This window comes from Streptomyces sp. NPDC004126, from assembly GCF_050275515.1.
GTDB lineage: Bacteria > Actinomycetota > Actinomycetes > Streptomycetales > Streptomycetaceae > Streptomyces.
Genome location: NZ_JBNNPF010000025.1, coordinates 1 through 50789, shown reverse-complemented (window position 1 = coordinate 50789; position 50789 = coordinate 1). Strand labels below are relative to the sequence as shown.

Sequence of the window (50789 nt, the reverse complement as noted above, 5' to 3'; positions counted from 1 at the left end):
GTATAACCGACCGTGAAGTCCCCGAAACCACCATCCGGATTCGCCACCGACGTATAGAACCCGATCTGGCCATCCCCGTGGTAGTACGCCATCACCACATCCGAGCGGCCATCACCATTGAAATCACCCGAACGCAGATCGATCGCGTTCCAATCCCAACCGGCACTCGCCGGAACACCCGCACTCGCGGTGAACGGCTGAATGTGCCCGGCCGCGTCCGACAGGCCCGTGAACATCCTGATCGAACCGTCACCGAACCGGTACATCATCCCCAGATCGGCACGACGGTCACCATTGAAGTCACCCGAAACCAACTTCATCGACCCGCGGTCCCAACTCCTCGCCGGAACCGTATAACCGACCGTGAAGTCCCCGAAACCACCATCCGGATTCGCCACCGACGTATAGAACCCGATCTGGCCATCCCCGTGGTAGTACGCCATCACCGCATCCGAGCGGCCGTCACCGTTCAGGTCGTGCGGGACGTTCGGGCGGGTCTTCTCCCGGATCCAGTCGTTCAGGTCGTCGGTGCGCGTGGAGACGGCGCCGGTCCGGGTCTCGGCGGCCGGGGACCCGAGGCATCCGCCCTGCCAGGAGCGGCTGTTGACCCCGATGAGTTCGCCCGAGGAGTTGAGCAGCGGCCCGCCCGTGTCGCCCTTGCAGATCGACGCGCCGGCCTTGCCCGCGATCGCGACGGTGGTGGCGGTGGTTCCTTCCAGGCCGAACGCACCGGTGTGGGGCTTGTCGGTCACCCACTCGGTCCGGGTACGGCCGAAGCCGACGGCGGTGACCTCGGATCCCGCGGCGGGCAGTGCGGTGGCGCGCCGGGCGGCGGCGATACCGGTGACCGGGGTCGCGAGGCGGGCGAGCACCAGGTCACGGTCGGTGCGGGGCACCAGTTCGGCGATCTCGACCGATTGGCCGGTGCCGGAGGTGGCGGTGGCCTTGAGCGCCGGCCTGCCCGCCGGGACCGGGGAGCCGGGCTTGTCGGCGAAACAGCTCGCGGCGGTCACGACCCAGGACGGGTCGGCCAGGACGCCGCTGCAGGCGCGGGAACCGTCCGCGTCACCGACGGTGAGCCGTACGACCGCGGGCTGCGCGGCGGTCGTCTCGGGACCGGTGACCGCGAGGGCCTGTGCGGGTGCGCCGACCGGGCCGGCCGCCGCGGCGGCGACGGTGAGCAGCAGTCCGGGAATCCATCTGGTGCGCCAATGGGGAGCGGGCATGGGAAGGGTCCTTCTGTCGCGGGTCTGGGGAGCGGGTCCGGGGGCGTTACCTGGCGGACTTGATCTCCATGAGCATGAAGTCGCGGCCCTGGTCGTCGGCGCTCTCGCCCACGGGTGTCCAGGCGTTCTTGTTCACGTCGTACGTCTTTTCCTCGGTGCCGGCGGTCATGTCGACACGCGTCGCGTAACTGTTCCCCTTGACCGCGAAGACGGCGGGGATCTCCAGCGTCAGGTATCCGCCGTTTCCGGTGATGCGGAAACAGATCTTCTCGTTGGCCCGGGACCAGACCTCCAGCAGGTCGGTCGCGCTCGCGCAGTCGGCCAGGAGGATGTGCCCGTCTCCCCGCTTCAGTTTGATTCCCCGCTCGGCGAGGATCTTGTCGGCGTCCGGATAACCGAAGTCCTCGATCGCGTATCCGGGGCCTTCGTCGGCGACCGCCGTCATGGCGGTGCCGTATCCGTCGCGGTGCCCGGCTCCGCCGCCGACACCTCCCGTGACCGCGAGTCCGGCCAGCGTTCCGGCAATCACCGCCGCTCCGAAGGACCGGAGCAACACCTTGCGAGCGCGAGAATTCATCTCCACACCAATCGTTGTTTTCGACAGGATCGCGAAGCCCGGAAAAGGACTGCGGGACAAAGTCCGTTCCGTGGGTCGGATTCCCTGCGGAAGCCCCTGCTGCCGGATGGACCATAGCCCCGGCGGTGCGGCGCGGGAACAGTCTGAATGAGCCAAGGAGGCCGCGGAAGGCCGATACGCCACGCCTTCGAGCGACCTTGGGCAGGGGCTTGAGAGAGCAGGCCCGGCCCGTTATTGGAGGGATCAATTCCGTATCGGCGGCCGGATGTCCGGCTTCCGATTGTTTTTGATCCCGAACCCCCCGGCACTCTTGCGTGCGGCGGGATACCGGTGCAACCTTTCCCGGCGTACGGTCACGGCTCACGCCACGGGACCGAATTCCACTCCATTTTCGCTAGAGAATCGCCTGGCTCATCGCAGACTTCCTGCCCGTCCGCCGCCCGTGGTGTGCCACCCCGAGGGCGTTCACCCGGCGGGCACCGACCCGAAGGACCGTTTTGGACACCGTCTTCTGGAGCAGGCGCCGCTTCCTCGGCGCCGTCGCGGCGACCGCAGTGGTCACGACGTCCAGCTTCGTACTCAACCCGACCGCGGCCTGGGCCGACACACCTGCGGATGCGGGCGAAGAGAGCGGCCTGTTACGGCTGCCGGACACCGAACGCGCCAAGGTGGTGCGGGCCTGGCTGCTGGGCGGCAAGGCCGTCCGCGCCTCGGCGGAGGCGGCACTCGTCGGCACGGACTCCGACGTGCGGACCTTCCTGAACGGCCGACTGGCCGCCGACACCGCCGTCGACAACCGGAGCGCGGTCCTGGCCCAGTTGGCGGCGGCCGGCAAGGGCACGCGGCGCGAGGCCACTGCCGCGCTCGCCGCCGGGGACGGGGCCGTGGCCGCGTTCCTCGGAGGCGGTTTCAAGTCCGCCGTGCTGGAGGACCTCCGGGTGGCCACCACCACCGTGATGGCGGTCGGCGGCAAGGCCGTCAACCGCGCGGGCAACACCGCGCTGAGCAACGGCTCCACGGACGTGCTCGGGTCCTTCCTCACCGACGGACAGTTCACGGCACGGCTCGAGGACGCCCGCGTCGAGGTCTCCAAGCTCGCCTTCCAGGCCGGACCCGAGGTCCAGAAGTACGCCAACCGCGCGCTGTCCGGCACCGCGCAGGACATCGAGTGGTTCCTCGACACGGGCCAGCACATCGCCCGTGCCCGCGACCAGGAGACCACCCGGATCCAGGAACTCGTCGGGGTCGTCCAGCGCGAGGGCAAGCGCGCCGACACCTTGACGAAGCAGGCCGAGGAGGCGTCGGCCCGCGCGGTGACGGCAGCGGCCGAGGCCAAGGAGGCGGCACGGATCGCCGCGGCGGAGGCCCGGGCGGCCGAGGGCGACATCGCCAAGGCCGCCGCCGCGGCCCGCAAGGCCGGTCAGATCGCCCGCAGCGCTGCCGACGCCTCGCGCCTGGCCATCGGCGCCTCTCACGCCGCCGTCCAGGCGTCCCGCCGGGCCGGCACGGCCGCCAACGCCGCGGGCTCGGCCGCGGCGGCCGCGGCCGGCGCCGCGGCGAGGGCCCACAAGTGGGCCATCGACGTCTCCCTCGACAGCACCAAGGTCCAGCAGGCCAAGGACGCCGCCGTGGCGGCCCGGGACCTCGCCGCCCAGGCCCGCACCGCCGCCGATGCGGCGGGCCACGCCGAGAACGCGTCGACGCAGTCCAAGAACGCCAGCTCGTACGCGGCGAAGGCGGCGGGTGACGCGGCGGAAGCCGCGAGGGAGGCCCGTGATGCGGCCGCCCAGCTGCCGGTGGCCAACGAGGAGGCCGCGAAGGCCAGGCAGGAGGCCGACTTCGCCGGCGCGCAGGCCGCGATCGCGACCAATGCCGCGGGAAACGCGACGCGTCTGGCCGATGCCGCGGCCCTCGCGGCCCGTACCGCACGCGCCGCCGCGGCCAGCGCCGCCGATCACGCCGAGAAGGCCGCGGCCGCCGCCGACTGGGCGGTGCAGCGCGCCGGCCAGGCGGTGGACCACGCCAACAAGTCCACCGAGTTCGCCGACGAGGCCACCAAGGCCGCGAACACGGCCACCGAAGCGGTCAACCAGGCCGTCCTGGTCGAGAAGGCCGCCCGTGAGGCCGAATGGCAGCGCCTGGAACACGACACCCGGCAGGCGGTGGAGGAGATGCGCCTGCTCGCCCGCGCCGAGGACGGGCGCAAGGCGGAGCTGGCGGGACGCCGGACCGTGGACCAGCAGACCCAGCAGAAGACGAAGGACCTCGTCGCACGGGCCGAATCCGCCCTCAGGAGCGGGGATCCGACGGCCGCGACGGCCGGCCGGAGCGCGGCCGTCGCCGTGATGGGAACCTCCCGGGGCAGCTGGTCCCGCGAGGCCGCCCGGTTCGCGCTGGCGGGCACGGACGCCGACATCCGGGTCTGGGTCGACGCCGACCGGAGGATCGCCCAGCAGCAGGACGACCGGGAGACGGCCCTCTACGTCGCCCGTACGAGCAGCGCGGACGTCGCGACGGCCGCGAGCCGGGCGCTGGCGAGCGGCGACCCGCAGGCGGCCACCGACTTCCTCGCCACCGGTGCGGCCCAGGCCGCGGCCACCGGGTACCGCGTCGCGATCGCCCGCATCCTCTCCTCCGGCCCCGGCCGCGCGGTGACCAGGGCGGCGAACGAGGCGCTGGACGGCGCCACGCCCGCCGCCCTGTACGGGTTCTTCACGGACCGGTTCGAGGCGGCGCAGCGCGAGGACGACGCGGTGGCCACGGCAGCGCTGCTGAACACCGCGGGCCCGTACACGAAGGCCCTCGCCCAGGCGGCCCTGGAGGGCCCGTCGTGGGCCCGGCGCACCTTCATCGCCCGGGTCCAGTTCGAGACGGCCCGACTCGACTACGACTCGGCGTGCCACATCGCCGGCGTGCAGGGTGCGATCGCGGCGGCCTCGAAGATCGCGCACAAGGCACAGGAGGACGCCGCCCGGGCCCAGGAGGCGGCCGCCAGGGCCCGCAACGCGGCTTCGGAGGCGTTGCAGTGGGCGGATCAGGCCAAGCAGTCGGCCGTGCGGGCCGCCAACGCCGCGCAGCAGGCCGGTACGTACGCCGACTCCGCCGAGAAGGCCGCCGGTGACGCCCGGGCCTCCGCCGTCAGGGCGAACGAGGCGGCCGGCAAGGCCCGTACCGCCGCGCGCACCGCGAACTACGAGGCCAACCGCGCCCTGCAGTCCGCCCAGGAGACGTTCAAGTCCGTCGCCGCCGCCCAGGCGTCGGCCGCCTTCTCGCACGTCTCGGCGATGCAGACGGCGGGTGACGTCGCCGCCGCGGCGGAAGCCGCGCGCGTCGCCCACGACATCGAGAAGGTCAAGCGGCTCCAGGAGGTCGTCGCCGCGGCCTCCAAAGCGGCGGAGGAGGCGAGGGCGGCCGGGAAGAACCCGGCGGACACGGCCGACAACGACAAGGTCTCCCTCCCCGCGTACAAGGAGGCGGCGCGGGAACTGGCCGAACTGACCGAGTGGGGCAGTGTGGCGGCCGGACTGGCGGGTGCCGGCTGCGCGGTATTCGGTTTCGAACCGGGCGCCATCGTGCTCGACGGCGTCGCGGTGGGGCTCTCCGAGGTCACCGCAGTGCTCACCGGCATCGGCTACGGCTGGACGAGCCACGAGTTCCAGCACGCCCTCGGCATGGCCGGCCTGCACGTCATCACCTTCGGGCAGGCCGCGCTGATCAAGAAGCTGGGAGGCGAGAAACTGCTCAGCCGTGCCCTGTCGGGCCTGCACTCGGCCGTCGGGCCGTTGGTCAGTCTCGTCGACAAGTTCGACGACGTGGAGTGGCCCTGGGAGTGACGGGCCGCTCCGGTCTCCGGCGGGTCAGACGGCCTTGGCCAGGAAGGCCCGGGTGCGGGGGTGGGCCGGGTGGTCCAGGACGGCGGCGGGCGGGCCCTGTTCGAGGACGGTCCCGCCGTCCATGAACACGACGGTGTCGGCGACCTCGCGGGCGAAGCCGATCTCGTGCGTCACGACGACCATGGTGGTGCCGGCCCGGGCGAGGTCCTTGATCACGTCGAGGACCTCGCCGACCAGCTCCGGGTCGAGCGCCGAGGTCGGCTCGTCGAAGAGCAGCAGCTTCGGTTCGAGGGCGAGGGCCCGGGCGATGGCCACGCGCTGCTGCTGGCCACCGGACAGCTGCCGGGGGCGGGCGTCGGCCTTGTCGGAGAGGCCGACCCGGTCGAGCAGTCGGCGGGCCGTCGCCTCCGCTTCCCGGCGCGGGCGCCGCAGCGCGGAGACCGGGGCCTCGACCAGGTTCTCCAGCACGGTCAGGTGCGGGAAGAGGTTGAAGTTCTGGAAGACGAACCCGATGCGGGTGCGCTGCCGCAGCACCTCCTTCTCCTTGAGTTCGTACAGCCTGCCGCGTGCCCTGCGGTAGCCGATGAGGTCGCCGTCCACGCTCACCCGGCCGCGGTCGACCTTCTCCAGGTGGTTGATGGTGCGCAGCAGGGTGGACTTCCCCGAGCCGGAGGGGCCGAGGATGACGGTGACCTCACCGGTGCGGACGGTGAGGTCGACCCCGCGCAGCACCTCCAGCGGTCCGAAGCTCTTGTGGACGCCGCGCACGTCGAGCATGACGTCGTTCACGGGTTCGCTCCTCATGTGTGCTCGGCCGGGTTGATCTGCGAGGCTTCGATCGCGGAGGCACCGGTGCCCCACTTCTTCAGGATCCGCGCGTAGGTGCCGTTCCTGATCAGTTCGTTGACGGCCGCCTGGACGGCCGGGGTCAGCGGGGAGTCCTTCCTGAAGGCGAAGCCGACGTCGAGACGGTGGTACTCGCCCAGGAAGGTGGTCTGCGCGGCGGGCTGCGCGGCCTGGTGGCGCAGCCCGTTGATCGTCGACATGACGACGTCGATCCGGCCCTGCTGGAGTGCGGTGGTGACGGCTCCGGGATCGGAGAAGACCTTGACCTCGTACGGTTTCTTCCCGGCGGCGGTGCACACGCCCTTCCGTTCGGTGAGGGTCTTCTCGAAGGTGGTGCCCGCTCCGGTACCGACGGTCAGTCCGCACAGCTGGACGAGGTCGGTGACCCGGGTGGTGAGCCGGGTGGTGCCCGTCTTGACCGCGAAGCCCTGGCCGTCGTTGACGTAGGTGACGAAGTCGACGGTCTTCAGGCGTTCGGCGGTGACGCCGAAGTTGCCGGTGCCGAGGTCGTACTTGCCGCTGCCGAGGGCGGGCAGGATCGTCTCGAACGACGCCCCCTGCCGCTCCAGCTTCACGCCGAGGACCTTGGCCACCGCGTCGGCGATGTCGATGTCCTGCCCTGCCGGCGGCTTGTCCTGCCCGTTCGGGTAGTACGCCGAGGGCGGGGATCCGATGGAGCTGCCGATCCTCAGGGTGCCCGTGCCGCGCACCTCGGCGGGGAGCAGGGAGGCGACCGCTTCCACGGTCCGTACGCCGGCCACCGGGTCGTCGGCCGGTGCCTGGGCGCCCGCCGGGACCGGGGTCCCGCCGCCGGAGCCGCAGGCGGTCAGTGCCAGGAGGGGCAGGAGGGCCAGCGCCGCGGTGGCGCGCAGGGCGGTGCGCGTCCGGTTCCCGGGGAGGTGCGCGCGGCCGCTCCTCCGTCCGCGCGGGGTGCGGCCGGCGGGGGTCATGCGCGCACCGCCGCGACGGTCCGGCGGGCGTCGGCCGCCGGGTGCGCGGCGGCGCGTGCGGCGTCGCGCTTCGCGACTTCCTCGCGGACGAGGGGGATGACGTACCGGCCGAAGTCGACGGCGTCGTCCAGCAGGTCGTAGCCGCGGGCCGAGAGGACGTCGACGCCGAGGTCGTAGTAGTCGAGCAGGGCCTGGGCGACCGTCTCGGGGGTGCCGACCAGGGCGTTGGAGTTGCCCGCGCCGCCGGTGGCGGCGGCGGTCGGGGTCCACAGCGCCCGGTCGTAGCGCTCCCCCGCCTCGGCGATGGCGATCAACCGCTGTGATCCGGTGTTCTGGGGCGCCGCGGCCTGGGTGACTCCGCCCCGCGGGTGTCGTGCGGGGGCCGCCCCGCGCCTGCGGTGGATGGCGCCCAGGGTGCGGTGGGCCTTCTCCCAGGCCAGTTCCTCGGTCGGGGCGATGATCGGACGGAAGGCGACCTGGATGCGCGGCACGTCGGTGCGTCCCGCCGCCTCGGCCGCGGCCTTCACGGCGTCGATCTGCTGGGCGGTCTTCTCCAGCGGCTCCCCCCACAGGCAGTAGATGTCGGCCTCGGCGCCGCCGACGGCGTACGCGGCGGGCGAGGAGCCGCCGAACGAGACGGCCGGGCGCGGCTGCTGGGCGGGGAAGACGTCGCTGACGAAGTCGTGGAAGCGGTAGTGCTCGCCCTCGTGGTCGAAGGGCTCGCGGGTGGTCCAGATCTTCTTGACGATCCGGATGTACTCGCCGGTGCGGGCGTAGCGCTCGTCCTTGGTGAGGGTGTCCCCCTCCCGGCCCTGTTCGTGGTCGTTGCCGCCGGTGATGAAGTGCACGGTCAGCCGGCCGTCGCTGATCTGGTCGAGGGTGGCGAAGGTCTTGGCCGCGTAGGTGGGGTACGAGACGTTGGGCCGGTGGGCGAGCAGGATCCGGAGGCGGTCCACCCTGCTCGCGATGTACGCGGCCGCCGGTGCGGGGTCCGGGGATCCGGAGCCGTAGGCGAACAGCACCCGGTCCCAGCCGTGGTCCTCGTGCGCCCGGGCGAGCCGGAGCGTGTACTCCTTGTCGAACGCGGCGCCGGATCGCGCGGTGGTTTCGGATCCGTCGTTGGTGGCGGCGATGCCGAGGAACTCCACGGGCATGGGGTGGCCTTTCGGAAGGACGGTGGTACGCACGCGACGTGCGGGGGCGGGCGTCGGCTCGTAGGGCGGCCGACGGGACCGCGGACGCGGGGCGGTGCGGTGTGGGGCGGTGCGGGCGTGACGACGCTGGGCGCCGGGACTTCGGTGCATCAGGGCGGCGGGCAGCGCGCGTCCGGGCGCACGGCACACCGCCGTGCCACGGCGGGTGGTGCGCAGGAGATCTCGGCCCGCGACGGGGTCACCGAGGGAGGGAAGGGCCGATCAGGCAGCCCGCTGCCGCATCAGGCGCGACACGCGGCGGACCACACCCGACCGAAGTCGATGTGGCCGCGCGAGACGAGGCGCTGATGGGCGTTCATGCGACTACTTGAACAGTACGCGGTGCTCTTCGTCAAGCAACGTCCCGCATCCCGGGCGGCCTTGGCCGGCCGGACCGTGCGCCCGGTTGACAGGGCCGTGCCGCGGGCGCATACGATCGTCGGCGGATCGGTCCCGCCCCGCGCGGGGGCCTTCCGGCCGCGTTGAGGGACGCGGCGAGCGTGACGACACACGTCCCGGACCCCACCCGTCCACGCCGCCGTCCCTCGACTGGAGGGCCTCCCATGGCCACCGTCCCTTCCGAACTCTCCTCCGCCGGCGCCGAGTCCGCGCCGACGACCGGCCCCGGCACTGCCCCCGGCAGCGACCCCGGCCCTGGCCCCGGCCCTGGCGGCGAACCGCTGCGGGTCGTTCCACGGCGGCGCACGGCCCGCCGGCTGTCCGCCGCCGCCGCGCTGCTGGTCTTCGCGCTGGTACTGCGCTCCGTGGTCCTCAACGACGCGTTCCAATGGCCCGTGGTGGGGCGGTACTTCACCACCTCCGCGGTGCTGCACGGGCTGCTGCTCACCCTGTGGCTGACCGGCGTGGTGATGGTGCTCGGCTTCCTGGCCGGCACCGTGCTGGCGGTGATGCGGCTCTCCGAGAGCCCGGTCCTGCGGACGCTGAGCTGGGGCTACGTGTGGATCTTCCGCTCCACGCCGCTGCTGGTGCAGCTGCTGTTCTGGTTCAACATCGGCGCCCTGTACCCCACCCTGGGGCTCGGGATCCCGTACGGGCCCGAGCTGTTCAGCGTCAAGACGGTGAACCTGCTCGGCCCGACGCTCACCGCGGTCGTCGGTCTGACCCTGCACGAGAGCGCGTACGCCGCCGAGGTGGTGCGCGGCGGCATCCTGTCCGTGGACCCCGGCCAGACCGAGGCCGCGCAGGCACTCGGCCTGAGCAGGCTGCGCACCCTGCGCCGGATCGTGGTCCCCCAGGCCATGCGCTCGATCGTGCCGACCGCCGGCAACATGCTGATCGGCACCCTCAAGGGCACGAGCATCGTCAGCGTGCTGGCGGTGCACGACCTGCTGTACTCGGTGCAGTTGGTCTACAACCAGAACTACCAGGTGATCCCGCTGCTGCTGGTGGCCACGCTCTGGTACGTGGCGGTCACCACCGTGCTGAGCGCCGGCCAGTACTACGTGGAGCGGTACTACGCGCGGGGCACCTCGCGCGACGACACCACGGGCCCCGGCCGAAAGGCATTTCATTTCACCAAGAGGCGTTATGTGTACGGCGGATGAAATAGAGCGGCGCATAAGAGCATTCCGATATCGGGGCCGTTGACACCGCTTCTCCGGGCTGCCTAGCTTACGCCGCAGATACCAGATCCGCGGCCTTCCTTCACGGCGTGACGGCTGCTTTTCGATGATGCGGTCCGCCGAAGTCGCTGGAGTGTCCTTGACCGAGCCACTGCTCCTTTCCGCACCCCCCGGCCGTGCGGACCCCCCGGGGCCGGCCGAGCGGGTCCTCCCGCTCCGCCGCCCCGGCCGCTGGGCGGCCGCAGTCGTCGTACTGGTGCTGGCCTCCCAGGCCGCACACGGGCTGATCACCAATCCCTTCTACCAATGGGACCGCTTCGCGTACTGGTTCCTCCGTCCGGTCGTGCTCGACGGGCTGCTCATCACCCTCCAGGTGACCGCGTACAGCGCGGTCCTCGGTCTGGCCGGCGGGGTCCTGCTCGCCCTCGGCCGCCTGTCGGGCAACGCGGTGCTGAGGTCGGTCAGCTGGACGTACGTCTGGCTGTTCCGCTCCGTGCCGCTGATCGTCGTCCTGATCTTCCTCTACAACCTCAGTGCCCTCTATCCCACGCTGAGCATCGGGGTGCCGTTCGGGCCCGCCTTCGTCACCTTCGACGAGTCCCGGCTCGCCACCGACATCGTGGTCGCCGTGGTCGGCCTGGGCATGTGCGAGGCGGCGTACGCGGCCGAGGTCGTCCGGGCCGGCGTGCTCTCCGTCGACCAGGGCCAGCACGAGGCCGCGGCCGCGCTCGGGATCCCCCGGTGGCGGCAGTTCACCCGGATCGTCTTCCCCCAGGCGCTCCGCTCGATCGTCCCCTCCTACGTCAACCAGCTGATCGGCCTGCTCAAGGCCACCTCGCTCGTCTTCTACGTCTCGCTGCTCGACCTGTTCGGCGCCGTGCAGAGCCTGGCCGCCACCTATCCCGGCGACGTGGTGCCGCTGCTGCTGGTGGCGACCGTCTGGTACGTGATCCTCACCAGCCTGGTCTCCGCCGTGCAGTACCACGTCGAGCGCCACTACGCCCGCGGCGCCCTGCGCGCCGTGCCGCCGACCCCCCTCCAGCGGGCCCGGGCGGGCCTGCGCGAACTGCGGCTCCGCTTCCGTCGGGAGACGGCCCCGTGACCCCGTCCACACGTATCAGAAGGAACTCCATGCGACGCCAGTCCACCCTGCGCACCAGACTCGTCCGCGGCCTCGGCGCGGCGACCGCCACCGCCGCCCTCGCCACCGGGCTCACGGCGTGCGGCGGCGACGCGAAGGCCGACGGCGGCGCGCCGGGCGAGGTGACCATCGGCGCCGTCTCCAACGGGGCCGCCCAGCAGGCCGAACTGTCCGTCCCCGTCGTCGAGTCCCTGCGCGCACAGCTGCCGAAGGCCGTCCGCGAACGCGGCGAGCTGGTCATCGGCGTCGGCGCCCTGCCCGCCGGCTTCCCGCCGCTCGCCTACGTCGGCACCGACCAGAAGACCGTCACGGGCGCGGAACCGGACCTCGGCCGCCTGGTCGCCGCGACCCTGGGGCTGAAGCCGGTGTTCAAGAACTCCACCTGGGAGAACCTCTTCGTCGGCATCGACAGCGGCAAGGTCGACGCGGCCTTCTCCAACGTGACGGTCACCGAGGACCGGAAGAAGAAGTACGAGTTCGCCTCCTACCGGCAGGACAACCTGGCCTTCGAGGTGCTGAAGGACAGCACCTGGAACTTCGGCGGCGACCACCGCGCCCTCGCGGGGAAGACGGTGTCGGTCAGCAAGGGCACCAACCAGGAGAAGATCCTGCTGGAGTGGCAGGCGAAACTCCGGTCCGAGGGCAAGGACGTCGAGATCAAGTACTTCCCCGACCCCAACAGCGTCTACCTGGCGCTGAGCGGCCGGAAGATCGACCTCAATTTCGGCCCCAACCCCTCCATCGCGTACCACATCACCCAGACGGCGGGCGGCAACGCGCCCACGCGCAACGCCGGTTCCTTCTCCGGCGCGGGCGAGGGCCTCCAGGGCCTGATCGCCGCGACGGCGAAGAAGGACGGCGGGCTGGCGAAGCCCCTGGCCGGGGCGGTCAACCACCTGATCGCCAATGGCCAGTACGCCCGTCTCCTGGCGGCCTGGAACCTCTCGAACGAGGCCGTCACCACCTCCGAGGTGAACCCGCCCGGCCTGCCCCCGGCCGGCTCATGAGCACGAACACGAACACGGGCGTCGGCACCGGTACGCGGGCCGCGCTCTCCCCCCACGTCCTGGACAACGTGGCGTGGGCCTCGCTGTCCGGCGCGCACTCCGCCTTCGCCGAGCACCCGCGCGGAGCGCCGGCCGGTACCTCCCGCGCCGCCCGGTACGACCCGGTCGTCGCCCCCTTCGCCGCCCTCGCCGACCCGGCCGACCCGCGCTCCTGGGCCGACCTGGCCGTGCTGGTCGGCGCGGGCGGCACCGCCGCGCTCTCCGGCGTCCTGACCCCGCCCGAGGGCTGGGAGACCGTCGGCTCCGTCGAAGGGGTCCAGCTGGTCGACACCTCGCTGCGCGCCGGACACGCCCGGGAGGCGCGCCGGCTGGGGCCCGCCGACGTACCGGAGATGCTCGCCCTGATCGGGCTCACCAAGCCGGGGCCGTTCCTGCCGCGCACCGTGGAACTGGGCACGTACCTCGGCATCCGCCACCGGGGCCGGCTGATCGCCATGGCCGGGGAGCGGCTGCGCCCTCCCGGCTGGACCGAGATCAGCGCGGTGTGCACCCATCCCGCGCACCGGGGCCGGGGCCTGGCGACCCGGCTGGTGCGCGCCGTGGCGGCGGGCATCCGGGAGCGGGGCGAGGTCCCCTTCCTGCACACCTCCGCGGCCAACACGGGTGCCGTGCGGCTCTACGAATCGATCGGTTTCACCGTGCGCCGCCGTCCCTTCTTCATGGCGGTCCGGGCCCCGTCAGGTACACCCGGCCAACGCCCCTGAAATTCCCCCTTCCCCTTTCCCGTTTCTCCTTTCCCCTTTCCCCTTTCGCAGGGCCGATCAGGAAGATGCCGCTCGCCGTGACCGAAATCCCTCTCCCGGCAGCCCGACGGGTGGTGGCCGCGTGAAGTTCCTGGCCATCACCCTGATCACGGATTCCACGGACCCGGTGACGGGTGCCCCCACCCCCACGCACCAGCGGTTCCGCGAGGTCGTGGCCGCCGCGCAGCTCGCGGAGGAACTCGGCTTCGACGGCTTCGGGGTGGGCGAGCGCCACGAACGGCCCTTCCTGTCCTCCTCACCGCCCGTGGTCCTCTCCCACATCGCCGCGCTCACCCGCCGGATCCGGCTGTTCACCGCCGTCACCACCCTGAGCCTGCTCGACCCGGTGCGGGCGTACGAGGACTACGCGACCCTCGACCACCTCTCCGACGGCCGTCTGGAGCTGATGATCGGCAAGGGCAACGGCACGGCGCAGCGGGAGCTCTTCGACGTCACCCCGGAGGACCAGTGGGAGCGCAACACGGAGGGCTACGAGCTGTTCCGGCGGATCTGGCGCGAGGACAAGGTGACCGCCGCGCCCCGCTTCCGCCCCGCCCTGGCCGGAGCGGAGGTGCTGCCGAGGCCGTACCAGCGGGCCGTCCGGATCTGGCACGGGAGCGCCACCAGCCGGGAGTCCGTCGACCTCGCCGCACGCCACGGGGACCCGCTCTTCTCCGCGAACGTCACCCATCCCATCGGCCCGTACGCCGAGCTGGTCCGGCACTACCGGGAGCGGTGGGAGCACTACGGGCACGATCCCGCGCACGCGGTCGTCGGCGCGGGCACGGCCGGCTTCCACACGGCCCCCACCTCGCAGCAGGCGGCGCTGGCGTACCGGCCGGCCTTCGCCCGGTACCTCGACGCGCACGCGCGGCAGGGCCTGGCTCCGGTGTTCGCGACGCTGGAGGAGTTCATCGAGCGCAGCTCGGCACTGATCGGCAGCCCCCAGCAGGTGATCGAGAAGGTCCACCGCTACCACGCGGAGTTCGGCCACAGCGTCCTGCACCTCCAGGCCGAACCGGGCGGGCTCACCGGCGCCGAGCACCGCGCCTCGTTGGAGCTCTTCCAGTCGGACATCGCCCCCGTACTGCGGCGCGAGATCCCCGGCCCCGCCTTCCCGCCGGCGTGAGATCGGCTCACCGCCCGTCCTCGGCCAGTAGCCGCAGCGCCTCCAGGGCCACGGTGGCGGCCCGCCCGACGCCGTCCGCGACCACCTGGCGGTGCGGGTCGTAGCCGCCGGTGGCCTCCACGTCCACGAGGTCGTCGGCGTTCGTCCCGTCCACCACCAGTACGCCGCCCGCGGTCAGTCCGCGCAGGGAGGCCGTCACCAGCAGCGCGGAGAGTTCCATCTCGATCGCGGCGACGCCGGCCTTCCCGTACTCCGGGACGGGGAGCAGGCCCGGCTGGAACGCGGCGCGGGTCCAGACGATGCCCCGGTGGTGGGGGGCGGATGATGCCTCGCGGGCCGCCCTCGCGAGTGCGAGGACCGCTTCCGGCGCGGCCACCGCGGGATACTCCGGTGGCAGCAGCTGTGCGGTCACCCCGTCGTCGCGGACCGCCCCCTCGGCGATCACCAGGTCGCCGTCGGCGATGCCGGAGCGGATCGCCCCCGCCGTGCCCAGTCTGATGAGGGTGCGTACGCCCGCGTCGGCCAGCTCCCGGAAGAGCAGGATCGCTCCGGGGCCGCCGACCCCGTGTGAGGCGACCGCCACGGGCAGCCCCGACCAGCTCCCGGTGAAGAGGCGGTACTCGCGGTGGTGGGACACCTCCTCGGCACCGTCGAGGAGTTCCGCGACGGTCGCGGCCCGCGCCGGGTCGCCCACCACCAGTGCGGAGGAGGGCAGGCCGGTGGCCGGGATGCGGGTGAGGGGCAGCAGGTCCAGCGTCATGTGGCGGCTCCGGTCTTCGTGCGGGCGGTACGGCGGCGGCGCGCCGTGGTCAGGAAGAGCGCCGCGAGGGTGACGGCGTACGGGGCGGCGTCCGTGGCCTGCTGCGGGAGGCCGAGGCCCTGCAGGCGGAAGCCGACCGCTTCGGCGAGGGCGAACAGCAGGGCCGAGAGCAGTACGCCCACGGGCGCGGCGCGCCCGAGCATGACGGCGACCACGGCGATCCAGCCGCGGCCCGCGGTCATGTTCTCGGAGAAGAGGGTGACGTTGCCGAGGGCCAGCTGGGCTCCGCCGAGGCCGCACAGGACCCCGGACGCCAGGACCGCGGCGTAGCGGTACGCGACGGGGCTCACGCCCAGGGCCGCCGCGGCGTCGGGTGCTTCGCCGGCCCCGCGCAGCCGCAGTCCCCACACGTGCCGGGTGAGGATGAAGGCGGTGAGGGCGACGGCGGCCCAGGAGAGGTAGGCGAGCGGTGACTGGCCGCCGATCAGGGGGAGCCCGATGAGGCCGGGGTCGTCGAAGGTGCCCCGTACGCCGAAGACGGTACGCAGCAGGAATCCGGTGAGTCCGAGGGCGAGGAGGTTCATGGCCACGCCCAGTACGACGGCGTCGCCGCGCAGGGTGACCGCGCCCACGGCCAGGACCAGGGAGTACGCGGCGCCGGCGAGCGCTGCCGCGACCACGCCGAGCCACGGGCTGCCGGTGAACCAGCTGGTGGCGACGGCGCTGAAGCAGCCGGTCAGCATCATGCCTTCGAGGCCGATGTTGAATACGCCGGCCCGCTCGCAGATCGCCCCGCCGAGGGCGGCGAGCAGGATCGGGGTCAGCGCGCGCAGCACCGACTGGAGGAGGTCGAGGTCGAGGGTCATCGGGCGGCTTCTTCCTGTTCGCCGCGCGTACGGCGGCCGGCCGGGCGCCGGGGCATCCGCAGCCGGGCGGCGAGGAAGACGACGACCAGGGCCTGCAGCACCTGGGTCAGCTCGCGCGGTACCTCGGTGGCGCGCTCCATGCTCAGGCCGCCGACCTGCAGGGCGGTGAAGAAGAACGCGGCGAGGACGGTGCCGAGCGGTGCGGCGGCGGCGAGCAGCGCCGCCGTCAGCCCGGTCCAGGTGTAGCCGGGCGCCGTGAGCGCCCCGTCGAGGAAGCGGTACGGGAAGCTCAGCACCCCGATGGCCCCGACCAGGCCGGCGAGGGCGCCGGAGGTGGCCATCAGGCGCAGCGTCAGCCGGGGCCGGTCCACGCCGGCGTAGGCGGCGAACCGGGGGCCCAGGCCGGTCATGCGGGCCTCGTACCCGGAGCCGGTGCGCGCATCGGCGAAGGCGTGGACGGCGGCCGCGGCGGCGACGAGGAGCAGGCCGACGGTGATCGTGGTCGATCCGAGGGCGGGCAGGGCGACGCCTTCGGGCAGCCGCCGGGTCTGCGGGAGGCTGGAGCCGGGCTCCTTGAGCGGGTAGCGCGCCAGGTACGAGGCGAAGGAGACGGCCGGGTAGGACAGGAGCAGGCTGCTGACCAGCAGTGGGACCCCGAGCCGGGTTTCGCAAACCGCGGCGAGTACGGCGTACGCGGAGCCGGCTGCCATGCCGGCCAGGAGGGCCGCGGCGACGGCGAGGGGGGCTGGCAAGGGGGCGTAGAGGCCGGTGACCGTGGCGGCGAGGCCGCCGAGCACCAGCTGGCCGTCGCCGCCGAGGTTGATGAGTCCGGCGCGCAGCGGCACGGCCAGGGCGAGGGCCATGCCGAGGACGCTGGTGCCGGTGGTCAGGGTGGCGGCGAGCCCGTCGGGGCCGAGGGATCCGCTGATCAGGGCGGTGTACCCGGTGAGCGGGTCCGCCCCGGTGCCGGCCAGCAGGAGCGCGCCGATGGCGAGGGCGGCGACGACGGAGAAGAGGACGGGAGAGCGCAGGAGGTCCGTGCGCGAGGAGGGGGTGGCCGTTGCGGTCATGCCGGTCGGGCCTCCGCTCCGGCGAGGGCGAGACCCAGGCTGCGTTCGTCGGCCTGGTCGCGGGTGTAGGAGGCCGTGATCCGGCCCTCGTACATGACGAGGACCCGGTCGGACAGGGCGCGGATCTCGCTGAGTTCCGCCGAGACGAGGAGCACCGCGTGGCCCGCGTCCCGGTAGGTGATCAGCTGGTCGTGGATGTGCCGGACCGCGCCGATGTCCACGCCGCGCGTGGGCTGTTCCACGAGCAGCAGGGGTGCCTCGTGGGCGAGTTCGCGTCCGACGAGGAGTTTTTGGAGGTTGCCCCCGGACAGTGCGCCGGCCGGGGCGGCGGGTGAGGGCGTCTTGATGCCGAAGCGGTCGATCAGGGTACGGGCGTGCGCGCGCAGGACCGCGGGGCGCAGGAGTCCGCGGCGGGTGGCGAGCCGCCGGTGGTGGCCCATCGCCAGGTTGTCGGCGACCGAGGCGGTGGGCGCGGTGCCCACGGCCGCGCGGTCCTCGGGTACGTAGGCGAGGCCCGCCGCGCGGCGCCGGACGGGCGAGGCGTGCGTGACGTCCTGTCCGGCGAGTTCGATGCGGCCCGCCCCGACGGGGCGCAGGCCGGCGATCGCCTCGACGAGTTCGCTCTGGCCGTTGCCGGCGACACCGGCGATGCCGACGATCTCGCCGGCCCGTACGGTCAGGTCCACTCCGCGTACGCCGGTCACGGTCAGCACGTCCGGGCCGGGAGTGCCGGGCGGGTGCGGGCGGTCGAGGTCCACGCGGCGGCCGGTCATCGCCTCGGCGAGTTCGCCCGCGGTGGTGTCGCGGGTCCGCAGCCGGGCGGTGACGCTCCCGTCGCGCAGCACGGTGACGCGGTCGGTGCCCTCCAGCACCTCGTGGAGCTTGTGGGTGACGAGGATGACGGAACGGCCTTCGGCGGCGAGGGACTTGAGGACGGTGAAGAGCCGGCCCGCCTCGTCGGGGGTGAGTACGGCCGTCGGTTCGTCGAGGATCAGGACGCGGGCGCCGCGGTGCAGCAGCTTGAGGATCTCCACGCGCTGCCGCACTCCGACGGGCAGGGTGGCGACGCGGGCGTCGGGGTCGACGGGCAGCCCGTGCTCTTCGGCGAGTTCGGCGACCCGCCGGCGCGCGGCCGCCCGGTCGAGGAGTCCGCGGCGGCGGGGTTCGGCGCGGAAGACGACGTTCTCGGCGACGGTCAGCGAGTCGAAGAGCCGGAAGCCCTGGTGGACCATGCCGAGTCCGGCGTCGATCGCGTCCGACGGGCCGGAGAAGCGGACTTCGCGCCCGTCGATCCGGATCGTCCCGGCGTCCGGCTGTACCTCCCCGTACAGGACGGACACGAGGGTGGACTTCCCGGCGCCGTTCTCCCCCATCAGGGCGTGGATCTCGCCGCTGCGCACGCTCAGGTCGACGGCGTCGTTCGCGAGGGTGCCGGGGTAGCGCTTGGTGATGCCGGCGAGCTCGACGACCGCCTCTTCGGGGTTACTTGGCAGCCGGGTCATCGACCTTCAGCTCCCCGGAGACGATCTGGTCGCGCAGCTGCTTCACCCGGTCGAGGACCTGGGGGTGCTGTGCGATGACGCACTGGGATCCGGCGACGCCCTCCTCCAGCCCGGTCAGGCTGATGCCGCCCTCCTTGAGCCCGTAGGAGGCGGTCCCGCCGGCCTGGCCGCCGATGACCTGCTCGATGCCCTTGCGCACGGCGACGTCGGTCTTCTTGACGACGTTGTCGACGACGGTGCCGGGTGCGGAGGGGCACTGGTTGACGTCCACGCCGTACGCGAGGGCGCCCTTGGCCTTCGCCGCCTCGAATACCCCGTAGTTGCCCGCGGCCGCGGCCGCCAGCACCTGGTCGGTGCCGCCCGAGATCAGGGAGTTCGCCTGCTCCTTGGCGCGGGCCGAGTCGTTGAAGGGGGACTGGCCGCCGACGAAGCGGGTGGACGCCTCGCTCGACGGCGTGACCGCCTTGGCCCCGGCCGCGAACGGCTCGCTGTACCGGCGGAACTGCGGGGTGTCGATCACGTCGACCGCCCCGACCTTGCCGCTCTTGGTGAGCAGCCCGGCTTCGGCACCGGCCAGGAAGACGGCTTCGTGCTCCCGGAAGACGGCGCAGCTCACGTTGGCGTACGTCTTCCCGGTGCAGGCGTCGACCACCAGGAACCTCTGGTCCGGGTGGGCCTCGGCCTGCTGGGCCACCAGGTCGGCGAACTCGAAGCCGACCAGGACGATGACCTCGGGCTTGGCGTCGACGGCGGCCTGGACGTTCTGCTGCCGGGAGGCCGCGTCGGTGGACTCGTACACCCTGGAGCTTCCCGAGCGTGCCGCGGCCGCGGCCTTCACGCCGTCCACGGAGAGCTTCAGGAACTCGTTCTGCCCCACCGCGTCGGGGGTGACGAGCGTGAACGCGGGGCCGGCGCCCTTGCCGCCCTCCTCCTTCTTCGCCGCCGCGGCGTTGCAGCCGGTGGCGAGCAGGGCGCCTGACGCCACGGCGGCGGCGACTCGAAGGGCGCGGGTACGGGGTCTGCGGGACATGGGGGTGGCCTTCCGGGACTGCACGGGAGCACGGCGAACGGGAGTACGGCGGCTCTGGGGTGCGCGGGGGTGGGCGGGGGGGCGCGGGGGCGCGGGGGTGCGCGGCCGCTCTGGTGTGAACGGCGCGGTGCATCGATGAAATCGATGTGAAATCGGACGAGTTCCGAAAGGGCTCGTCAGTGGTTCGGCGAGGGGGCGCTCAGCCGCGACAGGCGTCGCTGGCGCACCGGCCGTAGTCGAGGTAGCGGCGCAGCGTCAGCAGCATGTGCGCTCTCCTCCTCGGACTGGGTGCAACAGATCGTTGAGGCCAGGAGCGTAACACCGGGTGCGGCCGGACCCGTCCTCCGTCTCGAACTCTGGTTCCCAGGACTGCTGTACGGTGGCGCGCACCCCTCCCCCCGCCCCTTCCGAGCATTTGGAGTGCACTGCCATGACCAGGGAACTGCGTGCCGTCGAGTGGGCCGGAGACGGTCTCGCGCTGATCGACCAGACCGCTCTGCCGCACAGCGAGGAGGTGCTGCGCGTCACGGACGTGGACGGCCTGGTCCACGCGGTCAGGCGGCTGGTGGTGCGCGGCGCCCCGGCGATCGGCGCGGCCGGGGCGTACGGCGTGGCGATCGCGCTGCTGCAGGCGGAGCGCGAGGGTTGGGACGGCGCCCGGATACGTGCGGAGGTGGCCCGGATCCGGGCGGCCCGGCCGACCGCGGTCAACCTGGCCGTCTCCGTGGACCGGGTGCTGGCCCGGCTGGACGGCGGCGTGACCGCGGTGCTGGCCGAGGCGGCCGCCGTGCAGCGCGAGGACGTGGAGGCCAACCACGCACTGGGCGCGCACGGCGCGGACTGGCTGCTGAAGCGGCAGGCCGAGGACCGCCCGCTGCGCGTCCTGACGCACTGCAACACCGGGGCGCTCGCCACGGCCGGCTGGGGCACGGCGCTCGGCGTGATCCGGGAACTGCACGCGCGTGAACGACTGGAGACGGTGTACGCCGACGAGACGCGGCCGCTCCTGCAGGGGGCCCGGCTGACCGCCTGGGAGCTGGCCCAGGAGGGCATCGCGCACTACGTCCAGGCCGATGGCGCGGCGGCCGGAACGATTCTGCGCGGGGAGGTGGACGCCGCGGTGGTGGGCGCCGACCGGATCGCGGCGAACGGCGACACCGCGAACAAGGTCGGCACGGTCGGCATCGCGCTGGCCTGCGCGTACGCGGGCATCCCGTTCATCGTGGCCGCCCCCACCACGACGGTGGACCTGGCGACCCCGCACGGAGACGACATCACCATCGAACTGCGGGACGAGGAGGAGGTGTTGGAGTGGGCGGGCGTTCGCACCGCCCCGGCGGGCTCCCGCGGCCACAACCCCGCCTTCGACGTGACCCCGGGCGCTCTGGTGACCGCCCTGGTCACCGAAAGGGGCGTCCTGGAGGTCTCGGCGGGCGAACTGCCCGGTCTGCACCTGGCCTGAACCCGGCCCGGATCCCCCGGCCCGGACCCCCGGGGTCGGGCACGCCGAAGGGGCGCTCCCCTCTCGGGGGGCGCCCCTTCGGCGCGGAGGACCTCGTCAGCCGGCCGCCAGCTCCAGTTCCAGCAGCCACTCCACTACCTCGGTGTGGTGGCGGGCCTGGCGCGGGGAGTCGCCCCACACGTACAGCCCGTGCCCGGCCACCACCACCGCCGGCATCCGCGGGTCCCGGGCGGCCTCCAGTCGGTCTCCGAGCACCCGCATGTCCTGGCTGTTGGCTATCACGGGCAGGGTGACCTCCTCCCGCTCCGCGGGATGGCCGATGCCCTTGAGCATCTCCAGGTCCTTCAGGACGATGCCGCCGGGCTGCCTGCGCCCCATGAGGACGGAGGCGACCGTGTGCACGTGCACCACCGCGTTCGCGCCGGTGAGGCGGGCCACCCGGGCGTGCAGCTCCGCTTCGGCGGACGGCCTGCCGCCGCTCACCGCCACGCCCTGCCCGTCGACCAGCACCACGTCCTCGGCGGTGAGTTCGCCCTTGTCGCGGCCGCTCGCCGTGACGGCCAGCCGGAAGGGCTCCCGGGAGAGGAGTACCGAGAGGTTGCCCGAGGTGCCGCGCATCCAGCCGAAGGAGGCGAAACGCGCCGCCTCGGCCGCCAGTACCGCGCCCGCCTGCTCCAGGCCGGTCACCGCCGTCATGCTCCGCTCCCCACCGGGTCGATGTCCTCGAAGGTCCGGGCCTGTGGGTGGTCCCCCGGCCCCTGCGCGTAGTACGGCTCCCCCGGCCGCCGCACGCCCACGGCCCGCCAGCCCGCCGCCCGGGCCGCGTCGAGCTCGCCCGGGCGGTCGGAGAGGAACAGCAGCCTGGCGGGCGGGATCCCGGTGTCCTCGGCGATCGCGCGGAAGGATCCCGCCTGCAGCTTCGGTCCCGCGTTCTCCGTGTCGTACCAGCCGGTGACGAGGTCGCGCAGATCCCCCTCGGGGCTGTGTCCGAACCACGCCCGCTGCGCGGCGACCGAGCCGGACGAGTACACGTACAGCCGCACGCCCGCCGCGTGCCACCGTCGCAGCGCGGGCACCACGTCCCCGTAGAAGTGCGAGACGAGGTCGCCGCGCGCGAACCCCTCGGCCCACAGCACGCCCTGGAGCGTCTTCAGCGGCGTCGCCTTGCGGTCCGCGTCGAGCCAGGCGTTCAGTGCCTGCTCGATCCGCGCCGGGCCCGCGTCCGGCTCCCCCAGCTCGGTCCGTACCTGGGCGAGGGCGCGGGCCACCTCCGGTTCCCCGGACCGCTCGGTGAGCAGGGCGCCGAACCGCCGGCGTGCGTACGGGTAGAGCACGCCGGTGACGAAGCCGGTGGAGCTCGTGGTGCCCTCGATGTCCAGTACGACGGCGTCCGCTCCCGGACTCACGCGGCGTACTCCGCCGTGATCGTGTCGCAGTCGGGGAACCGCCGCGAGATGCCGCTGCCGGTGAAGCTGCCGATCCAGCCGTCCTCCTCGTGGAAGAAGCGGATCGCGGTGAAGGCGGGCCGGGTGCCCATGTCGAACCAGTGGGTGGTGCCCTTGGGCACGCCGAGGAGGTCCCCGCGCTCGCACAGCACCGCGTGGACCTCACCGTCCACGCGGAGGTAGAAGATGCCGGAGCCCGCGACGAAGAAGCGCACTTCGTCGTCGTCATCGTGCGTGTGCTCCTCCAGGAACTTCTCCCGCGCGGCCTTCGCCTTCCCGGCGAAGCCGGGGTCGTCGTCCGGGTGCAGGGCGACCACGTCGACGGTGGCGAAGCCTTCCGCCGCGGTCAGCCGGTCGATCTCGGCCCGGTAGGCGGTGAAGACGGTCTCGCTGTCGGCGTCCGCCGGAACGTCGTCGCGCACCGGCCACTGTTCGTAGCGGACCCCGAGCGGCGCCAGAGCGGCGGCGATCTCGGCGGGCTCGGAGGTACGGCGTACGACGGTCTCCGGGCCGCTCTCCGGCCAGGTCGTCAGCAGCGTCACGTGAATGCTCCAGGGTGGGATGGAAGAGGGTGCGGGCGTGCGGGCCCCGGCCCGGGGCCGATTCTCGCCGCCCGTTGTTGCCGCGGCGTGGCGGGCGTGTGGCAGGTTCCGGCCTCAGATCCGCAGGACGCGCGCCCTGCGGTATTCGGCGCGGGCGAACAGCGAGAAGGTGTCGTCGCCGCCCGGTTCGAAGGCGGCCTGGCCGAGCGGGACGTCCAGGACCCGCGTCCATGTCGCCCGCGCCGGATCGGAACTGCGGAAGAGGCCCCTGTCGGTGGCCGCGAGGACGACTGTGCCCGATGCCGACACCGCGATCCGGTTCACCGCACGGAAGTCCGGGGTCTGCGTCGCCGGCAGGGGTGCCCATGTGGTCGCGTCGGTGGTGCGGAAGATGCCGTTGCCGCGCAGGGCGTCGGTGTTCGAGAAGCCCTCGCCGGTGCCCACGTAGAGCGTCGAGGGGTCGGAGGGGTCCATCGTCATGCACGCGCAGGCGAGGTTGCCGAGGAAGTCGTCCACGGGCGCCCATTTCGCGCCGCCTTTGCGGGTGGTCCACACGCCGCCGCCCGCGCTCGCGGCCCACATCCTGGTCGGGTGACCCGGGTCGACGACGATGGCCCGGGAGCGGCCGCCGATGTTGCCGGGGCCGAGCCACTCCCACTGGGTGAGCGTCATCCCGGCCGTCGGCGACGGCCGGTCCGCACGCGCGCCGCGGTGACGGCCGGTGGTCCGCACCGGAGCGCGGACGATCAGGACTTTGGCCCTTGGTTCCGCCTGCCTGCTGTACGCCCAGCGCACGGCGAAGCGGCCTCGGGCGTCTAGTACGCTGAATGCGGGAGTCTCGTTCCATACAGGGCACGGGGTGTTCCGCAGTCAACGGAAGTGGTGAGCGGCGATGGGTGAGAGCAGTCCCGCCGATCGGCAGACCATGGCCGGGCGTCTTGATTTCCTGATCAGGACGATCCACCCGGCCGACCGGGGACCCTATTCGTACATGGAGATCGCCGAGGGAACCCGGCGGCTGCCGGGGCCGTCCGTGTCCCACGGCACGGTCCAGACGATCCACCGGGGTGCGAACGTCAATCCGGGCGTGGAGTCGATCAAGGCCATTGCCAACTTCTTCGGCGTCACCCTGGGCTATCTCGGCGACGGCGAAGAGGCCGGGGCGGTCGAGCGCCGCATCGAGGAACGGATCGCGCGCCTCCGCGAGGAGAGCCGGAAGGCGGCGGAGGCCGACGCGCTCGCCCAGGTCCTGGAGGACGAGAACGTCCAGGCGGCCGCCTTCCGGCTCAGCGGCCTCTCGGCGGGCTCCCTCCGCTCGGTCGCAGGCCTGATCAAGCAGCTCCGCAAGGCCGAAGGCCTGCCGGACGTGCGGCCGCCGCGGCGCCGGAGGAAGTGAGACGAGCCTGCGCGGGCAGGGTCGACGCTTCGCAATATTACGGTCAAGGCGGTTCCAAATTGGGCAAATATGCCCGATTTCGCCACGTAAGGTCTGTGTGGACCGACAAACAAACGAACAAGCAAACAAGCAGTATGAAGTGGTTGATCTTCTCGCCGACTGCTTGAGACGGCGAGGAGCCAAGACGTGTTCCAGCGGCTACGGACAGACGCCGAATGCACCGCCATCGCCGACCGGTTGCCCCTCCCCCAGCCGTTCGATCTCAACACGTTCTGCGACGGCATCGCGGAGCAGCGGGGCCGACCGCTCGTCCTGCTCCCGCTCGACGGCCCACCCGACCCGGCGCTGCCCTGCGGCATGTGGGTCGGCCTGGACGTCGCCGACCTCGTCTTCTACGACGCGGCCGCCCCGGGGGTCCTCAGAGTGCAGATCGTGCTGCACGAGGTCTCGCACATGCTCCTCGGCCACGTCGCCCCCGAGTTCGCCCCCGCCCGGACGGACACCTCCCCGGCAACCGGCGCCGAGCTGCCCGTCGCCGCGGCCATCCGCGCCGAGGCGGCCCGGATCCGGGCCGCGGCCTCCGAGAGCGAAGCGGTCGACGAGGAGCTGGGGCTCGACGTGGGGCGCATCGCCCACCTGATGGGCCGCTCTCGGTACTCGACACCGCAGGAGCGCAAGGCCGAGACCCTCGCCACGCTCATCCACGAGCGGGCGAGCCGTGCGGCGCAGTCGGCGTCGCCCCGGCACGAGGACCAGCTCGTGCGCCTGCAGGACACCCTCGGGCATCCGATCCGGAGCACGTGAGCGTGAGGGGGTTCGAGTACGCCGTGCTCGCCGGGCTGTGGGGGGCGTCCCTCTGGCGGGCGCCGTCCGCCCTGCGCGGCCCGAAGCAGCGCGCCCTGTGGCTGGCCTTCACCGCCCTGGCCGCGTCGATGACCCTTCAACTCGGCGACACGGCGGACGGCTTGGACCTCACCGTGGACGCCGGTGGGCTGTCGGCCCTGCTCGTACACGGGCTGGGTGTCATCGCGGCCGTGGCGGTCATGGAGTTCGTGGCCGCCGTCGACGGCAGCGGCACGCGGCGCCGTACCCGGATCCGCCGGCTCGTCGCCGCAACCGCACTGGCCGCCATGGGGCTCGTCCACCGGTTCGGGCTGCCCCCGGCCGACGGCGTCGGCTTCTTCCGGCTGGCGGCCGGCGACGCCTTGGCCACCGGGTACTACCTGGTCGTCCTCGTCTACCTCGGCATCGCGCTGCGCGCCGCCGGGCGACTGCTCTGGAGCAGCGCCCGGGTGGCGAGGACCCGCTGGCTGCGGGTGGGCGCACGCTTCATGGCGCTGGGGGCGGCGGCCGGAGTGCTGCACACCGGCTCCCGCGCGGTGTACCTGCTCGGACGGCTGCCCGGCCTCCTCCCCCAGGCGTACGACGCCGTGGCCGACGCCGCCACCGCCCCCCTCAAGCACGTCGCCGTCGGCCTGATCCTCGCCGGCAGCAGCCTCCCCGCTCTCGGGGTGGCCTGGCGGGCCGCCCACGACTGGCGGCGGCTGCGCGAGCTGCGGCCGCTGTGGGAGGACCTCACGCAAGCCGTACCGGACGTCGTGCTCCACACGGAGCTGCTGCGCGGCCCGCGGCTGCGCCTGCACCGGCGGGTGATCGAGATCCAGGACGCCGCACTGACCCTCGCGCCGCATACGACCGCCGAGGTACGGGAAGCGGCGGTCCGGGCCGCGCAGAACGCCGGATTCGGGCCGGAGACCGCGCAGTTGGCGGCCGAGGCGTTCGCACTGCGGGCGGCCAGGGAGGCCAGGGGACGGTGCGACTCCCCGGCCGGCGCAGGGGCCGCGCCCACGGGCCCGGAGGAACCCGACTTCGACGCGGAGGTCGCCCGGCTCTGCCGGCTCGGCCGCGCCTACCGCTCTCCCGCGGCCGACGCCTTCCTGGAGTCGCCAGGACCGGAGCGGTCGCCGGTGTGATCTCCGGTCGTCATTGGAGGGGCAGGTGCCGTCCCGGCCCCGGGATCCCGGGCCGGGACGGGATGCCTCCGGGTCAGCCGAAGATGACGGAGCGGAACGTGAGCCTGTTGCCGAGGACCTTGCCCGGGTTCATGACGTAGAAGGTGTCGCCCTGGCAGCCGAAGTCGAGGAAGACCGTCGCCCTCGACAGGGTCCCGTTGCGGGGGTTCCTGGCGGGGTCTACGTCGGTGGCTCCGGGGACGTCGATGCACTCCTCGTTCGGGGGGTCGACGAGCTCCAGCGGGAGGGCGTGGCCTTCCGCGCGGTAGGTGAAGATACCGATGGCTGCCGCGTTGGCGGAACTCGGCATGGCGAGGGTGAGGAGCAGGGCCCCCATGACCGCGGGGACGGCTGTACGCAGACGCATCGGAATCCTCCGGAACGCAACGGGTCAGAGACAGCGCCGACTGTAGGGGTGCCACGACGCGCGGAATCGATTCTTCCGTTCGTGTCCGCACGTGTCGCCCCGCGGCCGTCCAGCAGGCCGTCCGGCATGGCTCACCAGTCGTCGCCCGGGGGCCGGTGAACGGTCCCCCGCTCGTACAGGCTGGTCCCTTCGGAGCGGGTGGTGCCGGGGGCCTCGTCGGGGAGGTCGCGGGCCGTGCCGAAGTAGCGGCTGGTCCAGCGGTGGTAGCGCAGGTTGCCGGAGATCATGTGGCCGAGCTCGCGGACGAAGACGCGGATGTCGGGGCGTTCGCCGAGCGGGCCCTGGAGGACCGCGTCACGGGCGGCGGCGAAGGCGTCCTCGGCTTCCGTGGCGCGGGCGGCGAGCCGGTCGAGGGCCTGCTGCAGGGTGAGGTCCTCGGTGGCCATCAGCACCCGCACGCCGTTGCGGGTCTCGCCGGCCTCCCTCTCCTTGGGGAAGGAGTACAGGTCGTTCACGAGGATCCAGTGGTCCATGACCCGCCGGCAGGCCGTGCGCAGGTCGTCGTCCTCGTCGGTGGCGTCTCCCAGGTCGATGCCTAGCGACCACTGCACGAGCTCCATCAGCCAGTGGCCGAAGACGTCGACGCCTCGTGCGTCGAGGTAGGAGTCGAAATCGGCGCGGGCGCCTCCCGCGTCGTCCGACGCGGTGGCCGGGCGCAGTGCCTGCTGGGCGACGACCTGCTTGGCCCGGGTGTCCATGCGCACGCTGACGAAGGTCCGGGGCACCAGGAGCTCCTGGCCGGCGCGGACCAGCCGTTCGACTGCGGAGCCGCTGCCCGGTGCTCCGTCGATGGCCGTGCACAGGGCGCCCGCGAGCCGTATGCGGGCGGCTGTGTCGTCGCGGACGTCCGGAGCGGAGAACGCGTCGTCGACGAGTGTCGCCCAGATCATCCACGCCTGCTGGGCGAAGAACCTCTCGGGGAGGGTGTGGGGGAAACAGGCGGCGCCCCAGTACGTGTGGGCCTGCTTCAGGTAGCCGTCGGTCCTGGGGGCGTCCTCCGGGCGCTCCTCGAAGCAGTCCAGCAGGTACGGCCTGATCCAGTCGTGCACCGCGGGCGCGGTGTCCCCGTAGTCCGGGTGCAGCATCAGCGGCTGCCGCACGGGGATCGCCGGGAGTACGTACCGGGAGTCGTGGTCGAGGGAATCCTCGGGGTGTGCGGGTGCCATGGCGTTCGTCCTTCTCGTCTTCCGGGCGTCACGCGGCGGTGCGCTGGCGCGCCGCGAGGTCGGCGGCTGCCCGCAGCCGCCGGGGGGTGAAGGAGTCGGTGGCACCGGCGCCCTGGCCGGTGTTCAGGTTCCAGCCGGAGATCTTCTCGGCGACCTGCGGCAGGCGCCGGTCTCCGGGCCGTACGTCGATCCGGAAGTGGCTCTCCTTGGGAGTCTTCTCGTCGCCGCCCCAGCGTACGACGCCTTCGCAGTCGGCCAGGATGTCGCGTACGACGGTCAGTTCGGCGGGGAAGCAGCCGTCGCGGGCGCCGGCCGGGTACAGGAGCGGGCGTATCGCGATCGCCGTCCCTGAGAGCCGGTTGCTCTCGTAGGGCTGGGCGACGGCCCGGTCCGTGTGGTGGCCGTCGGCGAGGAGGACGGTCAGGCCGGAGCCTTCGATCTCCATGCGGGTGGCCGTGTCGATGAGGGGCCATCCGTTCGCACTGGTCCTGCCCTGCCAGGGTGCGGGGCCGGGGGCGGGCGCCGCTGCCGCGGTGCCGGTCGTCATGGCCCCCAGGAGGACGGTCGTGCCGGCGAGGCCGAGACCCGCGGTGAGCAGGCGGCGTCTGGTGGGGTGGGCGGAGCGGGGGTGGACGTCAGGCATCTGAGGGGGGTTCTTTCAGTTGTCGTTCGGGTTCTTCGAGGTAGGCGCGGCAGCGAGGGCCGCCGTACCCGCGCAGGCGGCGAGCAGTCCGAAGGAGACCGCGGTGGTGACGGGCGCGCCGATGCGGGTGGTCGTGCCGTCGTTCCAGTGGCAGACGGCGCGGGGCGGCAGCGCCCGGTGTTCCACGCGGGTCAGGTCCTGGCGCAGGTGGAACGTGTCGGGCCGTTCGACGGCCAGGCAGCGTTTCTCCTCGGTCAGTGTCAGGAACGGCCGGCGCTCAGCACCGCGCCGCCGCCGGTCAGCATCTCCTCCGCCACGGCCGCGGCCTTGGACGGCGAACCGCCGAGCCGGTTGGCGTAGTGGTCCCGGTAGCGGTGGAGGTGGCCGCCGCGCTGATAGACGTCGCGGAACGCCTCGACCACGGTGGCGCCCTGGAGGATCGCGCGGCCGATGTCATAGCCGTCGACGTCCTCGATGAGGTCGTTGAAGCCGAACGTCGTGGTGACGTTGATCTTCGCGAGGCGGTCCGTGCAGTAGGTGTGGCCGGAGGACCAGCGGTCGCTGTCGCGCCGCCATTCGGCGTAGAAGGTGACCAGGTCACCGCCCCAGCCGGCCAGGTCCCCGGGGTTGACGTCGTTCCCACTGGTCAGGCCGTGGAGCTCGACTCCGTTGGCGGCTGCGGCGAGGTGGTCCACCGACAGGTCGATGCCGGTGCCCGTGCCCGGATCCTTGAAGTCCTTCAGGACGCCGACGTTCTTGCTCCTGGCGAAGTCGATGAACCCGAAGTCGGGCTCGCCGACCATGGTGATCCACTTGTTGCAGGGCCCCCGAGAGCACCGAGGCGGCGATCGCCACTGCGTGGTGACGGTTCTTCATCATGGGTTTCGCAATCGTGTCGTTCAGACGGGGTTCGGGTGGTAGTTCCACGAGGCGTTGTCGTTGTAGGTGACGCTCAGATTGCGCTTGGACTGTGCCTCGACCACGTCGTAGGGGCCCTTGTACCAACTGTTGTAATGAACACGCACAGCCTGGCTCGCGTAACGGCTGTCGGCGGAGGCCGCGTTGTTCTTGATGGGCGTGCCCGACCCGTTCCCGGTGTCGTAGTTGAACACCCCGGCGAAGTCCCAGGACGGGATCCCGTCCACGTGGCCCATCGCGGCCACCGCGCCCGCCTGGTTCGAGTTGTAGTAGACGCAGGCCGATCCGGGGTAGCACCGGGCCGTAGCGGCAGCGTGTGCCGAGACCGACGAGGTGGCGACGGCCGCGCCGAGGACGGCCGCCGAGGCCGCCGCCCTCGCGACAGAGCGCTTCCTGCTCATGAATGAACTCCCTGGAAATCGAAAAGACGCCTGCCCGGATATAGAGAAGGGGCCGACTGCGTTTCTTCACCTTTTCACAATCGCACCGCACAAGGGGGTGACCAAGGTCCCGAAACGGACGACCCTTGGTCCTTCTCCATTTCCCGGCCAACGGCGCCTCGCGCAAGATCCGTGAAGTTCGGCCGCCACCTCAACCAGATTTCTTTCAACAGGAGTTGAGGGAGGGGAGGAAATCGGCTGCGCCCCGAAAAAGCGAAATGCGGCGGGCGACTGATGTGTTCCAGTCGCCCGCCGCAAAAAGTCGACGGCGAGAATTAAATCAAACACCGGCGATAAATGGAGTTCACATGGGCCGCGGGCCGCGAGATCGCCCGCGCCGCGGAGTCCCGCCGCCCGCGGCAGCCGGCGTCCGGAGGGGATCTCTCCGGCCCTCCGGACGCCGACGCCCCCGCAGGGGCGCGCCGCCGCACCGCAAGGGGCGACGGCCGCCCCGTCCGCATCCGTTCGCGCACACGATCGACAGGTGCGTTCTGCTAGACGCAGAACGTGAACCCACCGTCCCCTTGGCATCTAGTGCGCTAGATGCGGTGTGCGATGAACATAAGCCGCCACGGGTGTGGGTTGTCAAGTCGGCGCCGGACCTCACACCAGCGCCGGGCGGGCACGGTCCCGCTGCCAGCGCTCGTCGGTGCGCAGCGGGGAGAGGGCCAGTGGCACGAAGGCCAGCAGGGCGGTCACGGCCGCCGTCCACAGGGCGGTGCGTACGCCGAAGGTTTCGGCGAGGAGGCCGCCCAGGACGCCGCCGATGGGGAGGACGCCCCACATCACGAAGCGGATGGTGGCGCTCATCCGGCCCAGCATCTCGGGCGGGCACAGCTGCTGGCGGCAGCTCATGCTGTTGACGTTCACGATCATCAGGCCCGCGTTCAGGACGGCGAAGGCGGCGCCCGCCAGCCAGAACCGCCAGCCGTGCGCGGCGAGGGGCACGAGGAGGCCCAGCAGGCCCACCACTGCGGAGCCGATCCACATCGCGGGGCCGACGCCGAGGCGTGCCGTGACCGGCCGGACCAGGGCGCTGCCGCCGACGGCCGCGAGGCCCGCCACGGCGAAGAAGAGGCCGATGGCGCCGGCGGACAGGCCGAGCTCGCGCTGGAGGAAGAGCACCAGCATGGCGGAGGTGACCGCCCAGGACAGGTTGAACAGCGCACCGGCGAGGGTGATCGCGCGCAGCACGCGGTGGCCGAACACCAGGCTCAGGCCCTGCCGGATCTCGCCCGTGATCCCGGGCCGGTCGGCGGCGGGAGCGGGCGCGGCCTCGGTGTCGTCGATGCGCCACAGCAGCAGCGCCGCCGCCAGGAACCCGGCGGCGTTGACGACGACGGCGGTGGGTGCGCTGAGCCACTGCGCCAGCCAGCCGCCGGCGCTCGGGCCGGCCACCTGGCTGACCGAGCGGCTGGACTCCAGCTTGGCGTTGCCCTCCAGCAGCCGCTCCGGCCCGACCAGGGAGGGGAGATAGCTCTGGTAGGCGGTCTCAAAGAAGACCGTGCATATGCCCAGGCCGAACGCGACGGCGAACATCTGGGCCACGGTGAGTACGCCGAGCCACCCGGCGACGGGGACGGAGGCCAGCAGCGCCGCCCGGCCCAGGCTCGCGGCGACCATCACCGGCCGCTTGCGGAGGCGGTCCATCCAGGCGCCGGCCGGGAGGCCGATCAGCAGGAAGGCGACCATCTGGAAGGAGGCCAGCGCGCCGACCTCGAAGGGCGTGGCGTCCAGCGCGAGGACGGCGACCAGCGGCAGGGTGATCTCGGTGGTCTGCACGCCCAGCTGGCACAGGCTCTGGGCGCCCCACAGGCTGCGGAAGCCCCGGTCGCGGTTCAGGCTCGTGGCTGCGGCCGGAGCCGTGGCGTCCGCCGGGCTGGGTGGGGTCATCGGGGGGTCACCTCAAGGATCGGGCCGGTCGTGGTGTCGGTGAAGTGGACCTCGCGTTCCAGCTCCCGGAAGGCGAGCCGGTCGCGGTGCAGCTGGTGCGGGTCGTGGTGGGCGAGGACCGCCCATCCGAGGCGCAGGGTGGAGAGCAGGTCGGTGGTGGCGGGTACGAAGTCGCCTTCGCCGACGCCCAGGTGGACGTGGCGGCAGCTCGGCAGGTCGAGGGCCCGCCGGTAGGCGTCCAGGTTGCCGATGGTGCCGGTGGTGGGGGCGATGGCGTAGACGGCGGCGACGGGCCACAGCAGCCGGTAGTCCGGGCGCGGGTCGGCGCCGTCGGCGAGCCAGCGGGTGAGCCGGTCCAGTCCGCTCTCGCCGGTGGCCAGTTCGGCGAGGGCGGGCAGTCCGGCGCCGGGGGGCCGGACGCCGGTCTCGATCAGCCGGGGCCCGTCGGGGGTGAGCATGACCTCGCTGTGGGCGAGTCCGAAGCGCACCCCGAGGGCGTCCAGGGCCCGTTCGGTGTAGGCCACCAGCTCCGCGTGGCCGGGCAGGTCGTACGGCAGGAACTCGACGCTCTCGTAGACCGCGAAGCTGCCCGCGTTGGCGGTCTTGCCGTAGCGGCAGATGTTGGTGACGGTGTGGCGGCCGCCGTGGCTGAAGGTGTCGACGACGTACTCGGTTCCGGTGACGCGTTCCTGCACCACCACCTCGTCGTTGGGCAGGCCCAGCACGTTGACCCTCCGCAGGAGGTGTCCGACCACCGTGCGCAGGCGCTCCTCGTCGGCGGCGGGCACCAGGGTCACGTCCTCGGTGCCGCCGGACAGGGCGGGTTTGACGACCAGGTCCCGGCCTTCGAGGGCGCACTCGCGCACCCACGCCCAGGCCTCGTCGGCTCCGCGTACGAAGGCGGAACGGATCGCGGGGACCCCGGCGGCGGCCAGGGCTTCGGCCATCAGGCCCTTGTGGCGGCGGGCCGGGGCGAGGCCGGGGTCGTTGGCGAGTCCGGGGGTGAGCGCGGCCGCCAGCCGGTCGGCCAGCAGGACGCCGCTCTCCGCTCCGGCGAGGACGGCGACCGGCCGCAGCGCGGCGAGTACGGCGACGAGGGCCGCGGGGTCGTCGGAGTCCGCTTCCAGCAGGACCTCGAAGTCCTGGGGGCGGAAGGCGGTGGTGTAGACGGGCGGCGGAACGGGGTACGAGGTGACCCCGACCGGTACGAGGCCCGCCCGGCGCAGCAGGCCGGGCAGTTTCGCGCCCGAGGAGTAGGGGTCGACGACCACCACGTGGCGGGCGGTCATGCGTCCGGCCCCCGGCCGCCCGCCGACGCGGGGACGGGGAGGTCGCCGGCCTGGGGGGCGAGGGCGGCGGCCAGTTCGGCGGGGGTCGGGTGGTCGAAGAGGAGGGTGAGGTCCGGTTCGACGCCGAGGCGTTCGCCCATCAGGGGGGCCATCCGGATCGCGGTGATGGAGCTGCCGCCGAGGTCGAAGAAGTCGTCGTCCGGTCCGATGCCGTCCACGCCGAGGACCTGCTGCCACAGGTCGATCAGCTCGGCGGTGAGGGCTGCCGTGCGGGGGTCGTTCATGGGGTTCAACTCCACTTTTCCGAGGTTGCCTTGTGGGTGGGGCCGAGCGTGAGCCCGGGGGTGGTCCGGATCCGGGACGGGACGGCGTGGCGCGGCAGGAGCGCGGCCAGGTGGGCGCGGATCTCGCGCGGTGCGAGGCGTTCGCCCGGGGCGGGGACCACCGTCAGCCCCAGGACCTCCCCGGCCGGGCCCGTCACCGCCTCCGCGTGCGCCTCCAGGACCGAGGGGTGCCGGCGGGCGGCGGACTCGATCTCCTCGGGGGCGAGCCGGTGCCCGTTCACGGACAGCTCGCGGTCCAGCCGGCCGGTGATGCGGATGCCGCCGCCGGGCAGCCGCTCGCCGCGGTCACCGGTGCGGTAGAGGCCGTGTCCGGGCGCTGCGCGCGGGTCGGCGGCGAAGCGCCCCTCGCGGCCGGTCCCGTCGAGGTATCCGAGCGCCAGGCGGGGGCTGCGTACCAGCACCTCGCCGCTGTCCGGGGCGAGCAGCAGCTCGGCTCCGGCCACCCCGGCGCCGATGTCCAGCCCGGCGGAGTCGGGGACGCCGGCCGCGTCGAGGGCGGCGACGTCCACGACGGCGCAGGAGGCGATCTGCGGTGTCTCGGTGGCCCCGTAGGCGTTGACGAGGACCGCGTCACAGGCGCGGCGCAGCCGCCGGGCGAGCCCGGCGCCGAGCCGTGCGCCGCCGGAGACGACCAGCCTCAGCGAGCGCAGGGCGCCGCCGTCCGCCGCGGTGTCCGCGGTGTCCGCGGCGAGCAGCAGTTCCAGCAGGGCCGGGGTGGTGTGCAGGACGGTCGGCGCGGCCTGCCGGAGGAAGCCGAGCAGCGCGGCGGGGTGGGAGAAGACGTCGGCCGGCGGGACGAGGAGGGTTCCGCCGCTGCCGAGCGGGACCAGGACGTCGCGCAGCAGGGGGTCGTGTCCGAGTCCGGCCAGCAGCGCCACCCGGTCGCCCGGGCCGGGGCGGAACGTTTCGGCGTACCAGTCGAGGCCGCGGCGCAGCGCGTCCGGCCCGGCCAGGACCGCGGCGGGGCCGCCCGTCGTTCCCGAGGTCAGCAGGATGTGGCTGCCGCCGTGCGCCGGCCGGGGGCCGGACGTGCCGTACGGTTCCGTGCGGTCTCCGGACAGCCGCCAGCGGGGCCGGACCAGCGCCTCGCAGGCGGCGAGGCGTTCGGCCGGCAGAGCGGCGTCCAGCAGGGCGACGCACGCCCCGGCGGACCAGGCCGCGAGCAGGGTCACCGGCAGGCGCGGGTCCCGGGTGGCGTGCAGGACGGCGGTGTCGCCGGGGGTGACGCCCGCGGCACGCATCCGGGCCGCGGCGGTGTCGATCCGTTCCAGCAGCCGCCGGTAGGTGAGGGTCTCGCCCGGCCCGCTCAGCGCCACGGCGTCCGGGGTGCGCCGGGCGGACTCCCGTACGGGCTCCACCAGGGCGGCCGGGCCGCGGGGGTCAGTGCCGGTCATCTTCGAAGACCACCGTTCGCAGTTCGGAGGTGTAGGGCGCCCCGGAGCGGTCGGTCAGCCAGAGCGAGTCCGCGTCCGGCAGCAGCTCCGACAGGCTGATGTCCGCGCCGCCGCCCTCGCGCGCCGTCCGGCGCACCAGCCCGGCGAGGGTGTTGGTCAGCGGGATGCTGCTGAAGTCCACGAAGACGGGCTTCATCTCCAGCGGCACCGAGCAGAACACCCGCTCGGGCAGGCCGTGCCGTGCCACGAAGGCCCGCATCTGGAGGTACCGGGTGCGTTCGTCGAGCTGGAAGGCCCAGTCGAAGCGGCGGGCCGGCAGTCTCCAGGTCTCGCGGGCGACGGTGAGCCGGCCGATGCCGACCCGGGGCGTGTGGCGCCCGCGCGGCAGCATCCGGAAGGCGTTGACCGTGACCGCCGACAGGTAGTCGCCGATCACCTCGGCCAGCGGGAAGGTCCGCCCGTCCGGCAGGTGCCGCACCACGAGGCCCTCCGCGGTGCGGCCGGCCTCCAGCGCGGCGGCGGGCAGCACCTCGCCGGGCAGGTGGCAGACGTCGTCCTCGCCCAGGGCCCAGTACGTCCAGGCGGGCGACAGCAGCGCCGAGGGCGGGCTGGTGCGGCTGGTGACCGCGCCCCAGCTGCGCGGGGCGGCCAGCATGACGCGGCCCGGCCCGGCGGCCCGTTCGGCGAGGGCGAGGAGCCGCGCCCGGTCCGGGCTCTGCTCGACGAGGGCCCTGGCCTCCACCGTGTTGTACGCGAGGTGCAGTTCGCCGAGGACGAGGTCGAAGTCGCCCCGGTTCACGGCCTCCACCGAAGCGGCGGCCAGCATCACGTCGGGCGAGTGGTGCCGTGCCCCCGCCCAGGGCGGTGCCTCGCAGGCGAACGCCTCGCGTACGGCGGACGCGATGTCCTCGGCCGCCACCTCGTGGCGGCGCACGCCCTCGGGCACGGCGAGGATCCGGGCCCAGCGCCGCTGGAGTTCGGCGGTGGCCTCGGCCGCCAGGGGCGGGGTTCCGGCTCCCGTGTACAGGTCGCGGGTGGCGAGGGCGAGGAGGGAGGTCAGCGGCACCCGGTCCTGCCCGGTCCGCGTCTGCTTGCGGGTCAGGTACGCGTCGAAGCGTTCGAGGTAGGCGGCACCGATCCGGGCGGCCAGCCAGCGGCCGCTGTCCAGTACGAGGGCCAGCGGGTCGGCGAGTTCGCGCAGCACTCCCGCGCCGAAGCCGGCGCTCACCTCGCGGGTGGTGTCCTCGTAGACGAGGGTGCGGCCCGCGTACGTCCGGCCGTGCAGGCGGGTGGCGGACTCGCCGGTCAGCGCTTCGAAGGCGCCGTCGAGCCCGGCGAGCGCGCCGGCCAGCCGCTCGGGGTCGCCGGCGGCGGCCGCGACCCGGTCGCGTGCTCCGGTGAGCGCGTCGAGGTCGCGCAGGGCGGCCTCGCGGGCCGGGGCGTCGGGGACGCGGGCCAGGCGTTCGCGCAGCCGCAGCTCGGGGTGGGTCTCCAGGGGGCCGCCGAGGTCGAGGCGGAGCACGTCGCGGCGCTCCAGTTCCCGCACGGCGTCGGCGACCCGCTGTTCGGGCAGGTCCAGTGCGGCGGCCAGCTCCCGCACCGTGCGCGTGCCGTCGCACCGTAGGAGGACCTCCGCTTCGAGCGGGTCCAGCGGTACGGGCGCGCCGGTGGGGCGCAGGACGGCGCCGTCGCGCACCAGTTGGGCCGGCACGGGGCGGGGCGGCAGTCCGGGGAGCAGCTCGGGCCGGGCGGCGAGGGCGCGGGCGACGAGGTCGACGGCCCAGGACTCGAAGTACACCGTGCGCCGGCCCAGGAGCCCGGTACCGGGCAGTACGCGGGTGTGTTCCGTCGAGGGTTCCCATTCGGCCCAGCCGACGGGGCCGAAGAAGCCGATGGATTCGTTCTTGGTGGCGTAGCGCTGGGCGTAGGCGACGATGGAGGATTCGCGTTTGCGTGCCCGGGCGTCGCGGCGCGAGTCGGCCGTCTCACGGTCCAGGCAGGTGCGTACGAACTCGCGGTTCTGCCAGGTGACGGCCTCGCGGAAGTGCGGGTCGCGGGCGAGTTCGGCGACCGCGGCGGACAGCCGGGCGGCGGCGGTCTCGAAGCGCCCGGCGAACTCGTCCGCCCGCGCCGGCTCGGGGCGGCGCCGGCCCTTGGCGGCGGTGTCCTCGTTCAGCTGGTCGGCGGCGCGTGCCAGCCCGGCGTCGGTGAACGCGTCGACGGTCCGCCAGGGGAAGCCGGGGCCGCGCAGCACCGCGCCCTTCCACAGCCTCCAGCGGCCGTCGCCGAGCGGTATGTGATCCTCTGTCATGGCTTCCCCGGTCACGGTGTTCGCGTTCCCCACTCCTCCAGGGCCCGTCCGCACGCCTCCAGGCGGCGCAGATAGGCGGCGGCAAGCTCTTCTGCGTCCCGGTGGGGCAGCAGCGCGCGGCGGTAGACCACCGCTCCGGACGGCCGGGCCGTAGAGGCGTCCAGTTCGAGCGCGACGAGCCGGCGGCTGGTCAGTTCGCCCGGCAGGCGTACGGCCCGTGTCTCCAGTCCGGGCACGGCGAGCTCGCCGCGCGGTTGGGTGTGGTAGCCGATCCGGGCGTGGTAGCCGGTCGGCAGGTCCAGTGCGCGCAGCACCCTCTGGTAGTGGACGTCGAGCCTGCCCAGTGCCGCGTAGTGGCCCCGGTGCATCGTGGCGACCAGCTCGTGTTCCGTCGTGTCGGGCGTCACGCGCACCGGGCAGAGCAGCATGTTGGTGAGGTCCCCGACCATGTGCTCGGCGCCGCGTGCGTGCCGCAGCGCGACCGGGCCCGCCAGCAGGAAGGACTGCTCCCCCAGGACGTCGGCGATGCCCAGCGCCCAGGCCGCCGAGTGCGCCACGTACGGACTGACCCGGGCCTTTCCGGCGGCCGCGAGCAGCGGGCGCTGGAGCGTCTCGGGTACCTGGACCCAGGCCTTCCCGGCCCGGTGGTCCCCGGCCGTGGCGGCGGCCTCGGCGAGGGTGCCCTCGGGCCGGAAGCCCTCCATCCTGCCCGCCCAGTGGGCGAGATGGCGTTCCCACGGGTCGCCCTGGGAGCGCTGCCGCTGCCAGGCCGCGAAGTCGCGGAACCTGCCGGGCTCGGGCAGCGGGCGGCCCTCGTACAGTGCGCCGAAGTCGCGCAGGGCGATCGCCATCGACCAGCCGTCGCAGGTCAGGTGGTGGAACAGGAACGCGGCGAGGTGGCGGTCGGGGCCCGTGCGGTAGAGCCGTACGCGCAGCTGCGTCTCGCGCCGGACGTCGAAGCTCCGGGCCCGTTCGGCGGCGACCAGGGCGAGCGCCTCCGGGTCTCCCCCGGCCGCCTCGACGTGGCGGACGTCGACCGGGCCGGGTGCGAGGATCCGCTGCGTCCAGCCGTCCGGGCCGTGCTCGAACACCGTGCGCAGTGCCTCGTGGCGGGCGGCCAGCGCCCGGGCCGCGTCGTCGAAACGGGCCGGGTCGACGGGGCCGCGCAGCTCCAGTACGCGGGCCAGGACGTAGGGGTCGCCGTCGGCGGAGTCCCCGGCCTTCGCGAGGAATCCGAGGATGGAGGCCTGGGTGTCGGTCGTCTCCGAGGTCGCGGTCACCGCTGTTCCCCCGCCGGTGCGCGGTCGGGCAGGACGTCGGCCAGCGAACGCAGCAGGGTCGCTCCCGCCGGGTAGGCGGCCGCGGGGACGCCCGGCGCGGGGACGACCAGCAGGCGCGGCCCGGCGGCGGCCGCCGCCCGCGCGCCGTCCGGCGAGTCCTCGAACGCGACGCAGGCCGCGGGCCGGACGCCGAGGACCGCGCAGGCGGTCAGGTACGGCTGCGGGTCGGGCTTGGGGCGGCAGGCTCCGTGCGCGCCGACCACGGCCGACACCTCGTCCCTCAGGCCGACGGCCGCGATCACGGCCCGGACCGCGGGCTCCGGGCTGTTGGACACCACGGCGACCGGCATGTCCCGGGCGAGGGCGCGTACCAGTTCCACGGCACCCGGCATGGGACGTACGCCCTCCCGGGCCACCGCCTCGGCGTAGCGGCCGAGGAGCTGCGCTTCGACCTCGTGCGGCGTCAGGCCGGGGGTGTCGGCGAGTGCGTGGAGGCGTTCCACGGTCCGGGCGATGGACGCCCCGGTCAGTTCCCGGGTCAGCGCGTCCACGTCGGTCTCCCGGCCGAGGGAGCGCAGCACGAGCTCCATGGCGGTGCCCCACAGCGGTTCGGTGTCGACGAGGAGGCCGTCGCAGTCGAAGAGTGCCGCGGCGGCCGGCCGGCCGCCGCGTTCGAGCAGCTCCCTCACGCGGCGGGCCCTTCGGGCTGGTCCCGCAGCCGTGCCATGGCGGCGAGCGGAACCCGGGGCCCGGGGTGCCCGCACTTGAGGGCGCCGGCCCGGTTCCCGAACGCCGCGGCCTCCTGGACGGAGGCTCCGCGCAGCCGGGCGGCGAGGAAGCCGGCGTGGAAGGCGTCCCCGGCTCCGGTGCTGTCGACCACCTCGGCGGGGAAGGCGGCCGCCTGGAAGTGGCGGCCCTCCTCGTCCAGTCCGGTGCAGCCGTCGGCGCCCTTGGTGGCGATCACGACGGCCGGGCCGAGGGCGCGGACGCGGGCGAGCGCCTCGGCCTCGTCGTCCGTCCCGGCGAGGGTGCGGACCACTTCCAGCGGGGCGGCCAGTTCGTCCACGTGGGCGAGGAGCCGGGCGGCGTCCTCGCGGGCGACCTCCAGGTCGGCGAAGACCCGTACGCCCAGGCTGCGGGCGAGTTCGGCGGCGGCCACGGAGGCCTCGAACTCGTGGCCGTCGGTGTAGAAGGCGCGGGTCCGGCGGAGGGCGGCGGAGGGGACGAGGTCGGCGGGGGCGGTGAGCCGCGGGTCCTTGCACATGACGATCGAGCGGGTGCCGGAGGTGGTGTCGACGGCGACGACAGCCACGTGGTTGGGGCAGTCCGGGACGGTGACGGACCCGTCGACGGTGATGCCCGCGTCGGTCATCGAGGCCCGGACCCGCTCGCCCCAGGCGTCGTCGCCGAACATGCCGACGTAGTGGACGGCCAGTCCCAGGCCGGCGAGGTCGACGGCGGCGTTGGAGCCCTGGCCGCCCGCGTGCTGCGTGAGGCTGTCGGCGTGGACCTTCTGGTCGGGGCGCAGGGCTTCCCGGCCGGTGAACACCAGGTCCATGGTGTTGAAGCCGATCACGACGACGTCGCTGGGGTGCATGGTCACTGCTCCTTTCCGGCGGTGGCCGGGGTCAGGCACACCTTGAGGTGGCCGGTGGGTTCGGTACGGTGTCCGGCTTCGAGGTCGACGCCCAGCAGGGCGAAGGCGCGGGCGAACTCCTCCAGGGGGACTTCGGCGGTCACCGCGCCGTCGAGCGGCAGGGCGCCGTTGGCCAGGAGTTCGACCGCGTCGCCGAAGGTGCCGAGCGAGTCGATCGAGCCGATCACCTGGATGCTGTTGTCGGCGATCCGCGCGGGGTCGATGGTGGCGGTGCCGCCGCTCAGTCCCACGAGGAGCAGCTGGCCGCCCGGGTTGAGTACGCCGAGGGCCTCCTCCAGCAGGACGCCGGTGGTGTCCACGACCACGTCGAGGCCGGTGCCCGGCCGGGCCAGGCGCTCGGCCGCCTCGGACAGGGTCCCGACGACGGGCCACAGGCCGGGCAGGGCCTCGCGCAGTGCGCCGGCCCGCGCCGGGGAGGCTTCCACCAGGACGCCGGTGAGCCCCTGCTGGGCCAGCAGCGACGCGTACATGACGCCCATCGGGCCGGCGCCCAGGACGGCGGCGCGCAGCTGGGGGGTGAGGCGGAGCCTGCGTACGCCGGTCATCGCGCAGGACAGCGGCTCGCCCAGCACCATCGCGGGGCGGTCGTTGCCCGCCGGGATCGGGTGGAGGAACGTCCGGGTGGTCAGGTAGTACTCGGCGAACAGGCCGTCGGCGGAGACGCCCGCCTCGGTCTCGTGCTTGCGTGCGCAGTGGTTCTCCCTGCCCGACCGGCAGGGCGGGCAGGAGCCGCAGTAGTACGTCGGGTTGACCACCACGGGGGTGCCGACGGGGAGGTCGGTCACGCCGGGGCCGGTCTCGGCGACCTCGGCGACGCTCTCGTGGCCGAGGACGACGCCCGGTGTGGCGGTGTACTTGCCGGTGGCGATGCCGATGTCGGTGCCGCAGATGCCGGTGCGCCGCACCCGCACCACGACGTCGTCGGGTCCGGTGGCCCAGGGTCTGGGGCGTTCCTCGACGCGCAGGTCGAAGGGGCCGTGGTAGACGAGGGCCTTCATGGGCTCGGGGTGCGTCACGGGCGGTCACTCTCCAGGGTCTTGGTCGCGTCCAGCAGGGCCAGGCGCAGGCGGGCGCAGATCTCGTCCAGGTCGCGTTCGTCGGCGATGAGGGCGGGCCGGACCTTGACGACGTTGCCGAAGCCGTAGCGGGAGCCGCGCAGCACGAGGTCGTGCCCGGATTCGGCGGCGGCGATGGTGGCCCGGGCCAGTTCCGGGTCGGGGGATCCGTCGGGGCGGGACAGCTCGATGCCCCACATGTAGCCGAGGCCGCGGACGTCGCTGATGGCGGGCACTTCGTCGGCGAGGGCGCGCAGCCGGGTGCCGATGGTCGCGCCCAGTGCGTCGACGCGGTCGAGGAAGCCGGGCTGTTCGAGTACGTCGAGGGTGGCGTGGGCGGCGGCGAGGCCGAGGAGGCCGGCGCCGCTGGTGAAGGAGTGGTCGTGGGGGTCCAGGACGTCGAGTTCCTCGCGCATCAGCACGGCGCCGACGGGCAGGCCGATGCCGCCGAGGCCCTTGGCCAGGGTGACGACGTCCGGTTCCAGGCCGAGGTGTTCGGAGGCGAACATGTGGCCGGTGCGGCCGAGGCCCGTCTGGACCTCGTCGGCGATGAGGACGATGCCGTGCCGGTCGCAGATCCGCCGCAGTTCTCTGAAGAACTCGGGCGGCGGCACGATGTTGCCGCCGTTGCCGAGGACGGGCTCGACCAGCACCGCCGCCACGTCGCCGCTGCTGGCGTACTCCAGGAAGTCCTCGATCCGGGTCGCGCACAGTGCCTTGCAGCTCGGATAGGTGGAGTTGTAGAAGCAGCGGTGGCAGTAGGCGCCGGGAACGATCAGCGTCTCGGTGGTGGCGGAGGCGGGGAAGGGCCGGCGGCGGAAGGCGTTGCCGGACATGGCGGTGGTCGCCATGGTCTGGCCGTGGTGCGAGAGGAAGAAGCTGACGACCTGCCGGCGCCCGGTGTACTTCTGGGCGATCTTCACGGCGCACTCGTTGGCGGTGGAGCCGGACACGTCGCGGATCCAGCTGCGGGAGAGGGCGGCCGGGGCGTGGGCGAGGAGCCGGGCGGCCAGGGCGTCACCGGCCGGCCGGGTGAAGCCGGAGCCGGCGTGGGAGATCCGGCCGGCCTGCCGCTGGACGGCCGTGACGACGTGCGGGTGGGCGTAGCCGAGCGGCAGGTTGAAGGTGCCGGAGGCGGCGTCCAGCAGGGTGCGGCCCTCGGGGGTGCGCAGCCACAGGCCGTCGCCGTCCAGTGCGGGCTCGGCGGCGACCGTGCCGAGGGCGGTGGTGTCGGTGGTCACTGGGCCCGCCACCAGGCGGCCGTGTCCGACGGGAGGCTGATCCGGTCGGCGTCGGGGGCGTCGAAGGGGGCGCTGGAGAGCAGCAGTTCACCCGGGCGGGGCAGCTCGACGGGCTCGCCGGTGGTGTTGACCGTGCAGACGACGGCTCCGCGGGCGAAGACCAGGGTGCCGGACGGGCCGGGCCGCCAGTCGAGGGGGCCGTCGCCGAGGTCCTCGGTCTGCCGGCGGATCCGCAGCGCCTCCCGGTACAGGGCCAGGGTGGAGTCCGGGTCCTTGTGCTGGACGGCGGCGCTGAGCCCGGCCCACGCCGCGGGCTGCGGCAGCCAGGTGGGCTCGGCGTCCTCGGGTGCGAAGCCGTAGGGTGCGGCGGTTCCTTCCCAGGGGAGGGGGACCCGGCATCCGTCGCGGCCGCGTTCGGTGTGTCCGGAGCGTTCCCACTGGGGGTCCTGGAGGGCGTCCTCGGGCAGGTCGAGGATCTCGGGCAGGCCGAGCTCGTCGCCCTGGTAGACGTACGCGGCCCCGGGCAGCGCGAGGGTCAGCAGGGCGGCGGCACGGGCGCGGCGCAGGCCCGTTTCGCCGTCGCCGTAGCGGGTGACCACGCGGTGGACGTCGGCGTTGCCGAGTGCCCAGGTGGCGGTGGCGCCGACCGCGGTGTGGGCGGTCAGGGTCCGCTCGATGGTGGTGCGGAGGGCCTCGGCGTCCCAGGGGGCGCAGAGGTAGTCGAAGTTCTGGGTGTGGTGGAGCTCGTCGCCGCGGACGTAGAGGGCGAGCCGGTCCGCGTCGGGGGTGACCGCCTCGGCGACCGCGATGCGCTCGCCCGGGTACTCGTCGAGGATCCGGCGCCACGCGCGGTGGATCTCGTGGACGCCGTCCTGGTCGAAGTAGGGGACGGCCTCGCTGCCGAGCAGTCCGGCCTGGGCGCTGCGGCCGAGGTCGGGCAGCCCGGCGGCCTTCACCAGGCCGTGGGCGTCGGCGATGCGCAGGCCGTCGGCGCCGCGGTCCAGCCAGAAGCGGATGACCGAGCGGAACTCGTCCTGGACGGCCGGGCTGTCGAAGTCGAGGTCGGGCATCTCGGGGGCGAACAGGTGCAGGTACCAGTCGCCGGGCGTGCCGTCGGGGTCGGTGGTGCGGCTCCAGGCCGGGCCACCGAACACCGACTCCCAGTCGTTGGGCGGCAGTTCGCCGTCCGCGCCCTTGCCGGGGCGGAAGTGGTAGCGGGTGCGCAGCGCGGAGCGGGGGCCCTCGCGCAGGGCCCGCTGGAACCAGTCGTGCCGGTCGGAGGTGTGGTTGGGGACCAGGTCCACGATCACCCGCAGACCGAGGGCGTGGGCGTCGCCGATCAGGGCTTCGGCGTCGGCGAGGGTCCCGAACAGGGGGTCGATCGCACGGTGGTCGGCGACGTCGAACCCGCCGTCGACCATGGGCGAGGCGTAGAACGGGGTGATCCACAGGGCGTCGACGCCGAGGTCGCGCAGGTGGGGCAGGCGGGTGCGCAGGCCTGCGAGGTCGCCGACGCCGTCGCCGTTCCCGTCGGCGAAGCTGCGCGGATAGACCTGGTAGACGACGGCATCCCGCCACCAGGCGGCTCCTGTTGTGCCGTGAGCGTGCTGCATCAGTGCAACCAATCGTCGGTGGTGGACATGAGGACTTGGCGCGCCGTGGTGAGGCTAGGAGGCGGATCTTGAGACCGTCAACGGTCTTTCATGAGTTTTCTGCAAGAAATTGCAGCTCAGCGCAGCACGAACGGGGAAGTAACGGGCATTGCCCTGCCCTGCTTGCTGAAATTTTCTGCAAGATCTTCCAGAAGGGGGTTGGTCGGCACTACTGTCCTGCCGAACAAACAGGCCCCCCAGGCCCCCGTCAGAGGAGACCCTCAGTGACCCAGACCGTCGCCGACGCGCCGACGTCCGCCCCGCGGCCGGACGCGGACCACCGCCCCCAGGCCACGCCCGAGTGGTGGCGCGGCGCGGTGATCTACCAGGTGTTCCCCCGCAGCTTCGCCGACGGCAACGGCGACGGCGTCGGCGACCTCCCCGGCGTCCGCTCCCGCCTGCCCCACCTGCGCGACCTGGGCGTGGACGCCGTCTGGCTGTCGCCGATCTTCGCCTCCCCGCAGGTCGACGCCGGCTACGACGTCTCCGACTACCGGCGGATCGAGCCGGTGTTCGGCGACCTCGCCGACGCCGAGGCGCTGATCCGCGACGCCCACGCCCTGGACCTGCGGGTGATCGTGGACCTGGTCCCCAACCACTCCTCCGACCGGCACGAATGGTTCCAGCAGGCCCTGCGCGAGGGCCCCGGCTCCCCGCTGCGCGAGCGCTACCACTTCCGCCCCGGCAAGGGCGAGGACGGCGAACTCCCCCCGAACGACTGGGAGTCGATATTCGGCGGCCCGGCCTGGAGCCGCACCACCGACCCCGACGGCACGCCCGGCGACTGGTACCTGCACCTGTTCGCCCCCGAGCAGCCGGACTTCAACTGGGAACACCCGGCCGTCCAGGACGAGTTCCGCTCGATCATCCGCTTCTGGTTCGACCGCGGCATCGACGGCATCCGCATCGACGTCGCCCACGGCATGGTCAAGGCCGCGGGGCTGCCGGACATCGGCACCAAGGAGCAGCTCAAGCTGCTCGGCAACGACGAGATGCCGTTCTTCGACCAGGACGGCGTCCACGAGATCTACCGCGACTGGCGCCGCGTGCTGAACGAGTACGGCGACGACCGCATCTTCGTGGCCGAGGCCTGGACCCCGACGGTCACCAGCACCGCCAAGTACGTCCGCCCGGACGAACTGCACCAGGCCTTCAACTTCCAGTACCTGGGCACCGACTGGGACGCCGCCCCGCTGCGCGAGGTGATCGACGTGTCGCTGGACGCGATGCGCTCCGTCGGCGCGCCCGCGACCTGGGTACTGTCCAACCACGACGTCACCCGGCACGCCACCCGGTTCGGCAACCCGCCCGGCCGGGGCACCCAGATGCGCACCCCGGGCGACCGCGAACTGGGCCTGCGCCGGGCGCGGGCCGCGACCCTGCTGATGCTCGCCCTGCCCGGTTCCGCGTACGTCTTCCAGGGCGAGGAACTCGGCCTGCCCGAGGTCGTCGACCTGCCCGACGAGGTCCGCCAGGACCCGTCCTTCTTCCGCCACAACGGCCAGGACGGCTACCGCGACGGCTGCCGCGTCCCGATCCCGTGGTCCGGCACCGAGGCCCCGTACGGCTTCGGCCCGGAAGGCGGCCCGAGCTGGCTGCCGCAGCCCGCCGAGTGGGCCTCGCTCAGCGTCGAGGCGCAGACCGGCGACCCCACCTCCACCCTGGAGCTCTACCGCAGCGCCCTGGCGGTCCGGCGCCGGCACCCCGCGCTCGGCGCCGGCGACCGGGTCACCTGGCTGGACGCCCCGGCCGGGGTGCTCGCCTTCCGCCGCGACAGCGCCGAGGGCTCGTTCGTCTGCACCGCCAACATCACCGGTGCGCCGGTGGAGATGACGGCTCCCGGCGAGGTCCTCCTCGCCTCCACCGACGCGGGGCCCGCCGGGCCGGTCGCCGTGATCGAGCCGGACACCACCGTCTGGTGGGCGGTCTGACCCCACGCGCGGGCGGTGCGGCCGGGCACCCCGCCCGGCCGCACCGCCTCCGTCCGTCCCGCCCCGCCCCGCTGTGAGGAGTTCCCCATGGACACGGACACGACGCCCCACCTGGTGTGGGACTGGAACGGCACCCTGCTCGACGACGCGCCGCTGATCGCGCAGGCCATGAACGCCGCCTACCGGGCGGCCGGGCTGGCCCCCATCACGTACGACCGCTACCGCGCGGCCTTCTCCCTCTCCTCGGCGGACCTGATCCGGCGCACCCACGGAACAGTGCCCGACCAGGACGCCCTGGCGAGGATGGCGGCCGCCTACCACGCGCACTACCGGAGCGGCAGCGCCTCCCTCGCCGTCGACGCACTGGAGGCCCTCGCCCTCGCCGACCGGCAGGGCGTACCCCAGTCCCTGCTGTCGCTCCACCCCGCACAGGCCCTGTCCGCCGCACTGGCCGGACACGGTCTCGCCGACCGCTTCACGCTGGTCACCGGCCGTACGGGAGACGCCTCCGGCGGCAAGCACCCGCGGCTGCTGGACCATCTGGCGGCGCTGGCCGGGGCGGGCGTGGCACCCGGCAGGGTCGTCCTGATCGGCGACACGGAGGACGACGGCGACGCCGCCCGCCGCGCGGGGGTCCGCGCCGTCCTGCACACGGGCGGCGTCCAGGACCGGGCCGGCCTGGCACGCGCCGGCTGGCCCGTCGCCGATTCCCTTCCGGCGGCCGTCCGGATGGCGACCGCCGGCTGACGCCCCCCGGGGGGCCGCCCGCGGGGCTCCTCGTACGGCGGCGGTCACGGAGCGGGGTGCTGCGGCAGGGCCGCGTACGCGCTGGTGGATCCGTCGGGCAGGCGCCGGAGCCGGCTGCTCTGCGCCAGTGCCGCCACGATGCCCAGGCCGCGCCCCGACTCGTCACCGGCCCCGGCCGGCCCGCCGGGCCGGGTGGGGAACGGGTCCGCCGCGACCGGGTCGAAGCGTATGGAACGGCGGGGAGCAGCGGATGGACCGGTGCGCGAGGCGTTCCTGCGCCCTCAGGCCGAGGGGTTCCTGCGCCTGTACCCCAAGCGCGGTGCGCAGGTCGTACCGGTCCCGCTGTCGGCCGGCCGGGACATCCTGCAGGCCCGCATGCTCCTGGAGCTCTTCGCCTTCGACTCGGTCGCCGGGCGCGGCGATGAGGCCGTACGCGCCCTCGGTGCCGAGCTGACGGCGGTGACGGCGGTGACGGAACAGCACCACGCCATCGCCCACGCCCTCACCTCGGGCGACGGGGCGGCCGCGCGCATCCTCCTGAGCGAGCACCTCACGGCGATCCTGCGCCGCCTGGGCCTGCACGACCGGCCGCTGACCCTGCCCGCTCCCCCGGCAGCGACCGCATAACGCCTCGCGCCGGACCGGGAGCCCAGGCCGGCAGGGTCACGCGAGGGACTCCGGCGCCGGCACGGTGAGGGCCAGCGCTCCGGCCACGGAGGCGAAGGCGCGCTCCATGTGCGCGGCGAGTCCTCCCCGGCCGCCCCCGTCCCCATCCCCGTCCCCATCCCCGCCCCCGTCCCCGCCCCCGTCCCGCTGGACGGTCCAGTCCTGGACGGCACAGCGCCAGGCCGAGACGGCGATGTCGAGGGCGATGCGCAGCCTCGGATCGGAAGGGTCCAGCGGGGCGAGGCGCTCGCCGAGCAGGGCGAGGATGACCTCGGTGGTCTCGGCGCAGTGGCGGAGGCTGTGGGCGGCGAGCTGGGGGGTCCGCCCGATCAGCCGGCACAGGACGAGGAACTGGCTCTCCCACCCCTCGTCCATCCGCTCCAGCGTGGCGGCGTGGGCGCGGTGGAGCGCTTCGACGAGGCTTCCGGAGGGCTGGAGCTCGCCGAGCAGTTCCAAGTGGGCTTCCCAGTAGAGCTTCTGCGGCGCCAGGGCCACGTCCTCCTTGGACGTGAAGTACCGGAAGAAGGTCCGCTTGGAGATCTCCACCTCGTCGGTGATGTCGTCCAGCGTGGTGCTCTCGAACCCGTCCCGGGTGTAGCGCTCCAGGGCCGTGGCGACCAGCGACTGCCGGGTGCGCAGCCGTTTGCGCTCACGCAGCGGCAGGCTCCTGTCCGCCCCTGCGGCGCCCCGATCCGCCGTACCGCTCGTCCCACCGGCCATACGGAGGAGTCTAGGGCCACGACCGGCAACTGCACATCAGCGCAGTGTGCCACTGAGCAGCAAATGCCACTGAGTGGCACAATGGGTGGCGAGGGAATCACCCCACCCCGTCAGGAGGACCCCATGCATGCCGTGATCGTCGACGACTCCGCACCCGGACGCCTGCGCCTGGCCGAGGACGTGCCGGACCCCGCACCGGCACCCCACCAGGCCCTGGTCAGGGTTCACGCCGTCTCGCTGAACCCCGCGGAGTTCACCTACCTGCTGCCGCAGGCCGCCCCCGGCAGCGTCCTGGGCTGGGACGCCGCCGGCGTCGTGGAGCGGGCGGCCGCCGACGGCTCCGGCCCAGCCGCCGGCACACCGGTCATCACCCTCGGCGTCTCCGGCGCCTGGGCGCAGCTGCGCGCCGTGGACACCACGCAGATCGGCACGGTGCCGGACGGCGCCGACCTCGGCCCGCTCGCCACCCTCCCGGTCGCCGCCGGAACGGCCCTGCGGGGCCTGCGCCGCCTCGGTCCGATCCTCGGGCGCCGCGTCCTGATCACCGGCGCGGCCGGCTCCGTCGGCCGGTACGCCGTCCAGCTCGCCGCCCTCGGCGGCGCCCACGTCATCGCCGCCGCCCGCGACGAGGACCGCGCACGCGAACTGCGCGAACTGGGCGCCCACGAGACCGTGGCCTCCCCCGCCGACCTCACCACCCCCGTATGGGGGGCCGTGGACCTGGTGGGGGGCGATGTCACCGCCGACGCCTACCGCTGCGTGGACGAGGGAGGCACTCTGGTCACCCTCGGAGCCGCGTCCGGTACCGCCACGACCTTCCCGCCCGGTGCCCTGATGGCCGACCCCGCCCGCCCCAACCGTCAGATCGCCACCGTCCTCGGCCTCGCCGACCGCGCCGATCTGACCTGGCTCGCCGAACAGACGGCGGCGGGACGACTGCGGCCCCACATCTCCTGGCGCGGCGCCTGGACCGACGCCGCCGACACCATCACCGCCGTCCGCTCCGGCCGCCTCCCCGGCAAGGCCGTCCTCACCCTCGACTGACCCGACCGCGCCTACTGCGGTGCCGGTCGGTGGCGCAGGGCGGTGAACATGAGGAGAGCGGCCACCGGCAGGAGCAGTGCGGCGCTGATGGTGCTGAGCAGGCCGTAACCGGCCTGGGCCATGACCAGGCCGGCGAGGACGCTGCCGATGGCGGCCGCCGCTGACATCGCCAGGCTGCTCAGGCCCTGTGCGGCGGCCCGGGCGGACAGGGGCACCGAGTCGGTGAGCAGGGCCGAGCCGGCGACGGTGCCGGCGGACCAGCCCAGGCCGAGCAGGAAGAGGCCCGCCGCGCTCTGGGCATGGCCGCCGGACGCGGTGCCGGCGACCAGGGCGGCGATCGGGAGCAGTCCCGCGGCGAGGCCGATGCCGGTCAGGCGGCCGGCCCGGTCTGCGAGCCGGCCCATGAGCGGCGAGAAGGCGAACATGCCGCCGATGTGGCAGCTGACGACCAGGCCGACGAGGTCGAGGTCCGCGCCGTGGTGGGCGAGTTCGACGGGGGTCATCACCATGATCGAGATCATGGTGGTGTGGCAGACCGTGAGGGTGAGCAGGGCGAGCCGCGCCCTGGGTGAGGCCTTGACGGCGGCCAGCCCGGCCCGCCACAGAGGGCCCTCGGACGGCTGGTCGTCGGAGGTGCCCAGGGCGCGGGCGGTGAGCAGCGGGTCGGGGCGCAGGAGCACGGCGATCAGCGTGCCGGTGAGGGTGAAGACGGCGGCGGCCCAGACGAAGGGGCCGGCGGCCGCGGGTATGGCGGTTCCGGCGAACATCTCACCGGCGGGGGCGGTGAGGTTGGGGCCGACGACGGCGCCGACCGTGGAGGCCCAGACGACCGCGGAGATGGCGCGGGCACGGCGCTCGGGCGGGGCGAGGTCGGCGGCGGCGAAGCGGCCCTGAAGACCGGCGGAGGACGCGGTGCCGAAGGCGGCCATGCCGAGCAGGAGCAGCGGGAAGCTCTCGACCGAGACGGCCAGGACGACGAGGCCCGCCCCGAGGGTGGCGGTCGCGTAGCCCGCGAGCAGCCCGGCACGCCGCCCGTGGGTGTTCGCCAGTGCCGCGAGCGGCAAGGCGGCCAGGGCGGCTCCGACCACCGCTGCCGTGGTGGCGAGGCCTGACAGGGACTCGGTGCCGCTGATCTCGGCGGCCGGCGTCGGGGTCAGCGCGGTACTCAGGGGCACGCCCAGGCTGCCCAGCATCTCCTTGGCGACCAGAACGGTGGTGATCCGCCGCTGGACGGCGGGCAGGTCCGCCTCGGAAACCGCCGGCCGGGCCGCTCCGGCGGTGCGGGACGGTTCGGGCGGCTTCCGGTGGGAGGGGGTCACAGCAGACACCCCCGTCGCCCGCGGGCGGACATGACGGGGCAGGCGGCGGCAGGATTCACCGCGGCAGTGTCCCACCCGCCCACCGGCCCGGGGTAAGGCGAGAACCAGACGTGCGGACTCGGGCCATGCCCCGCCTCACGAGCGGTTACGGCCGCCGCGGCCTTGCGCTCAGCCGGGCCGCGCAGCCTGCCACGTCCACGACGTGCGGCGCGGGCGTCCGTCCAGTGCGCCGCGGCCCGTACACCACAGCAGCACGTCGGCGGGGTCCCCCGGCGGCGC

The 50789-nt window shown here is 73.4% G+C and carries 47 protein-coding genes; 14 read left to right on the top strand and 33 right to left on the bottom strand.

Features of this window, described 5'->3' with window-relative positions; genetic code table 11:
• Both ACQKM2_RS23325 and ACQKM2_RS23320 read right to left on the bottom strand, forming a co-directional pair.
• Positions 1 to 1226: trypsin-like serine protease (locus ACQKM2_RS23325; protein ID WP_427712677.1), on the bottom strand; the 1226-nt coding region annotated here is incomplete at its 3' end.
• A 46-nt stretch (positions 1227 to 1272) separates the two neighbouring features.
• Positions 1273 to 1803, bottom strand: coding sequence for a hypothetical protein (locus ACQKM2_RS23320; RefSeq protein ID WP_427712675.1), 531 nt, complete (start codon positions 1801 to 1803; stop codon positions 1273 to 1275).
• Between the two features lie 497 nt (positions 1804 to 2300).
• Between ACQKM2_RS23320 and ACQKM2_RS23315 the strand changes: the two genes are divergently transcribed.
• Positions 2301 to 5636, top strand: coding sequence for a hypothetical protein (locus tag ACQKM2_RS23315; protein ID WP_427712673.1), 3336 nt, complete (start codon positions 2301 to 2303; stop codon positions 5634 to 5636).
• 24 nt (positions 5637 to 5660) lie between these two features.
• On the opposite strand, the gene ACQKM2_RS23310 is transcribed toward ACQKM2_RS23315, so the two are convergent.
• Genes ACQKM2_RS23310 through ACQKM2_RS23300 form a run of 3 tightly spaced genes read right to left on the bottom strand, consistent with a single transcriptional unit; the run spans position 5661 to position 8586 of the window.
• Entirely contained in the window at positions 5661 to 6440 is a 780-nt protein-coding gene (locus ACQKM2_RS23310) for an amino acid ABC transporter ATP-binding protein (RefSeq protein ID WP_427712670.1), read from the bottom strand.
• Complete coding sequence (locus ACQKM2_RS23305; protein WP_427712667.1) at positions 6437 to 7432, bottom strand: ABC transporter substrate-binding protein; 996 nt, start codon at positions 7430 to 7432, stop codon at positions 6437 to 6439. The genes ACQKM2_RS23310 and ACQKM2_RS23305 overlap by 4 nt, the downstream gene beginning before the upstream one ends.
• Positions 7429 to 8586 (bottom strand): LLM class flavin-dependent oxidoreductase, encoded by a 1158-nt coding sequence (locus tag ACQKM2_RS23300; protein WP_427712664.1) that lies wholly within the window; start codon positions 8584 to 8586, stop codon positions 7429 to 7431. The genes ACQKM2_RS23305 and ACQKM2_RS23300 overlap by 4 nt, the downstream gene beginning before the upstream one ends.
• 602 nt (positions 8587 to 9188) lie before the next feature.
• On the opposite strand from ACQKM2_RS23300, the gene ACQKM2_RS23295 reads away from it, so the two are divergent.
• From ACQKM2_RS23295 to ACQKM2_RS23275, 5 genes are all read left to right on the top strand, one after another.
• Positions 9189 to 10190: an amino acid ABC transporter permease gene (locus tag ACQKM2_RS23295; protein ID WP_427712662.1), complete on the top strand. Its 1002-nt coding sequence runs from the start codon at positions 9189 to 9191 to the stop codon at positions 10188 to 10190.
• A 127-nt stretch (positions 10191 to 10317) separates the two neighbouring features.
• A complete protein-coding gene (locus ACQKM2_RS23290; RefSeq protein ID WP_427712659.1) occupies positions 10318 to 11310 on the top strand; it encodes an amino acid ABC transporter permease in 993 nt (330 codons plus the stop codon).
• A gap of 29 nt (positions 11311 to 11339) precedes the next feature.
• A complete protein-coding gene (locus ACQKM2_RS23285) occupies positions 11340 to 12356 on the top strand; it encodes a transporter substrate-binding domain-containing protein (protein WP_427712656.1) in 1017 nt (338 codons plus the stop codon).
• Positions 12353 to 13120 carry a GNAT family N-acetyltransferase gene (locus ACQKM2_RS23280; protein ID WP_427712653.1) on the top strand — a complete coding sequence of 256 codons (768 nt, stop codon included), beginning with the start codon at positions 12353 to 12355 and terminating at the stop codon, positions 13118 to 13120. The genes ACQKM2_RS23285 and ACQKM2_RS23280 overlap by 4 nt, the downstream gene beginning before the upstream one ends.
• A gap of 121 nt (positions 13121 to 13241) precedes the next feature.
• Complete coding sequence (locus tag ACQKM2_RS23275) at positions 13242 to 14288, top strand: LLM class flavin-dependent oxidoreductase (RefSeq protein ID WP_427712650.1); 1047 nt, start codon at positions 13242 to 13244, stop codon at positions 14286 to 14288.
• A 7-nt stretch (positions 14289 to 14295) separates the two neighbouring features.
• Here ACQKM2_RS23275 and ACQKM2_RS23270 read toward each other — a convergent pair whose 3' ends face one another.
• Genes ACQKM2_RS23270 through ACQKM2_RS23250 form a run of 5 tightly spaced genes read right to left on the bottom strand, consistent with a single transcriptional unit; the run spans position 14296 to position 19516 of the window.
• Entirely contained in the window at positions 14296 to 15048 is a 753-nt protein-coding gene (locus tag ACQKM2_RS23270) for a nucleoside phosphorylase (protein ID WP_427712647.1), read from the bottom strand.
• Entirely contained in the window at positions 15045 to 15914 is an 870-nt protein-coding gene (locus ACQKM2_RS23265) for an ABC transporter permease (protein ID WP_427712644.1), read from the bottom strand. Before ACQKM2_RS23265 ends, ACQKM2_RS23270 begins: the two co-directional genes overlap by 4 nt.
• On the bottom strand, positions 15911 to 16984 hold the full coding sequence (locus ACQKM2_RS23260; RefSeq protein WP_427712642.1) for an ABC transporter permease: 1074 nt from the start codon (positions 16982 to 16984) through the stop codon (positions 15911 to 15913). Before ACQKM2_RS23260 ends, ACQKM2_RS23265 begins: the two co-directional genes overlap by 4 nt.
• Positions 16981 to 18486: an ABC transporter ATP-binding protein gene (locus tag ACQKM2_RS23255; RefSeq protein ID WP_427712639.1), complete on the bottom strand. Its 1506-nt coding sequence runs from the start codon at positions 18484 to 18486 to the stop codon at positions 16981 to 16983. The genes ACQKM2_RS23260 and ACQKM2_RS23255 overlap by 4 nt, the downstream gene beginning before the upstream one ends.
• Positions 18467 to 19516, bottom strand: a complete 1050-nt coding sequence (locus tag ACQKM2_RS23250) for a BMP family ABC transporter substrate-binding protein (RefSeq protein ID WP_427712636.1) — start codon at positions 19514 to 19516, stop codon at positions 18467 to 18469. The genes ACQKM2_RS23255 and ACQKM2_RS23250 overlap by 20 nt, the downstream gene beginning before the upstream one ends.
• A gap of 430 nt (positions 19517 to 19946) precedes the next feature.
• Here ACQKM2_RS23250 and mtnA point away from each other — a divergent pair, with 430 nt between their 5' ends.
• Entirely contained in the window at positions 19947 to 20978 is a 1032-nt protein-coding gene (mtnA, locus tag ACQKM2_RS23245; RefSeq protein WP_427712633.1) for an S-methyl-5-thioribose-1-phosphate isomerase, read from the top strand.
• A 96-nt stretch (positions 20979 to 21074) separates the two neighbouring features.
• Here mtnA and mtnB read toward each other — a convergent pair whose 3' ends face one another.
• From mtnB to ACQKM2_RS23225, 4 genes are all read right to left on the bottom strand, one after another.
• Complete coding sequence (gene mtnB, locus ACQKM2_RS23240) at positions 21075 to 21674, bottom strand: methylthioribulose 1-phosphate dehydratase (RefSeq protein ID WP_427712630.1); 600 nt, start codon at positions 21672 to 21674, stop codon at positions 21075 to 21077.
• Positions 21671 to 22384 (bottom strand): acireductone synthase, encoded by a 714-nt coding sequence (gene mtnC, locus ACQKM2_RS23235; protein ID WP_427712627.1) that lies wholly within the window; start codon positions 22382 to 22384, stop codon positions 21671 to 21673. Before mtnC ends, mtnB begins: the two co-directional genes overlap by 4 nt.
• Complete coding sequence (locus ACQKM2_RS23230; RefSeq protein WP_427712624.1) at positions 22381 to 22965, bottom strand: 1,2-dihydroxy-3-keto-5-methylthiopentene dioxygenase; 585 nt, start codon at positions 22963 to 22965, stop codon at positions 22381 to 22383. Before ACQKM2_RS23230 ends, mtnC begins: the two co-directional genes overlap by 4 nt.
• Positions 22966 to 23079: 114 nt before the next feature.
• Positions 23080 to 23637: a WD40/YVTN/BNR-like repeat-containing protein gene (locus ACQKM2_RS23225; protein ID WP_427712621.1), complete on the bottom strand. Its 558-nt coding sequence runs from the start codon at positions 23635 to 23637 to the stop codon at positions 23080 to 23082.
• Positions 23638 to 23857: 220 nt separating this feature from the next.
• Here ACQKM2_RS23225 and ACQKM2_RS23220 point away from each other — a divergent pair, with 220 nt between their 5' ends.
• From ACQKM2_RS23220 to ACQKM2_RS23210, 3 genes are all read left to right on the top strand, one after another.
• The gene (locus ACQKM2_RS23220; protein ID WP_427712618.1) at positions 23858 to 24361 is read left to right on the top strand and encodes an XRE family transcriptional regulator; all 504 of its coding nucleotides are present in this window, start codon (positions 23858 to 23860) and stop codon (positions 24359 to 24361) included.
• Positions 24362 to 24547: 186 nt separating this feature from the next.
• A complete protein-coding gene (locus ACQKM2_RS23215) occupies positions 24548 to 25165 on the top strand; it encodes a hypothetical protein (protein ID WP_427712615.1) in 618 nt (205 codons plus the stop codon).
• The gene (locus ACQKM2_RS23210) at positions 25162 to 26334 is read left to right on the top strand and encodes an MAB_1171c family putative transporter (protein ID WP_427712612.1); all 1173 of its coding nucleotides are present in this window, start codon (positions 25162 to 25164) and stop codon (positions 26332 to 26334) included. Before ACQKM2_RS23215 ends, ACQKM2_RS23210 begins: the two co-directional genes overlap by 4 nt.
• Positions 26335 to 26407: 73 nt before the next feature.
• Here ACQKM2_RS23210 and ACQKM2_RS23205 read toward each other — a convergent pair whose 3' ends face one another.
• The 17 genes from ACQKM2_RS23205 to ACQKM2_RS23125 all read right to left on the bottom strand — a co-directional run bounded on the left by ACQKM2_RS23205 (position 26408) and on the right by ACQKM2_RS23125 (position 44044).
• Entirely contained in the window at positions 26408 to 26740 is a 333-nt protein-coding gene (locus ACQKM2_RS23205) for a hypothetical protein (RefSeq protein WP_427712609.1), read from the bottom strand.
• Positions 26741 to 26871: 131 nt separating this feature from the next.
• Entirely contained in the window at positions 26872 to 27966 is a 1095-nt protein-coding gene (locus ACQKM2_RS23200) for a terpene synthase family protein (RefSeq protein ID WP_427712606.1), read from the bottom strand.
• A gap of 28 nt (positions 27967 to 27994) precedes the next feature.
• Entirely contained in the window at positions 27995 to 28609 is a 615-nt protein-coding gene (locus ACQKM2_RS23195) for a hypothetical protein (protein ID WP_427712603.1), read from the bottom strand.
• A gap of 15 nt (positions 28610 to 28624) precedes the next feature.
• The gene (locus ACQKM2_RS23190) at positions 28625 to 28795 is read right to left on the bottom strand and encodes a hypothetical protein (protein WP_427712600.1); all 171 of its coding nucleotides are present in this window, start codon (positions 28793 to 28795) and stop codon (positions 28625 to 28627) included.
• 74 nt (positions 28796 to 28869) lie between these two features.
• Positions 28870 to 29412 (bottom strand): hypothetical protein, encoded by a 543-nt coding sequence (locus tag ACQKM2_RS23185; RefSeq protein ID WP_427712597.1) that lies wholly within the window; start codon positions 29410 to 29412, stop codon positions 28870 to 28872.
• 96 nt (positions 29413 to 29508) lie between these two features.
• Positions 29509 to 29928: a peptidase inhibitor family I36 protein gene (locus tag ACQKM2_RS23180; RefSeq protein ID WP_427712594.1), complete on the bottom strand. Its 420-nt coding sequence runs from the start codon at positions 29926 to 29928 to the stop codon at positions 29509 to 29511.
• A gap of 642 nt (positions 29929 to 30570) precedes the next feature.
• Positions 30571 to 31860: an MFS transporter gene (locus ACQKM2_RS23175; RefSeq protein WP_427712592.1), complete on the bottom strand. Its 1290-nt coding sequence runs from the start codon at positions 31858 to 31860 to the stop codon at positions 30571 to 30573.
• Positions 31857 to 33149: an ATP-grasp domain-containing protein gene (locus ACQKM2_RS23170; protein ID WP_427712589.1), complete on the bottom strand. Its 1293-nt coding sequence runs from the start codon at positions 33147 to 33149 to the stop codon at positions 31857 to 31859. Before ACQKM2_RS23170 ends, ACQKM2_RS23175 begins: the two co-directional genes overlap by 4 nt.
• Entirely contained in the window at positions 33146 to 33433 is a 288-nt protein-coding gene (locus ACQKM2_RS23165) for an acyl carrier protein (protein WP_427712587.1), read from the bottom strand. The genes ACQKM2_RS23170 and ACQKM2_RS23165 overlap by 4 nt, the downstream gene beginning before the upstream one ends.
• 5 nt (positions 33434 to 33438) lie before the next feature.
• Complete coding sequence (locus ACQKM2_RS23160; protein WP_427712584.1) at positions 33439 to 34887, bottom strand: AMP-binding protein; 1449 nt, start codon at positions 34885 to 34887, stop codon at positions 33439 to 33441.
• Positions 34874 to 37198, bottom strand: a complete 2325-nt coding sequence (locus tag ACQKM2_RS23155; RefSeq protein WP_427712581.1) for a lantibiotic dehydratase — start codon at positions 37196 to 37198, stop codon at positions 34874 to 34876. The genes ACQKM2_RS23160 and ACQKM2_RS23155 overlap by 14 nt, the downstream gene beginning before the upstream one ends.
• Before the next feature lie 11 nt (positions 37199 to 37209).
• Positions 37210 to 38478 (bottom strand): condensation domain-containing protein, encoded by a 1269-nt coding sequence (locus tag ACQKM2_RS23150; RefSeq protein WP_427712578.1) that lies wholly within the window; start codon positions 38476 to 38478, stop codon positions 37210 to 37212.
• Complete coding sequence (locus tag ACQKM2_RS23145; protein ID WP_427712575.1) at positions 38475 to 39167, bottom strand: HAD family hydrolase; 693 nt, start codon at positions 39165 to 39167, stop codon at positions 38475 to 38477. Before ACQKM2_RS23145 ends, ACQKM2_RS23150 begins: the two co-directional genes overlap by 4 nt.
• Complete coding sequence (locus ACQKM2_RS23140) at positions 39164 to 40075, bottom strand: carbohydrate kinase family protein (protein ID WP_427712572.1); 912 nt, start codon at positions 40073 to 40075, stop codon at positions 39164 to 39166. The genes ACQKM2_RS23145 and ACQKM2_RS23140 overlap by 4 nt, the downstream gene beginning before the upstream one ends.
• Before the next feature lie 2 nt (positions 40076 to 40077).
• Positions 40078 to 41151, bottom strand: coding sequence for a zinc-dependent alcohol dehydrogenase (locus ACQKM2_RS23135; protein ID WP_427712568.1), 1074 nt, complete (start codon positions 41149 to 41151; stop codon positions 40078 to 40080).
• A complete protein-coding gene (locus ACQKM2_RS23130) occupies positions 41148 to 42431 on the bottom strand; it encodes an aspartate aminotransferase family protein (protein WP_427712566.1) in 1284 nt (427 codons plus the stop codon). The genes ACQKM2_RS23135 and ACQKM2_RS23130 overlap by 4 nt, the downstream gene beginning before the upstream one ends.
• Positions 42428 to 44044 (bottom strand): glycoside hydrolase family 13 protein, encoded by a 1617-nt coding sequence (locus ACQKM2_RS23125; protein WP_427712563.1) that lies wholly within the window; start codon positions 44042 to 44044, stop codon positions 42428 to 42430. The genes ACQKM2_RS23130 and ACQKM2_RS23125 overlap by 4 nt, the downstream gene beginning before the upstream one ends.
• 263 nt (positions 44045 to 44307) lie before the next feature.
• Between ACQKM2_RS23125 and ACQKM2_RS23120 the strand changes: the two genes are divergently transcribed.
• From ACQKM2_RS23120 to ACQKM2_RS23110, 3 genes are all read left to right on the top strand, one after another.
• Positions 44308 to 46014, top strand: coding sequence for a glycoside hydrolase family 13 protein (locus tag ACQKM2_RS23120; RefSeq protein WP_427712560.1), 1707 nt, complete (start codon positions 44308 to 44310; stop codon positions 46012 to 46014).
• Between the two features lie 87 nt (positions 46015 to 46101).
• Entirely contained in the window at positions 46102 to 46761 is a 660-nt protein-coding gene (locus ACQKM2_RS23115; RefSeq protein ID WP_427712558.1) for an HAD family hydrolase, read from the top strand.
• Between the two features lie 258 nt (positions 46762 to 47019).
• Positions 47020 to 47388 (top strand): hypothetical protein, encoded by a 369-nt coding sequence (locus ACQKM2_RS23110; RefSeq protein ID WP_427712556.1) that lies wholly within the window; start codon positions 47020 to 47022, stop codon positions 47386 to 47388.
• A 36-nt stretch (positions 47389 to 47424) separates the two neighbouring features.
• On the opposite strand, the gene ACQKM2_RS23105 is transcribed toward ACQKM2_RS23110, so the two are convergent.
• Positions 47425 to 48147: a TetR family transcriptional regulator gene (locus tag ACQKM2_RS23105; RefSeq protein ID WP_427712553.1), complete on the bottom strand. Its 723-nt coding sequence runs from the start codon at positions 48145 to 48147 to the stop codon at positions 47425 to 47427.
• Between the two features lie 123 nt (positions 48148 to 48270).
• On the opposite strand from ACQKM2_RS23105, the gene ACQKM2_RS23100 reads away from it, so the two are divergent.
• Entirely contained in the window at positions 48271 to 49191 is a 921-nt protein-coding gene (locus tag ACQKM2_RS23100; protein WP_427712550.1) for a zinc-binding dehydrogenase, read from the top strand.
• Between the two features lie 11 nt (positions 49192 to 49202).
• Here ACQKM2_RS23100 and ACQKM2_RS23095 read toward each other — a convergent pair whose 3' ends face one another.
• Positions 49203 to 50510 carry an MFS transporter gene (locus ACQKM2_RS23095; protein WP_427712547.1) on the bottom strand — a complete coding sequence of 436 codons (1308 nt, stop codon included), beginning with the start codon at positions 50508 to 50510 and terminating at the stop codon, positions 49203 to 49205.
• Positions 50511 to 50789 lie beyond the last annotated feature (279 nt).

What these genes read in the sequence shown, in the direction of transcription:
- ACQKM2_RS23320 (WP_427712675.1), bottom strand. Translation starts at nt 1,803, where the DNA reads ATGAATTCTCGCGCTCGCAAGGTGTTGCTCCGGTCCTTCGGAGCGGCG.
- ACQKM2_RS23310 (WP_427712670.1), bottom strand. Translation starts at nt 6,440, where the DNA reads ATGAGGAGCGAACCCGTGAACGACGTCATGCTCGACGTGCGCGGCGTC.
- ACQKM2_RS23305 (WP_427712667.1), bottom strand. Translation starts at nt 7,432, where the DNA reads ATGACCCCCGCCGGCCGCACCCCGCGCGGACGGAGGAGCGGCCGCGCG.
- ACQKM2_RS23300 (WP_427712664.1), bottom strand. Translation starts at nt 8,586, where the DNA reads ATGCCCGTGGAGTTCCTCGGCATCGCCGCCACCAACGACGGATCCGAA.
- ACQKM2_RS23295 (WP_427712662.1), top strand. Translation starts at nt 9,189, where the DNA reads ATGGCCACCGTCCCTTCCGAACTCTCCTCCGCCGGCGCCGAGTCCGCG.
- ACQKM2_RS23290 (WP_427712659.1), top strand. Translation starts at nt 10,318, where the DNA reads ATGCGGTCCGCCGAAGTCGCTGGAGTGTCCTTGACCGAGCCACTGCTC.
- ACQKM2_RS23285 (WP_427712656.1), top strand. Translation starts at nt 11,340, where the DNA reads ATGCGACGCCAGTCCACCCTGCGCACCAGACTCGTCCGCGGCCTCGGC.
- ACQKM2_RS23280 (WP_427712653.1), top strand. Translation starts at nt 12,353, where the DNA reads ATGAGCACGAACACGAACACGGGCGTCGGCACCGGTACGCGGGCCGCG.
- ACQKM2_RS23270 (WP_427712647.1), bottom strand. Translation starts at nt 15,048, where the DNA reads ATGACGCTGGACCTGCTGCCCCTCACCCGCATCCCGGCCACCGGCCTG.
- ACQKM2_RS23265 (WP_427712644.1), bottom strand. Translation starts at nt 15,914, where the DNA reads ATGACCCTCGACCTCGACCTCCTCCAGTCGGTGCTGCGCGCGCTGACC.
- ACQKM2_RS23260 (WP_427712642.1), bottom strand. Translation starts at nt 16,984, where the DNA reads ATGACCGCAACGGCCACCCCCTCCTCGCGCACGGACCTCCTGCGCTCT.
- ACQKM2_RS23255 (WP_427712639.1), bottom strand. Translation starts at nt 18,486, where the DNA reads ATGACCCGGCTGCCAAGTAACCCCGAAGAGGCGGTCGTCGAGCTCGCC.
- ACQKM2_RS23250 (WP_427712636.1), bottom strand. Translation starts at nt 19,516, where the DNA reads ATGTCCCGCAGACCCCGTACCCGCGCCCTTCGAGTCGCCGCCGCCGTG.
- mtnA (WP_427712633.1), top strand. Translation starts at nt 19,947, where the DNA reads ATGACCAGGGAACTGCGTGCCGTCGAGTGGGCCGGAGACGGTCTCGCG.
- mtnB (WP_427712630.1), bottom strand. Translation starts at nt 21,674, where the DNA reads ATGACGGCGGTGACCGGCCTGGAGCAGGCGGGCGCGGTACTGGCGGCC.
- ACQKM2_RS23225 (WP_427712621.1), bottom strand. Translation starts at nt 23,637, where the DNA reads ATGACGCTCACCCAGTGGGAGTGGCTCGGCCCCGGCAACATCGGCGGC.
- ACQKM2_RS23220 (WP_427712618.1), top strand. Translation starts at nt 23,858, where the DNA reads ATGGGTGAGAGCAGTCCCGCCGATCGGCAGACCATGGCCGGGCGTCTT.
- ACQKM2_RS23205 (WP_427712609.1), bottom strand. Translation starts at nt 26,740, where the DNA reads ATGCGTCTGCGTACAGCCGTCCCCGCGGTCATGGGGGCCCTGCTCCTC.
- ACQKM2_RS23200 (WP_427712606.1), bottom strand. Translation starts at nt 27,966, where the DNA reads ATGGCACCCGCACACCCCGAGGATTCCCTCGACCACGACTCCCGGTAC.
- ACQKM2_RS23195 (WP_427712603.1), bottom strand. Translation starts at nt 28,609, where the DNA reads ATGCCTGACGTCCACCCCCGCTCCGCCCACCCCACCAGACGCCGCCTG.
- ACQKM2_RS23185 (WP_427712597.1), bottom strand. Translation starts at nt 29,412, where the DNA reads ATGGTCGGCGAGCCCGACTTCGGGTTCATCGACTTCGCCAGGAGCAAG.
- ACQKM2_RS23180 (WP_427712594.1), bottom strand. Translation starts at nt 29,928, where the DNA reads ATGAGCAGGAAGCGCTCTGTCGCGAGGGCGGCGGCCTCGGCGGCCGTC.
- ACQKM2_RS23175 (WP_427712592.1), bottom strand. Translation starts at nt 31,860, where the DNA reads ATGACCCCACCCAGCCCGGCGGACGCCACGGCTCCGGCCGCAGCCACG.
- ACQKM2_RS23170 (WP_427712589.1), bottom strand. Translation starts at nt 33,149, where the DNA reads ATGACCGCCCGCCACGTGGTGGTCGTCGACCCCTACTCCTCGGGCGCG.
- ACQKM2_RS23165 (WP_427712587.1), bottom strand. Translation starts at nt 33,433, where the DNA reads ATGAACGACCCCCGCACGGCAGCCCTCACCGCCGAGCTGATCGACCTG.
- ACQKM2_RS23160 (WP_427712584.1), bottom strand. Translation starts at nt 34,887, where the DNA reads ATGACCGGCACTGACCCCCGCGGCCCGGCCGCCCTGGTGGAGCCCGTA.
- ACQKM2_RS23155 (WP_427712581.1), bottom strand. Translation starts at nt 37,198, where the DNA reads ATGACAGAGGATCACATACCGCTCGGCGACGGCCGCTGGAGGCTGTGG.
- ACQKM2_RS23140 (WP_427712572.1), bottom strand. Translation starts at nt 40,075, where the DNA reads ATGCACCCCAGCGACGTCGTCGTGATCGGCTTCAACACCATGGACCTG.
- ACQKM2_RS23125 (WP_427712563.1), bottom strand. Translation starts at nt 44,044, where the DNA reads ATGCAGCACGCTCACGGCACAACAGGAGCCGCCTGGTGGCGGGATGCC.
- ACQKM2_RS23115 (WP_427712558.1), top strand. Translation starts at nt 46,102, where the DNA reads ATGGACACGGACACGACGCCCCACCTGGTGTGGGACTGGAACGGCACC.
- ACQKM2_RS23105 (WP_427712553.1), bottom strand. Translation starts at nt 48,147, where the DNA reads ATGGCCGGTGGGACGAGCGGTACGGCGGATCGGGGCGCCGCAGGGGCG.
- ACQKM2_RS23100 (WP_427712550.1), top strand. Translation starts at nt 48,271, where the DNA reads ATGCATGCCGTGATCGTCGACGACTCCGCACCCGGACGCCTGCGCCTG.